The organism is Streptomyces sp. NPDC052012, assembly GCF_040689265.1.
Classification (GTDB): domain Bacteria; phylum Actinomycetota; class Actinomycetes; order Streptomycetales; family Streptomycetaceae; genus Streptomyces.
The window spans coordinates 57672-115342 of record NZ_JBFAXA010000003.1; the positions used below are offsets into that span (position 1 = coordinate 57672).

The 57671-nt window shown below is 72.6% G+C and carries 46 protein-coding genes and 1 pseudogene (2 of these 47 cut by a window edge); 14 read left to right on the top strand and 33 right to left on the bottom strand.

Translation table 11 applies throughout. The annotated features are described in order from the left end of the window. A protein-coding gene (locus tag AB0412_RS07465) for a DUF2254 domain-containing protein (RefSeq protein ID WP_366401553.1) crosses the window boundary here: on the top strand, positions 1-659 show its 3' portion. The gene continues 673 nt to the left of window position 1, outside the view; only the last 659 of its 1332 coding nucleotides appear in the window; its start codon lies off the left edge, out of view; it ends in the stop codon at positions 657-659. 91 nt (positions 660-750) lie between these two features. Here the strand turns inward: AB0412_RS07465 and AB0412_RS07470 are convergent, their stop codons facing one another. From AB0412_RS07470 to AB0412_RS07540, 15 genes are all read right to left on the bottom strand, one after another. After that, positions 751-1863 (bottom strand): sugar phosphate isomerase/epimerase family protein, encoded by a 1113-nt coding sequence (locus tag AB0412_RS07470; protein ID WP_366401954.1) that lies wholly within the window; start codon positions 1861-1863, stop codon positions 751-753. Between the two features lie 207 nt (positions 1864-2070). After that, entirely contained in the window at positions 2071-3489 is a 1419-nt protein-coding gene (locus AB0412_RS07475; protein ID WP_366401554.1) for a nucleotide pyrophosphatase/phosphodiesterase family protein, read from the bottom strand. Beyond that, positions 3486-4655 carry a metabolite traffic protein EboE gene (gene eboE, locus AB0412_RS07480; protein ID WP_366401555.1) on the bottom strand — a complete coding sequence of 390 codons (1170 nt, stop codon included), beginning with the start codon at positions 4653-4655 and terminating at the stop codon, positions 3486-3488. The genes AB0412_RS07475 and eboE overlap by 4 nt, the downstream gene beginning before the upstream one ends. A 3-nt stretch (positions 4656-4658) precedes the next feature. Continuing rightward, positions 4659-5507, bottom strand: a complete 849-nt coding sequence (locus tag AB0412_RS07485) for a TatD family hydrolase (RefSeq protein WP_366401556.1) — start codon at positions 5505-5507, stop codon at positions 4659-4661. Next, positions 5507-6301, bottom strand: a complete 795-nt coding sequence (locus tag AB0412_RS07490; protein ID WP_366401557.1) for an EboA domain-containing protein — start codon at positions 6299-6301, stop codon at positions 5507-5509. Before AB0412_RS07490 ends, AB0412_RS07485 begins: the two co-directional genes overlap by 1 nt. Further along, positions 6298-7233 (bottom strand): sugar phosphate isomerase/epimerase family protein, encoded by a 936-nt coding sequence (locus AB0412_RS07495; protein ID WP_366401558.1) that lies wholly within the window; start codon positions 7231-7233, stop codon positions 6298-6300. Before AB0412_RS07495 ends, AB0412_RS07490 begins: the two co-directional genes overlap by 4 nt. Then, entirely contained in the window at positions 7230-8579 is a 1350-nt protein-coding gene (locus AB0412_RS07500) for a UbiA family prenyltransferase (protein ID WP_366401559.1), read from the bottom strand. The genes AB0412_RS07495 and AB0412_RS07500 overlap by 4 nt, the downstream gene beginning before the upstream one ends. Next, positions 8576-9712 (bottom strand): inositol-3-phosphate synthase, encoded by a 1137-nt coding sequence (locus AB0412_RS07505; RefSeq protein ID WP_366401560.1) that lies wholly within the window; start codon positions 9710-9712, stop codon positions 8576-8578. The genes AB0412_RS07500 and AB0412_RS07505 overlap by 4 nt, the downstream gene beginning before the upstream one ends. A gap of 149 nt (positions 9713-9861) precedes the next feature. Continuing rightward, positions 9862-13578: a ThuA domain-containing protein gene (locus AB0412_RS07510; protein WP_366401561.1), complete on the bottom strand. Its 3717-nt coding sequence runs from the start codon at positions 13576-13578 to the stop codon at positions 9862-9864. Positions 13579-13836: 258 nt separating this feature from the next. Further along, positions 13837-14835 (bottom strand): sugar phosphate isomerase/epimerase family protein, encoded by a 999-nt coding sequence (locus AB0412_RS07515; RefSeq protein WP_366401562.1) that lies wholly within the window; start codon positions 14833-14835, stop codon positions 13837-13839. Positions 14836-14852: 17 nt separating this feature from the next. Beyond that, positions 14853-16061 (bottom strand): Gfo/Idh/MocA family oxidoreductase, encoded by a 1209-nt coding sequence (locus tag AB0412_RS07520; protein WP_366401563.1) that lies wholly within the window; start codon positions 16059-16061, stop codon positions 14853-14855. Positions 16062-16186: 125 nt separating this feature from the next. After that, positions 16187-17239 (bottom strand): substrate-binding domain-containing protein, encoded by a 1053-nt coding sequence (locus tag AB0412_RS07525; RefSeq protein WP_366401564.1) that lies wholly within the window; start codon positions 17237-17239, stop codon positions 16187-16189. 17 nt (positions 17240-17256) lie between these two features. Further along, the gene (locus AB0412_RS07530) at positions 17257-18276 is read right to left on the bottom strand and encodes an ABC transporter permease (protein WP_366401565.1); all 1020 of its coding nucleotides are present in this window, start codon (positions 18274-18276) and stop codon (positions 17257-17259) included. Further along, positions 18273-19790: a sugar ABC transporter ATP-binding protein gene (locus AB0412_RS07535; protein WP_366401566.1), complete on the bottom strand. Its 1518-nt coding sequence runs from the start codon at positions 19788-19790 to the stop codon at positions 18273-18275. The genes AB0412_RS07530 and AB0412_RS07535 overlap by 4 nt, the downstream gene beginning before the upstream one ends. A 144-nt stretch (positions 19791-19934) precedes the next feature. Further along, positions 19935-21116, bottom strand: a complete 1182-nt coding sequence (locus tag AB0412_RS07540) for an ROK family protein (RefSeq protein ID WP_366401567.1) — start codon at positions 21114-21116, stop codon at positions 19935-19937. Positions 21117-21407: 291 nt separating this feature from the next. Between AB0412_RS07540 and AB0412_RS07545 the strand changes: the two genes are divergently transcribed. Then, entirely contained in the window at positions 21408-23120 is a 1713-nt protein-coding gene (locus AB0412_RS07545; protein ID WP_366401568.1) for a serine/threonine-protein kinase, read from the top strand. After that, a complete protein-coding gene (locus tag AB0412_RS07550) occupies positions 23117-23806 on the top strand; it encodes a hypothetical protein (protein WP_366401569.1) in 690 nt (229 codons plus the stop codon). Before AB0412_RS07545 ends, AB0412_RS07550 begins: the two co-directional genes overlap by 4 nt. Positions 23807-23827: 21 nt before the next feature. On the opposite strand, the gene AB0412_RS07555 is transcribed toward AB0412_RS07550, so the two are convergent. After that, positions 23828-24766, bottom strand: coding sequence for a beta-ketoacyl-ACP synthase III (locus tag AB0412_RS07555; RefSeq protein ID WP_366401570.1), 939 nt, complete (start codon positions 24764-24766; stop codon positions 23828-23830). A 138-nt stretch (positions 24767-24904) separates the two neighbouring features. Here AB0412_RS07555 and fdhD point away from each other — a divergent pair, with 138 nt between their 5' ends. Together fdhD and AB0412_RS07565 are read left to right on the top strand one after the other, a co-directional pair. Continuing rightward, positions 24905-25756 (top strand): formate dehydrogenase accessory sulfurtransferase FdhD, encoded by an 852-nt coding sequence (fdhD, locus tag AB0412_RS07560; protein ID WP_366401571.1) that lies wholly within the window; start codon positions 24905-24907, stop codon positions 25754-25756. A 99-nt stretch (positions 25757-25855) separates the two neighbouring features. Next, complete coding sequence (locus AB0412_RS07565; RefSeq protein WP_366401572.1) at positions 25856-27091, top strand: DUF4185 domain-containing protein; 1236 nt, start codon at positions 25856-25858, stop codon at positions 27089-27091. Here the strand turns inward: AB0412_RS07565 and AB0412_RS07570 are convergent. Continuing rightward, positions 27027-28100 carry a bile acid:sodium symporter family protein gene (locus AB0412_RS07570; RefSeq protein ID WP_366401573.1) on the bottom strand — a complete coding sequence of 358 codons (1074 nt, stop codon included), beginning with the start codon at positions 28098-28100 and terminating at the stop codon, positions 27027-27029. The genes AB0412_RS07565 and AB0412_RS07570 overlap by 65 nt on opposite strands. Positions 28101-28226: 126 nt before the next feature. Between AB0412_RS07570 and AB0412_RS07575 the strand changes: the two genes are divergently transcribed. The 3 genes from AB0412_RS07575 (at position 28227) to AB0412_RS07585 (ending at position 32127) form a co-directional block, all read left to right on the top strand. Further along, positions 28227-29096: a LysR substrate-binding domain-containing protein gene (locus AB0412_RS07575; protein ID WP_366401574.1), complete on the top strand. Its 870-nt coding sequence runs from the start codon at positions 28227-28229 to the stop codon at positions 29094-29096. Between the two features lie 268 nt (positions 29097-29364). Next, positions 29365-31191 (top strand): AMP-dependent synthetase/ligase, encoded by a 1827-nt coding sequence (locus tag AB0412_RS07580; RefSeq protein WP_366401575.1) that lies wholly within the window; start codon positions 29365-29367, stop codon positions 31189-31191. Positions 31192-31233: 42 nt separating this feature from the next. Beyond that, on the top strand, positions 31234-32127 hold the full coding sequence (locus AB0412_RS07585; RefSeq protein ID WP_366401576.1) for an aldo/keto reductase: 894 nt from the start codon (positions 31234-31236) through the stop codon (positions 32125-32127). A gap of 127 nt (positions 32128-32254) precedes the next feature. On the opposite strand, the gene AB0412_RS07590 is transcribed toward AB0412_RS07585, so the two are convergent. The 4 genes from AB0412_RS07590 to AB0412_RS07605 all read right to left on the bottom strand — a co-directional run bounded on the left by AB0412_RS07590 (position 32255) and on the right by AB0412_RS07605 (position 36500). Continuing rightward, positions 32255-32824: a GNAT family N-acetyltransferase gene (locus AB0412_RS07590; protein WP_366401577.1), complete on the bottom strand. Its 570-nt coding sequence runs from the start codon at positions 32822-32824 to the stop codon at positions 32255-32257. A gap of 169 nt (positions 32825-32993) precedes the next feature. Next, positions 32994-33695 (bottom strand): SDR family oxidoreductase, encoded by a 702-nt coding sequence (locus AB0412_RS07595; protein ID WP_366401578.1) that lies wholly within the window; start codon positions 33693-33695, stop codon positions 32994-32996. Positions 33696-33770: 75 nt separating this feature from the next. Then, the gene (locus tag AB0412_RS07600; protein WP_366401579.1) at positions 33771-34655 is read right to left on the bottom strand and encodes a class I SAM-dependent methyltransferase; all 885 of its coding nucleotides are present in this window, start codon (positions 34653-34655) and stop codon (positions 33771-33773) included. A gap of 123 nt (positions 34656-34778) precedes the next feature. Further along, complete coding sequence (locus tag AB0412_RS07605; protein ID WP_366401580.1) at positions 34779-36500, bottom strand: glycoside hydrolase family 6 protein; 1722 nt, start codon at positions 36498-36500, stop codon at positions 34779-34781. Positions 36501-36940: 440 nt separating this feature from the next. On the opposite strand from AB0412_RS07605, the gene AB0412_RS07610 reads away from it, so the two are divergent. After that, positions 36941-39856 (top strand): glycoside hydrolase family 48 protein, encoded by a 2916-nt coding sequence (locus AB0412_RS07610; RefSeq protein WP_366401581.1) that lies wholly within the window; start codon positions 36941-36943, stop codon positions 39854-39856. A gap of 125 nt (positions 39857-39981) precedes the next feature. On the opposite strand, the gene AB0412_RS07615 is transcribed toward AB0412_RS07610, so the two are convergent. Then, positions 39982-40725: a class I SAM-dependent methyltransferase gene (locus AB0412_RS07615; protein WP_366401582.1), complete on the bottom strand. Its 744-nt coding sequence runs from the start codon at positions 40723-40725 to the stop codon at positions 39982-39984. Between the two features lie 5 nt (positions 40726-40730). After that, positions 40731-41036: a 4a-hydroxytetrahydrobiopterin dehydratase gene (locus AB0412_RS07620; RefSeq protein ID WP_366401583.1), complete on the bottom strand. Its 306-nt coding sequence runs from the start codon at positions 41034-41036 to the stop codon at positions 40731-40733. A 135-nt stretch (positions 41037-41171) separates the two neighbouring features. On the opposite strand from AB0412_RS07620, the gene AB0412_RS07625 reads away from it, so the two are divergent. Further along, positions 41172-41993, top strand: coding sequence for a helix-turn-helix transcriptional regulator (locus AB0412_RS07625; protein ID WP_366401584.1), 822 nt, complete (start codon positions 41172-41174; stop codon positions 41991-41993). On the opposite strand, the gene AB0412_RS07630 is transcribed toward AB0412_RS07625, so the two are convergent. Then, positions 41975-42400 carry a hypothetical protein gene (locus AB0412_RS07630; protein ID WP_366401585.1) on the bottom strand — a complete coding sequence of 142 codons (426 nt, stop codon included), beginning with the start codon at positions 42398-42400 and terminating at the stop codon, positions 41975-41977. The genes AB0412_RS07625 and AB0412_RS07630 overlap by 19 nt on opposite strands. A gap of 264 nt (positions 42401-42664) precedes the next feature. Between AB0412_RS07630 and AB0412_RS07635 the strand changes: the two genes are divergently transcribed. Both AB0412_RS07635 and AB0412_RS07640 read left to right on the top strand, forming a co-directional pair. After that, positions 42665-43528 (top strand): helix-turn-helix transcriptional regulator, encoded by an 864-nt coding sequence (locus AB0412_RS07635; protein ID WP_366401586.1) that lies wholly within the window; start codon positions 42665-42667, stop codon positions 43526-43528. 58 nt (positions 43529-43586) lie between these two features. Then, positions 43587-44402 carry an SAM-dependent methyltransferase gene (locus AB0412_RS07640; RefSeq protein ID WP_366401587.1) on the top strand — a complete coding sequence of 272 codons (816 nt, stop codon included), beginning with the start codon at positions 43587-43589 and terminating at the stop codon, positions 44400-44402. 22 nt (positions 44403-44424) lie between these two features. On the opposite strand, the gene dnaK is transcribed toward AB0412_RS07640, so the two are convergent. The 7 genes from dnaK to AB0412_RS07675 all read right to left on the bottom strand — a co-directional run bounded on the left by dnaK (position 44425) and on the right by AB0412_RS07675 (position 53390). Continuing rightward, positions 44425-46326 (bottom strand): molecular chaperone DnaK, encoded by a 1902-nt coding sequence (gene dnaK, locus AB0412_RS07645; RefSeq protein WP_366401588.1) that lies wholly within the window; start codon positions 46324-46326, stop codon positions 44425-44427. Between the two features lie 94 nt (positions 46327-46420). Next, positions 46421-47179, bottom strand: a complete 759-nt coding sequence (locus AB0412_RS07650; RefSeq protein ID WP_366401589.1) for a glycerophosphodiester phosphodiesterase family protein — start codon at positions 47177-47179, stop codon at positions 46421-46423. Between the two features lie 71 nt (positions 47180-47250). Further along, on the bottom strand, positions 47251-47679 hold the full coding sequence (locus AB0412_RS07655) for an OsmC family peroxiredoxin (protein ID WP_366401590.1): 429 nt from the start codon (positions 47677-47679) through the stop codon (positions 47251-47253). A gap of 100 nt (positions 47680-47779) precedes the next feature. Continuing rightward, positions 47780-49582: a hypothetical protein gene (locus AB0412_RS07660; RefSeq protein ID WP_366401591.1), complete on the bottom strand. Its 1803-nt coding sequence runs from the start codon at positions 49580-49582 to the stop codon at positions 47780-47782. Beyond that, positions 49579-50640 (bottom strand): MoxR family ATPase, encoded by a 1062-nt coding sequence (locus tag AB0412_RS07665; protein ID WP_366401592.1) that lies wholly within the window; start codon positions 50638-50640, stop codon positions 49579-49581. Before AB0412_RS07665 ends, AB0412_RS07660 begins: the two co-directional genes overlap by 4 nt. 133 nt (positions 50641-50773) lie before the next feature. Next, the gene (locus AB0412_RS07670; RefSeq protein ID WP_366401593.1) at positions 50774-52822 is read right to left on the bottom strand and encodes a phage holin family protein; all 2049 of its coding nucleotides are present in this window, start codon (positions 52820-52822) and stop codon (positions 50774-50776) included. Positions 52823-52988: 166 nt separating this feature from the next. Further along, positions 52989-53390, bottom strand: a complete 402-nt coding sequence (locus AB0412_RS07675; protein ID WP_366401594.1) for a hypothetical protein — start codon at positions 53388-53390, stop codon at positions 52989-52991. 82 nt (positions 53391-53472) lie between these two features. On the opposite strand from AB0412_RS07675, the gene AB0412_RS07680 reads away from it, so the two are divergent. Beyond that, positions 53473-54246 (top strand): MBL fold metallo-hydrolase, encoded by a 774-nt coding sequence (locus AB0412_RS07680; RefSeq protein ID WP_366401595.1) that lies wholly within the window; start codon positions 53473-53475, stop codon positions 54244-54246. A gap of 47 nt (positions 54247-54293) precedes the next feature. Beyond that, complete coding sequence (locus tag AB0412_RS07685; RefSeq protein ID WP_366401955.1) at positions 54294-54911, top strand: VTT domain-containing protein; 618 nt, start codon at positions 54294-54296, stop codon at positions 54909-54911. A gap of 439 nt (positions 54912-55350) precedes the next feature. On the opposite strand, the gene AB0412_RS07690 is transcribed toward AB0412_RS07685, so the two are convergent. Further along, positions 55351-56439, bottom strand: a complete 1089-nt coding sequence (locus tag AB0412_RS07690) for an MBL fold metallo-hydrolase (protein ID WP_366401596.1) — start codon at positions 56437-56439, stop codon at positions 55351-55353. Further along, positions 56436-57671 (bottom strand): annotated as a pseudogene (locus AB0412_RS07695) (aminotransferase class I/II-fold pyridoxal phosphate-dependent enzyme) (it continues 10 nt past the right edge of the window). The gene AB0412_RS07690 and the pseudogene AB0412_RS07695 overlap by 4 nt, the downstream one beginning before the upstream one ends.

Here is a 57671-nt window from a genome sequence, read left to right on the forward strand (position 1 = left end):
CGTGGGTGGCGCACGAGGGGCGCCCGGGTGTGCTGCGGGACGTGCACATCGCCCGGTTGGTGCGGGTGGCGCGGGCGCACGGCGTGGTGCTGCGGCTGATCCCGCGCATCGGGGACTTCGTGGTGCCGGGCATGCCCCTGCTGGCGGTGCACGGCGGGCAGGCGCCGCCACGCCGGGCGCTGCGCCGCACCGTGGCGGTGGGGGTGGAACGCACCTTCCACCAGGATCTGGCGTTCGGGCTGCGGCAGTTGTCGGACATCGCGCTGCGGGCCCTGTCCTCCGCGATCAACGATCCGACGACGGCGGTGCAGGCCCTGGACCGGATCGTGCAACTGCTGGCCGCGCTGTCCCGGCGGCCACTGGACACGGCCGTGCACCGCGATCGCGGCGGCGCGGTGCGGCTGGTGCAGCCGGTGCCCGGCTGGAACGAGCTGGTGGATCTGGGCTTCGCGGAGGTACGGATGTGCGGGGCGGGTGCGCCACAGGTCACCCGGCGGCTGATGGCCGGCCTCGACGACCTGCTGCTCCTCGCCCCGCCGGATCGGCAGGAGCCGCTGCTGCGCCACCGTGAGCTGCTCCAGCAGGCGGTGGAGCGTGTCGCCCCGACGGGGGCCGACCGCGACTTCGCGCTCCGGCCGGACCGGCAGGGGATCGGGTGAGCGGCTTCCCGGCCGACCGTCTGACCAGCTGCGCAGGCGGAGGCGGAGGCGGTCCCCTCTGTCGGAGAGGGGACCGCCTGCTTCGCTCCGGTCAGCGGCGCCGCTTGCGCAGCGCCGCCATGTTGTCGTAGCCGGTCTTCGCGAAGCGCAGCGACTGGCCCGCGTCGGTGGAGCTGGGTGCGTTGTCCTGCTCCACCATCGGGTTGTGGTACGTGCGGTGCCCGACGCGGGTGAAGAAGGTGCGGTAGTCGATGTCGCCGGTGCCGAACGGGACCATGTCGTAGCCCATGCCGTTGGAGGTGTTGACGGTGCCGTCCTTGGCGTGGAACAGCGGGTAGCGCTTGTTGTGGCGGGCGACGAGGGCGGCCGGGTCGAAGACGTTCTCCCGCTGGGTGCCGTCGTGGGCGGTGTAGGTGTGGAACTTGTACTGGGCCACGTGCGCCCAGAAGATGTCCATCTCCAGCCACACGGCCTTCGGGTCGGTGACCTTCAGGAAGTACTCCAGCTTGCGGATGCCGGAGCTGCGGGTGGGCCGGCCCTGCTCGTCCAGCGGGCCCCCGTCCAGCAGGAAGCCGTAGGCCGCGTCGTGGTTGTGGGTGTACAGCTTGATGCCCTCGCGGCGGGCGATCTCGCCGAGGGTGTTCCACTTGTCGGCGGCGACGTCCCAGTCGGCCCGGTAGGAGCTGCCGGTGGGGTCGCCGCCGGTGCCCATGTGGGCCATGCCGAGGATGTTGGCGATCTCCAGGTGCTTCTTGAAGGTGTCCAGGTCCGCCGTGGTCAGCGGCCAGGACGGCGGGATGAAACCGTGGTTGCCCTGAGCCCGCAGGCCGTAGTCCTCCAGCCAGCAGCGCAGCTGCCGGGCACCCTGCACCGACTCCAGGTCGGCCCCGCCGGGCGCGTTGGCGTGCTGGCGGTAGCCGGCGAACTCGACCTGCCGGTACCCGTACCGGGACAGTTCCTTGAAGACCTCGCGGAAGCCGGAGGGCAGGTCGCTCGCGAGCGGATCACGGCCGGTGGCGTCGCGGACGGTGTACAGGATGATGCCGCGCCGGTTCGCCGGGACGAGGACGTCGCCGCCGTGGTCGTGGCCCCGGCTGTCGTTCTGGGCCGGGGCCGCGAGCGCCGGTGGGGCGCCCACGACGGGGGCGGCGATCGCCGCGGTCGCGGCGGCGGTGCAGGTGGACAGGAAGCGGCGGCGGCCGATGCCGAGCCGGCGTCTGAGGGCCTCGTCGGGGCCCGCCGTGGTGACGTCGGATGCGGGGGCGTCGCCCTGCGAGGAGTGGGAGAACTGGGTCACGGGTGCCTGCCTTCTTCGTCGTGGCCGCCGCCGGTGGCATCGGAGGGGCATCGGAGGGGCCGTTGTCAGTGCCGTGTGTTTCACTCTCGGTAGTCGGAATGCGCGGGCGGTGCGTCAGGCGAGTCCGGCCAGCCGGAGCAGCAGTGACTTCACATCGGTGGCCGCTACGCGGTCTCCGACAGCGCGGGGGGTGGAGCAGATGAGGAGCGGACCGTCGTCGTCGCTCGCGGGGAGGCGGCCGTGGCTGCCGCGAATAGGTGAGGGGTCGAGAGGCACGACCGCCATGCGGTAGCGCAGGCCGAGTTTCTTGCGCGCCAGTGCGGTGGCCGCCTTGACCTTGACGTAGGGGTCGAGGGGATCCATGAACAGTTCGACCGGGTCGTAGCCGGGTTTGCGGTGGATCTCGACGAGCTGCGCGAAGTCGGGCGCGCGGGCGTCGTCGAGCCAGTAGTAGTACGTGAACCAGGCGTCGGGTTCGGCGACGGCGACGAGTTCGCCGGCGCGCGGGTGGTCGAGGTGGTGGGTCTTCTTGCCCTCGTCGTCGAGGAGTTGCTCGATGCCGGGCAGGTCCTCCAGCGCGGCGCGGGTGGCGTCGAGGTCCTCGGGGCGGCGCACGTAGACGTGGGCGATCTGGTGGTCGGCGACCGCGAAGGCGCGGGAGGCCATCGGGTCGAGGTACTCCATGCCGTCCTGGGTGTGCACTTCCAGCAGGCCGGCGCGGCGCAGGGCGCGGTTGATGTCCACGGGCCGGTTCACGCGGGTGATGCCGTACTCGGACAGCGCGACGACGGTACGTCCCTCGGCACGGGCGTCGTCGAGGAGCGGGGCGAGGGCGGAGTCGAGGTCGGTGGCCGCCTGCAGGGAGCGCGGGTCGTCGGGGCCGTAGCGCTGCAGGTCGTAGTCGAGGTGAGGGAGGTAGCAGAGCGTCAGGTCGGGGGTGCGGGTGCGGTTGATGTGCCGGGTGGCGTCGATGATCCACTGGCTGGAGACCAGGTCGGCGCCGGGTCCCCAGAAGTGGAACAGGGGGAAGGTGCCGAATTTCTCGGTGAGTTCGTCGTGCAGCGCGGGCGGGCGGGTGTAGCAGTCGGGTTCCTTGCGGCCGTCGGCGTAGTAGACGGGGCGGGGGGTGACGGTGATGTCGGTGTCGGCGCCCATGGCGTACCACCAGCAGATGTTGGCGACGGTGTAGCCGGGGTGGGCGCGGCGGGCGGCGTCCCACAGTTTGTCGCCGGCGACGAGACCGTTGTGCTGCCGCCACAGCAGTACGTCACCGAGCTCGCGGAAGTACCAGCCGTTGCCGACGATGCCGTGCTCGGAGGGCATCGTGCCGGTGAGGAAGGTGGACTGGGCGGCGCAGGTGACGGCGGGCAGGACGGTGCCGAGCGGGGCGCGGGAGCCGGACCGGCCGAGCGCCTTGAGGTGGGGCATGTGGTCGAGGAGACGGGGGGTGAGGCCGACGACGTCGAGGACGAGAAGGGGGGTGGGGCCGTTGGTGCCGTCGGGGGCGCTGGTGGCGTTCGCTCGGGTGGTCATGGCAGTTCCTTCAGGCCGAGGTCGGTCAGCAGGTCGCGGGCGAGGGTGAGCTCGGCGGCGATGCCGTCGGTGAGCTGGGCGCGGGCGCGGGGCCGCAGCTCGGGCGGGAGGGCCTGCCAGGTGTAGGTCTCGACCTCCAGGTGGCGGGTGAGCGGGTGCGGGCCGCCGACGAGCCGGGTGAGCGCGTCCTTCAGGACGGGGAGCGTGGAGGTGAGGGGCGCGGCCGGGGCCGCGTGCAGCGGGACGTGGAAGTGGGCGCGCCAGGGTGCCGTGTCGGGCAGCGCCTCGCCGGCGAGGGCCTCGTCGAGGTCGTCGGTGCCGCGCAGTCCGGCGGCGGTGAGCGTGCGCGTCTGGTGCAGGAAGCGGGGCTCGGCGAAGGCGGCGAGCGAGTCGCGGACGTCGGGCAGACGGGGGTGTTCGGCGTGCAGGGCGGCGGAGAGCTGGGATTTGACGACGGGGACGCGGGCCTCGGTGAGGGCGTCCAGGGCGGTGTGCGGGTCTTCGAAGGAGGTGGCGAGGTGACAGGTGTCGACGCAGATGCCGACACGGTCGTGGCCGATGGCGGTCAGCGGGCCGATGGCGTCACGGATCGTCTCGATGACACAGCCCGGTTCGGGTTCGAGGGCGACGCGGATGGAGCGGCCGGTGAGTTCCTCGAGTGCGTCGAGGCGTTCGGCGAGGGTGAGCAGGGCGGTGCGGGCCTTGTCGGCGCGGGCGTCGTCGTAGGCGGTGCGCCAGGCCAGGGGCAGGGTGGAGATGCTGCCGTCGGTGACGTCGTCGGGCAGCAGCCCGGCGAGGACGCGGGCGAGGGCGGTGGTGTGTTCCAGGCGCTCGGGGTCGGCCCAGTCCGGCCGGTAGACGCGGTACTTGACCTCCTCGGCGCCGAAGCCCTCGTAGGGGAAGCCGTTGAGGGTGACGACCTCGAGGCCGCGCCGGTCGAGTTCGGTGCGCAGGCCGCGCAGCGCCGCGGGGTCGGTGACCAGGGCGTGGGCGGCGTCGCGGGCGAGCCACAGACCGATGCCGAGCCGGTCCCGGCCGAGGCGGCGGCGGACGGGCTCGCAGTGGTCGCGGAGCTGGGCGAGGACGCCGTCGAGGGTCTCGGCGGGGTGGACGTTGGTGCAGTAGGCGAGGTGGACGGTGGAGCCGTCGGGGTGCCGGAAGCGCATGGCTCACTCCCCGCCGCGCAGGATGGAGTTGCCCTCGTGGGTGGCCTCGGTGCCGGTGACGTCGAGGTTCAGCCGGCCGCTGAGCCCGTAGAAGGCGACCGGGTTGCGCCACAGCACCTGGTCCACGTCGTCCTCGGTGAAGCCCTCGGCGAGCATGAGGTCGGCGACCTTGCGGGTCTTGAGGGGGTCGCTCTTCCCCCAGTCGGCGGCGGAGTTCACCAGGACCTGTTCGGGACCGTAGGCGCGCAGGATGGCGACCATCCGCTGCTCGTCCATCTTCGTGTCCGGATAGACGGAGAAGCCGAGCCAGCAGCCGCTGTCCTTGGCCTCCTTGACGGTGGTCTCGTTGAGGTGGTCGACCAGCACCCGGTCCAGGGGCAGGGCGGACTCGCGTACGACGTCGAGGGTGCGGCGCAGGCCGGCGAGCTTGTCGCGGTGCGGGGTGTGCACGAGTGCGGGCAGGCCGTGGTCGGCGGCGAGCTGGAGCTGGGCGGCGAGGGCGGTGTCCTCGGCGGGCGTCATGGAGTCGTAGCCGATCTCGCCGACGGCGACGACGTTGTCCTTGACGAGATACCGGGGCAGGTGGTCGAGGACGGGTGTGCAGCGGGGGTCGTTGGCCTCCTTGGGGTTGAGGGCGAGGGTGCAGTGGTGGGAGATGCCGTACTGGGCGGCGCGGAAGGGTTCCCAGCCGAGGAGGGAGTCGAAGTAGTCGAGGAAGGAGGCCGGGGAGGTGCGGGGCTGGCCGAGCCAGAAGGAGGGTTCGACGACGGCGCGGACGCCTGCGGCGTACATGGCCTGGTAGTCGTCGGTGGTGCGCGACGTCATGTGGATGTGGGGGTCGAAGATGCGCATCAGGACTCCTTGCCGTGGGGGGTGTCCGTCTCCTGGGCGGCCGGGGCGGGGGCGGACTCGGTCAGGGCCAGCACACGGTGCAGGTCCTCCGGGACGGGACGGCCGGCCGCGGTGCGCTCGTCGGCGTAGTCGCCGAGCATGCGGGCGAGTTCGGCGTCGCCGCGGGCGCGCCGGGCCAGGTCCGCCACCTGGTCCACGGGCACTCCGGTGAACAGGCACTTCAGGACCGCGTGCCGCCAGGTGTGGGTGTCGAGGTGCCGGGCGGCGTAGGGGCCGAGGGCTGCGGCGACGAGGCGGGTGTCGTTGGTGCGCAGGGCGTCCTCGACGAGCGGGAGGGCGTCGGGGCCGGGCACGAGGTGGGGCAGGGCGTGCAGGACCGCGCGGCGTTCGTCGGCGGTGCCCTGGAAGTAGACCCGGGTCAGCGCGTCGGTGTCGGGGCGGGCCGCGTGCAGGATGAGGACGCGTGCGGCGTCGGCGTGTGCGGAACCGCAGCGGCGGCCGGCCTCCGCGAGACGCAGTTCCCACACCGAGATGGGGCCGTGGCTGCCGGGGTGGGCGGCGGCCTCGTCGAGCGCCTGGTCGAGCCAGGCACGGGCGGCTCCGCCGAGCTGGGAGGCGAGGTGATCGCGCAGTCGGGCGGGCGGGGTGTGGGCGGGGGCGGTGTCGGCGCCGGGAGGTGTGGCCTGCCCCGAGGGTGCGGTGCCGGCCGTGGGGTTGCCCGGCGGGTGAGGGGCCGGTCCGTGGCCGGTGGTGTGCGTGTCCGGGGTGGCCGGGGTGCCGTGAGGGCGGTTCATGGGGTGGTGCTCCCTTCGGGGGTGGCGGAGGGATCGCCGTGGGACGGGGCGAAGGGGGTGGAGGCCGCGGCGTGGGCGGCGGCGCGCTGGAGGAACGGGAGGGAGTGAGCGGCGAAGTGGGGGCCCGCGTGGGAGTGGCGGGGCAGTTCGACGACCGTCAGGCCCTGGTAGCCGCTGGCGGAGAGGGCGGCGAGGACGGGCGGGAAGTCGATCTCGCCGTCGCCGAAGGGGAGGTGTTCGTGGACACCGCGGCGCATGTCCTCGATCTGCACGTGCCGCAGCCAGGGCGCGGCCTCGCGGACGCAGTCCGCGGGAGGGAGGGGCTCGAGGCACTGGCAGTGGCCGATGTCCAGGGTCAGGCCCAGGGGCTCGGGGTCACCGAGCGTGCGGCGCAGGTGGTGGAAGTCGGCGAGGGTGGCGAGGAGATGACCGGGTTCGGGTTCGACGGCGAGGGGCACACCGGCGGTGGCGGCAGCGTCCAGGACCGGGGTGAGGGTGTCGGCGAGGCGTTTCCAGGCGGTGTCCGCGTCGGTGTCCGCGGGGACGACTCCGCTGAAGCAGTGCACGGCGTGCGCGCCGAGGTCGGCGGCGACGCGGACGGCCCTGAGCAGGAGGTCGACGCGGCGGGCCCGGTCGTCGGGGTCCGGGTCGAGGAGCGACGGGCCGTGTTTGCGACGCGGGTCGAGCACATAGCGGGCCCCGGTCTCGACGGTGACGCTCAGACCGAGCGCGTCGAGGCGGTGCGCGAGGCGCCGGGTGCGGGCCGCGAGGTCCGGGGCCAGCGGGTCGAGGTGCATGTGGTCGAGGGTGAGGCCCACGCCGTCGTAGCCGAGGTCGGCGAGGAGGGCGAGGGCGTCGTCGAGACGGAGGTCGGCGAGGCCGTTGGTGCCGTAGCCCCAGCGCAGCGGGGGGTGGTCCGGGTGGGGGCTCATGTCACGCTCACCTTCCGGGAGAAGCGACGCGCGAGAGGCACCAGGGCGGCGGTGACCAGGGCGGTGCCGGGTGCGCCGGCGCGTGCGGCGAGGGCGGCCTGGAGCGGGATCATGGCGCGGATCCCGGCACCGACGGCCCGCTGCGTCAGGGGCGGCGACGGGTTGAGCGCGGCGTGGAACAGGGGGCGGGCCGCGGTCACCGCGTACGCGAGGGGACCCGGCAGGCCGAGGGGGGCTGCTCCGCCTCGGCCCGCCGGGAGCTGGAGGAGGTGGGTCGTCAAAGCGGCGGTCGCCCCGAGCGCCGCGACGGGCGCGAGCGGCACGCCACCGGTCGTCTCGTTGCGCGAGACGGTGGTGACGGCGGTGGTGTGGACGGCCATGGCCGCGGCGGCGGCGAGGGCCGAGCGGAGGGACGTCCGCGCGTACCGAGCCTCCGCGTCCCCACGCGGACCCGCCACCGCAGAGGCGCCCGACGTCAGCGCCGCACGGAGCGACATCGGCCGCACGGGCCGCACGTCCCCGTCCCCGCGCGGACCCGCCACCGCAGAGGCGCCCGACGTCAGCGCCGCACGGAGCAGCGTCGGCCGCACGGGCCGCACGTCCCCGTCGCCGCGCAGACCTTCCACCGCAGAGGTGCCCGACGTCAGCGCCGCGCGGAGCAGCGTCGGCCGCACGGGCCGCACGTCCTCGTCCCCGCGCAGACCCGCCGCCGCAGGGGCGGCCCTGGTCAGCGCCGCACGGAGCGACATCGGCCGCACGGGCCGCACGTCCCCGTCCCCGCGCAGACCTTCCACCGCAGAGGCGCCCGACGTCAGCGCCGCGCGCAGGGTGTGTCGTTGCTCGCGCCCAGCGATGACGTCCGCGCGTGCGGCTCCTCCTCCGCCTGCGGACGCCGTGGCCCCCAGCAGCACGTCCAGGCCTCGTGCCGCCCCCATCGCCAGCGGGCCGGCCGGGGTGCGTTTCAGGCCCAGGTCGTATGCCCACACCGTCGCGGCCAGGGCTCCCGCCAGCGTCCCCGGGGTGCGGCCGGCGCGGGAGGCGAGGCCGACTCCGGCCGCCGTCAGGGCCGTTGCCGCCGTCAGTGCCGCCGCGGGGTGGATGCGGCCGGACGGGATGGGGCGGTGCGGGCGGTCCACGGCGTCCTCGGTGCGGTCCGCCCAGTCGTTGAGGGCCATGCCGGCCTCGTACAGGCACAGGGAGGAGCCGATGGCGAGGAGGGTGCCGCGGCCGGGGCGGGTGCCGAGCGCGGCGGCGCCCGCGAGGGCGTCGCCGGGGACGGTGAACAGGGCGGGAAGGCGGAGCAGTTCGGCCCAGGCGCGGAGCGGGGAGGTGTTGTGGCCGCTCATGCGCCGTCCCGCAGCCGTGCCGCGAAGTCCATCAGCGCGGCGTACTGCTCGCCGAGCGCCGAGGAGGCGTCGCCGTCCGGGTCCTTGAAGTAGAAGCCCAGCTCCGGGCGGGGGCCGGTCAGTCCGACGGCTCGGGCGCGCAGCAGCAGGCGGGCCAGGTCCAGTACGAGGGGCGCGGCGAGCGCCGAGTCGCAGCCCTGCCAGGTGGTCTGCAGCACCATGCGGGCGCCGAGGAAGCCGTCGAAGGCGATGTGGTCCCAGGCGGTCTTCCAGTCGCCGAGGGCGGGCACGTCGTCGATGTGGACCTCGCCCTGCGGTGCGGCGCCGAGGGTGTCGGCGAGGACGCGTTCCTTGCCGGCGTTCTTCGCCGCCGCGGCGGCCGGGTCGGCGAGGGCGGCGCCGTCTCCGCCGCCGAGCAGGTTCGTGCCGGACCAGGCGCGTACGGTGAGCGCCCGCTGGGCGAACATCGGGCCGAGGACGGAGCGCAGCAGGGTCTGGCCGGTCTTGCCGTCGCGGCCCGCGTACGGCAGGCCGGACGACTCGGCGAGCGGGGCCAGCGCCGGGTGGTGCAGGCCCGTGGAGGGGGTGAAGTTGACGTATGGGCAGCCGGCGCGCAGGGCCGCCGCCGCGTAGAGGGAGCTGGGCGGCAGGATGCCGTCGGTGGGGGCGGGCTCGGTGGAGGCGACGTTCACGACGACGGCTCCCGCGAGGTCCTGGCGGTGCACGAAGTCGCGGATGTCGGCGGCGAACGTCTCGATCCACTCCTCGGCGGACCGGGTCGTGTCCCCGTGCAGCGGGCCGCCCGGCCGGATCTCCCGGTCGGCGGCGGCGAGTTCGGCGTGCACGGCGGACGGCAGGCCGTGCGGAAGGACTCCCCCGGCGGCGAGGTGTTCGGCGCGTTTGGGCAGCGGGCAGTCGAGGGTGTCGTGGCCGCCGAAGACGAGGGAGGACAACGACGGCAGTCCGGACGAGGTGAAGGGAGGCGCCTCGGTGACCATGCCGGTCGGCGGTTGGAGCCCGGCGGCGACGGCGGCGCAGCCGGCGATCGCGGTCGTGGCGACGGATCCTCGGGCTCCGACGAGCCAGACGCCGAAGCGAGCGGGAACGGTGGCGGGAGACGGTTCGGTGGACATGGGCAGCCTCCTTGTCGTACGCGAACCAGGTGCGGGGGCCGGAAGGCGGCGAGCGGGGTGCCGGGCGGAGGGCCCCGGTTGCGATGACCGGTGTCCTCCGCCCGGCGGGACGGCGGGCGGAGGTCCGGCGTCCTCCGTCCGCCGCCGTTCTAGTCGCCCGTGGCGGGCAGTTCCTTGAGCTGGATGTTGCGGAAGGAGACCTGGTCCTCGGCGCCGTGGTTCTGCAGGCCGATGTGGCCGTCCTTCAGGCTCCGCTCGGGGTCCTTGTTGGTGAAGTCGTTGATCTTGACTCCGTTGAGGAACACCTGGAGGCGTTCGCCCTGGACCTTGATCTCGTAGGAGTTCCACTGGCCGGGCGGGCGCAGCACCTGGTCACGGGCCTTGATGTTCGCCGACTTGAAGGAGTAGATCGCGCCCGTCGTCCGGTCGGGTGCGTCCGTCGCGTCGATCTGGATCTCGTAGCCCTTGTTCACCGCGGACCAGGGGTCGTCGGAGGCGGGGAAGCCCACGAAGATCCCGGAGTTGTCGTCGCCGGCCATCTTCCAGTCGAGCTTGAGGGAGTACGACCCCAGCTCCTTGGCCTGGTACCAGAGCAGGCCCATGCCGCCCTCGGACTCCATCACGCCGCCGTCCTTGACGACGAACCTCCCGGGCCCGGCCTGCTTCCAGCCGTCCAGGGTCTGGCCGTTGAAGATCCTCCGGTAGTCCTTGCCCGGCTTGCAGTCGGCCTTGACCTGGCCGGTGGCGTACTGCATCCCGCCGAGCAGATGGGCGCGGAAGGCCTCCTCGGCGTAGGACTCCTTGGTGTGGCCGCCGCCGGTGTAGAAGGACCGGCCGCCGCCGTAGCTCTGGCACCAGGCGATCGGGTGGTCGCCCTTCATGGTGCCGCCCTGGTAGGTGGTCTCGTCGAGGGTGGCGAGGACCTTGGCCTGCTCTCGCGGGTTGGTGCGGTAGTTGTACCACTCGTCGGTGCGCTCCCAGGTGTCGCCGAGGTGCGCGGTGGCCGGGTGGTCGTGGTCGTGGACGCGCACGGTGGCCTTCTGGATGGCCGGGTGCGAGTCGAAGTAGGCGCCGACGAGGCCGCCGTAGAACTCCCAGTCGTACTCGGTGTCGGCGGCGGCGTGGATGCCCATGTAGCCGCCGCCGTTCTTGACGTAGTTCTCGAACGCCTGCTGCTGCTCGGCGTTCAGGACGTCGCCGGTGGTGGACAGGAAGGCGACCGCGTCGTACTTGGCGAGGTTGGCCGTGGTGAACTGCCCGGCCTCCTCGGTCGCGGTGACGGTGATGCCGGCCGGGCCGCCCAGTTCCTTCAGCGCGGCGATGCCCTCCGGGATGGAGTCGTGGCGGAAGCCGGCGGTCTTGGAGAAGACCAGGACCTTCTTGCCGCCCTTGAACGGCTCGGTGGAGAACTCGAAGTCGTCCACGTCGTACAGCGCGCCCGCGCCGCCCTTGAAGACCAGGTAGATCTCCGTGGTCTTCTTGGGCAGGCCCCGCAGCGGCACGTCGATGTCCTGGAAGGTCTCCCAGCCGCCGGTGGGCGGAATGGCGGCGGAGCCGTGCAGCGGTCCGTCGGGCGAGCCCGTGCGCAGTTCGATGAAGCCGCCCGCGCCGCCGGAGGAGGCCCGTACGGTCATCTTCTTCTGCCCGTCGAAGCGGTAGGGGCTGAAGGAGATCCAGTCGCCGTCGTGGATGTCGCCGACGGTCCTGCCGCCGTGCGCGCCGGTCTTGTCGATGACCGAGACGCCCTGCTGCTCGCCGAAGTGCTCGCCCTGGCGGTGCGGCGGCTGGAGCACGGCGCGGGCGGTGCCGGTCAGGGCCTCCTGGCCGCCTCCGCCGCCGTCGGTGTAACTGGCGCCGACGACACCGTAGATGTTGGCGTTGGGGTCGTGACCGCCGTCCCCGGGCGGCGGCTCGAGGGCGCCCTCGCAACCCGTCTCGCTGGTCAGCTCGTGGGCGTGGGAGTCGTGGCCGAGGCTGTAGGTGACCTTGACCTTGGAGCAGTCGACGGTCTCCTCGGGGTCGGTGACGGTCACCTTGAACGGGACGGGCTCGCCAAAGGCGGCCAGGCTGCCGTTGCCCGGCACCTCGATCTTCACCTTGGGCTCGGTGTTGCCGACGACGATGCGCACGCTGGCGTTGCCGGTGTTGCCCTCGGGGTCCTTCGCGGTGAAGGTCGCGGTGTAGGTGCCGGCCTTCTTGTACCGGTGGGTGGGGTTGAGGCCCTCGCCCTTGGTGCCGTCGCCGAAGTCCCAGCTGTAGGTCAGGTCCGGGGAGTCGGCGTCCTTGGCGGTGGCGGTGAAGGCGACCTTCAGGCCGACGGCGCCGGACGTCTTGTCGGCGCTCACCTCGGCGATCGGGGAGAAGCCGTCCTCGGCGTTCTCGATCCGGTACAGCGCGGAGTGCTCGTCGCCCTGGAACCAGGAGACGCCGTAGTCGAGGACGTAGAGGGCGCCGTCAGGGCCGAACTCCATGTCCATGATCTGGGTGCCGGTCCACGGCAGGTTCTTGATCTCCTTGACCGAGCCGTCCTCGTTCTGCGAGATCGGCTTGATCCAGCGGCGTCCGAACTCGCCCGCGAAGAAGTCGCCGTCGTACGACTCGGGGAACTTCACCTTGGAGTCGAGGTCCGGGTCGTAGCGGTAGACCGGGCCGGCCATCGGGGACTCCGAGCCGGTGCCGAACTCGGGCACGCTGCCGCCGTCGTACGGGATCCAGGCGGGCTGGGCGGGCGGCAGGTCGACCAGGCCGGTGTTGTGCGGTGAGGTGTTCTTCGGCGCGTCGCAGTCGAACTTCTCGCCCGGCTCCTTGGTGGCGAAGTCGTAGTCGAGGTAGGCGTCGTTGTCGCCGGTGCAGAACGGCCAGCCGAAGTTGCCGGGCTTGGTGACCTTGGCGAACTCGACCTGTCCCGCCGGGCCGCGCGTCGCCGAGGCGGCACCCGCGTCGGGCCCGTAGTCACCCACGTACACGGTGCCGGTCTTGTCGTCGACGCTCATCCGGAACGGGTTGCGGAAGCCCATCGCGTAGATCTCGGGGCGGGTCTTCTCGGTGCCCGGCGGGAAGAGGTTGCCGTCGGGGACGGTGTACGAGCCGTCCTCGGCGACCTTGATGCGCAGGATCTTGCCGCGCAGGTCGTTGGTGTTGCCGGAGCTGCGGCGGGCGTCGAAGGCGGGGTTGCGGCCCTCGCGGTCGTCGATCGGCGTGTAGCCGTCGGAGGCGAAGGGGTTGGTGTCGTCGCCGGTGGACAGGTAGAGGTTGCCCTCGGCGTCGAAGTCGATGTCGCCGCCGACGTGGCAGCAGATGCCTCGGGAGGCCGGGACGTCCAGGACCTTCTTCTCGCTGGCGAGGTCCAGCGTGCCGTTGGTCCTGAGGACGAAGCGGGAGAGGCGGTTGACGCCGTCGAACTTCTTGAGGTCCTCGGCGGAGCCGGTCTCCGGGGCGTCGCCCGCGGGGGTGTCGAGCGGCGGGGCGTAGTAGAGGTAGATCGCCCGGTTGTTCGCGAAGTCCGGGTCGACGCCGACGCCCTGGAGGCCTTCCTCGTCGTGGCTGTAGACGTCGAGCTTGCCGGCGACCTTGGTGACACCGCCCTGGTCGGTGAGGCGCAGGGTGCCGTCGCGCGAGGTGTGCAGGACGCTGCGGTCCGGGAGCACGGCGAGCGACATCGGCTCGCCCGTCTCGGGCTCGCCCTTGGCGAGCGGCACCTGCTGGAACTGCCCTTCGGCGGCGGCCGGTCCGTCCGCCGCCGGCTGGGCTCCGGCGACGGTCGCCGGGGTGCCCACGGCCAGCAGGAGACCGGTGAACAGGGCGAGGTGGGTGCGGAGCCTGGGGCGTCTCGCGGTGGTGGTGCCTTTGAGTCTGCTTCTGTGCACGAAGTCCCTCCGGGAACGGGATGGGCCGTACGGGATGGGTGCTGAGACGTGCGGTGCGATGCGGGCGCCGGGGTGCGCCGTCACCCCGGAGGCAGGAGTGTCCTGGACACCTCAAGGACGGTAGCCGCGTTCTTTCGGGACCAACACCCCATACACCAGAATCAGTTGAACTTTTTCCCATCACAGGACAAAGGGGGTGTCCGGGCAGGCCGGACCGGGGACCGGCACACGCCCCGGTCCCCGTACCCGGCCTGCCGCTCAGCTGTTGAACGCGGCGTCGAAGGACGCGCTCGGCGGCTCGAAGTCGTACGCCTTCAGGCGGCGCAGCGCCTCGGGGGCGCCCTGGAGCCGGTCCATGCCGGCGTCCTCCCACTCCACGGAGATCGGCCCCTGGTAGCCGATGGAGCGCAGCATGCGGAAGACGTCCTCCCAGGGGACGTCGCCGTGCCCGGCGGAGACGAAGTCCCAGCCGCGCCGCGGGTCGCCCCACGGCAGGTGGGAGCCGAGCCGGCCGTTGCGGCCGTCGAGGCGCTTGCGGGCCTCCTTGCAGTCGACGTGGTAGATCCGGTCACGGAAGTCCCACAGGAAACCGACCGGGTCCAGGTCCTGCCACACGAAGTGCGAGGGGTCGAAGTTCAGCCCGAAGGCGGGACGGTGGTCCACGGCCTCCAGGGCCCGCCGGGTGGTCCAGTAGTCGTAGGCGATCTCACTGGGGTGCACCTCGTGCGCGAACCGCACGCCCTCGGCGTCGAACACGTCCAGGATCGGGTTCCAGCGGGTCGCGAAGTCCTCGTAGCCGCGCTCGATCATCGACTCGGGAGCGGGCGGGAACATGGCGACCAGGTGCCAGATCGCCGAGCCGGTGAAGCCGATGACGGTGTCGACGCCGAAGCGGGCGGCTGCGCGCGCGGTGTCCTTCATCCGGGCCGCCGCCCGCTGCCGCACCCCCTCCGGGTCGCCGTCGCCCCACACGTCGGCGGGCAGGATGGCCTGGTGGCGTTCGTCGATGATGGCGTCGCACACCGCCTGGCCGACCAGGTGGTTGGAGACGGCCCAGCATTTCAGCCCGTACTTGTCGAGGAGCTGGTGGCGGGAGTCGACGTAGCCGGGGTCGGTCAGGGCCTTGTCGACCTCGAAGTGGTCGCCCCAGCAGGCGAGTTCGAGACCGTCGTAGCCGAAGTCGCGGGCGAGGCGGCAGACCTCCTCCAGGGGCAGGTCCGCCCACTGGCCGGTGAACAGCGTGAAGTTGCGCGGCATCTCGGGTTCCGTCCTCCTCAGGCGGCGATCGGTGTGTAGACGGAGTTCTTCTCGGCGCTCTCCTCCACCGCCGCCAGCACGCGCTGCACCTGCAGCCCGTCGGCGAAGGAGGGTTCGGGCGCGCGGCCCTCGGCCACCGCGTGGACGAGATCGCGGGCCTGGTGCACGAAGGTGTGCTCGTAGCCGAGGCCGTGGCCCGGCGGCCACCACGCCTCCAGATAGGGGTGATCGGGCTCGGTGACCAGGATGCGGCGGAAGCCGGCGTGCGTGCCCGGTTCCGTACCGTCGTGGTACGACAGCTCGTTGAGCCGCTCCAGGTCGAAGGCGAGCGAGCCGCGCTCGCCGTTGAGCTCCAGGCGCAGGGCGTTCTTGCGTCCGGTGGCGTACCGGGTGGCCTCGAAGGAGGCGAGGGCGCCGGAGGTGAAGCGGGCGGTGAACACGGCGGCGTCGTCGACGGTGACCGGCCCGGTGCCGGCGGCGGAGACGGCGGCGAGACCGCTGCTGGGCGCGGTCGGCAGCGGGCGCTCCTTGACGAACGTCTCGGTGAGCGCGGAGACGCCGGCGATGTGCTCGCCCGCCACGTACTGCGCCAGGTCGATGATGTGCGCGCCGAGGTCGCCGAGCGAACCGGAGCCGGCCTGCTCGCGGCGCAGCCGCCAGGTGAGCGGGAACTGCGGGTCGACCAGCCAGTCCTGCAGATACGTGACCCGCACGTGCCGCAGGGTGCCGATGCGGCCCTCGGCCACCATCCGCCGGGCCAGCGCGGTCGCGGGGACCCGGCGGTAGTTGAAGCCGACCATCGCGAGCCGTCCCCGCGCCGCCGCCTCCTCGGCGGCGCGGGCCATCGCCTCCGCCTCCGCGACGGTGTTGGCGAGGGGCTTCTCGCACAGCACGTGCTTGCCGGCCGCGAGGGCGGCCAGTGCGATCTCGGCGTGGCTGTCGCCCGGGGTGCAGATGTCGACGAGGTCGACGTCGTCCCGTTCGACCAGGGCACGCCAGTCGGTCTCGGTCGCCGCCCAGCCGTGCCGGTCGGCCGCCGCGTGCACGGCGTCGGCGTTCCGGCCGCAGATCACGGCCAGTTCGGGGCTCAGCGGCAGGTCGAAGACACGGCCCGCGGTGCGCCACCCCTGGGAGTGGGCGGCGCCCATGAACGCGTAGCCGACCATGCCGACGCGCAGCGGTGGCTTCCCCGTGTCCGCCCCTTCTGACGCTTGCGGCTGTGGCATGCGGATGTCCTCCTCGTCGTCGTGTCGGGCGGGGTGTGAGCCCCGCCCCCTCGGTGAGCCCCGCCCCTGTGGGCCGGGCCCCGCCCGATGGACTGGTCAGGCCCGTGGGCCGGGGCCGGGGCTCCCTACTTGAAGCCGGTGGACATGTACTGGTCCACGTTCTCCTTGTCGACGACGGCCGAGTACAGGGTGATCGAGGCGGGGATCTCGTACTCGGCGAGACCGCTGACGCCCTTGCTCTGGCCGAGGGCGCGGGCCAGGTCGATCGCGGAGGCGGCCATCGTCGGCGGGTACAGGACGGTGGCCTTCAGTACGCCGCTGTCGGCCTTGATGGCCTGGAAGGCGGAGAGCGCGCCCGCGCCGCCGACCATCAGGAAGTCGTCCCGGCCGGCCTGCTCGATGGCGCGCAGCGCGCCCACGCCCTGGTCGTCGTCGTGGTTCCACAGCGCGTCGAACTTCGGCTGGGCCTGGAGGAGCTGGGCCATCTTGGCCTGACCGGACTCGACCGTGAACTCCGCGGCCTGGCGAGCCACCTTCTTGATGTTGGGGTAGTTCTTCAGCGCGTCGTCGAAGCCCTGGGTGCGCTGCTTGGTCAGCTCCAGATTGTCCAGCCCCGCGAGTTCGATCACACGGGCGTCGGACTTCCCCTTGAGCTTCTCGCCGATGTAGTGGCCGGCGTTCAGGCCCATGCCGTAGTTGTCGCCGCCGATCCAGCAGCGGTACGCCTGCGGGGTGTTGAAGATCCGGTCGAGGTTGACCACGGGGATGCCGGCCCGCATCGCCTTCAGACCGACCTGGGTGAGCGCCTTGCCGTCGGCCGGCAGGATCACCAGCACGTCGACCTTCTTGTTGATCAGGGTCTCGATCTGGCCGATCTGCTGGGCGGTGTCGTTGGAGCCCTCGGTGATCTCCAGGGTGACGTCGGAGTACTTCTCGGCGCGCTTCTTGGCGTTGTCGTTGATGGCGTTGAGCCAGCCGTGGTCGGCCTGCGGTCCGGCGAAGCCGATGGTGACCTGCTTGCCGGGCTTGTCGTCGGCGGCGGGCTGGTCGCCCGCGGCCGGCTCGTCGCTGTCGCTGGGCTCGTTGCTCGTGCACCCGGTGAGGAAGGCACCGGCGGACACGGCGGCGGCTCCGAAGAGGAGCCCTCTGCGGCTCGCGAAAGGCATGTGCTCTGGCATGGCGGTGAACCCTTTCCTCAGGTCGTGCTCGCGGTACGGCGCTGGACCAGCACGGCGGCGACGATGATCGCGCCCTTGGCGATCTGCTGGACGTCGCTCTGCAGGTTGTTCAGGGCGAAGATGTTGGTGATGGTGGTGAAGATCAGGACGCCGAGGACCGAGCCGACGATGGTGCCGCGGCCCCCGGTGAGCAGGGTGCCGCCGATGATCGCGGCGGCGATGGCGTCGAGTTCGTAGAGGTTGCCGTTGGTGTTCTGGCCGGAGCCGGACAGCACGATCAGCAGGAAGGCCGCGATGCCGCAGCACAGCCCGGACAGCAGGTAGAGGTACAGGCGCTGGCGCCGTACGTCGATGCCGGCCAGCCGGGCGGCCTCCGCGTTGCCGCCGACGGCGACGGTGCGGCGGCCGAAGGTGGTGCGGTTGAGCAGCAGCCAGCCGATCACGGTGACCGCGGCGAACACCAGCACCAGCGGAGGGATGCCCAGCACGTAGGCGTCGCGCTCACCGAGGTCGAGGACGCTGGGGACGGTGACGATCTGGGTGCGTCCGTCGGTGATCTGCAGGGCGAGACCGCGGGCCGAGGCGAGCATGGCGAGGGTGGCGATGAACGGGACCATCCCGCCGTACGCGATGAGCACCCCGTTGACCAGACCGCAGCCGACGCCGACCAGGACGGCCGTGAACAGGATGCCGCCGAAACCGTACTCCTGAGTGGCGACGGTGGTCGCCCACACCGAGGCGAGGGCGACGATCGCGCCGACCGACAGGTCGATGCCGCCGGAGGTGATGACGAAGGTCATCCCGACGGTGACGACACCGATGACGGAGGCCTGGGTGAGGACGAGTTGCAGGTTGCGGGTGTCGAGGAACTCGTCCGGCTTGGTGATGCCGCCGATCAGGACGAGCGCGGCGAGCACGCCGAGGAGCGACAGGGTGCGGACGTCGGCGCGGAACAACACGGCGCGCCAGGCGGGCGTTTCGCCGGCCGGCGGCACCTTGCCGGTGCTGTCCCGCGGCGGGGAGACGGGCTGCGTCATGACGCCGGGCTTCCTTCCATGACCAGGTCGAGTACACGGTGTTCGTCGAGCTCGCGGGCGGGGGCGGTGTGGACGACCCGGCCCTCGCGCAGCACCAGGACGCGGTCGGCGAGGCCGAGGACCTCGGGGACCTCGCTGGAGACCAGCAGCACGGCGAGGCCCTCGTCGGCCAGCCGGCGGACCACCGCGTACAGTTCGGCGCGGGCGCCGACGTCGACGCCGCGGGTGGGTTCGTCGAGCAGCAGCACCTTGCAGCCGCGCAGCAGCCAGCGGGCGAGCACGGCCTTCTGCTGGTTGCCGCCGGACAGGGTGCGCACGGGCACGTTCGGGTTGTCGGGGCGCAGGGACAGCTCGCGCACCGCCGCTCGGGCCGCCCCGAACTCGGCGCCGCGGTCGATCCAGCCGGCGCGCGAGAAGCGGGACATGGAGGAGACCGACACGTTGCCGGTGACGGACTCCAGCATCAGCAGCGCCTGTGCCTTGCGTTCCTCGGGGGCGAGCCCCACGCCGGCGCGGACGGCGGCGCGGACGCTGCCGGGCCTGAGCGGCTGCCCGTCGACGAGGACGCGGCCGGTGTCGGGACGCCGGGCACCGTAGATCGTCTCGAGGACCTCGGAGCGCCCGGAGCCGACCAGCCCGGCGAGCCCGACGATCTCGCCGGGCCGCACCTGGAGGTCCAGCGGCTCGAACTCGCCCTTGCGAGAGAGTTGTTCGACCGTGAGCACCGGTGCGGCCTCCGGGACGGAGGCGGGCCGCTCGGGGAAGACGTACTCCACGTTGCGGCCGGTCATGAGGGCGACGACCTCGCGTGTCGGGGTCGACTTGGCGGGCAGCCCGACGGCGACCGCCCGGCCGTCCTTCAGCACCGTCACCCGGTCGCCGATGCGCCGGATCTCCTCCAGGCGGTGCGAGATGTAGACGACGGCGACCCCGTCGGCGGTGAGATCGCCGACGATGCGGAAGAGGTTGTCGACCTCGTCCGGGTCGAGGGCGGCGGACGGCTCGTCCATCACGATCAGCCGCACGTCGTGGGACAGCGCCCGGGCCATCGACACGATCTGCTGCTGTGCCGCCGACAACTCCCCCACCAGCCGGGCCGGATCGATCTCCGGATGGCCGAGCCGCTGGAGCAGCCGCGCGGTCGACTCCCTGGCGGTCCTGCCGCGGACGACGAAGCCGGCGCTGGTGGGTTCGTGGCCGAGGTGCACGTTCTCGGCGACCGACATGTGCTCCACCAGGTCGAGTTCCTGGTAGATGGTGGCGATGCCGAGGCGCATGGCGGCGATCGGTGAGCGCAGCGTCACCTCGTCGCCGCGCCAGCGGATGGTGCCCGTGTCGGGCTGGTGGGCGCCGGCCAGCACCTTGATCAGGGTGGACTTCCCGGCGCCGTTCTGGCCGAGCAGGCAGTGCACCTCGCCGGCCTGGACGTCGAGGTCGACGCCGTCCAGGGCCCGGACTCCGGGGAACGACTTGGTGATGCCGGACATGCTGAGCAGCGGTGGTTCGGGTGCCATGCGGACTTCCCCTCGGCGGACGTGCGGGCCGGTGTCAGGGCGTGCTCGGGTGGAGCGGCTGAACGGTGTCAGGGCAGGGCGGAGCGGCGTGGGGGGATGTGCGGTGGTGCGTGAGACGCGGTAGTGGCGGTGCTGCGGGCCCGCTTACGCGGGTGAGAACAGGTGGTCGCTGATGAGCCGGGCCGCACCGATGACTCCGGCGGTGGGGCCCAACTCGCCGAGGACGATGGGCAGGTTGCCGGTCGCCAGGGGCAGCGACTGGCGGTAGACCTGGGTGCGGATCGCGGCGAGCAGGGTGTGGCCGAGACCGGTCACTCCGCCGCCGATCACCACGAGACCGGGGTTGAAGAAGCTGACCAGGCCGGCGATGACCTGACCGGTGCGGTTTCCGCCCACACGGATCAGGTCGAGGGCGGTGGCGTCCCCCGCTGCGGCCGCGGCGGCGACGTCGACGGCGCTGAGGCCTCCGGCCGCCTCCAGCCGTGCGGCGAGTTCCGCCGAGAGGCCCTGCTGGGCGGCCTCCGTCGCGTCGCGGGCGAGGGCCGATCCGGAGAAGTGGGCCTCCAGGCAGCCCCGGTTGCCGCAGGCGCAGGGTCGGCCGTCGGGCACGGCCTGGATGTGCCCGATGTCGCCCGCGCTTCCCGTGGTCCCGCGGTAGACCTCACCGCCGACGACGATGCCGCAGCCGATGCCGGTGCCGATCTTGACGCAGAGGAAGTCGGCGACGGTGCGGGCGACGCCCGCGTGCTGCTCGCCCATCGCCATCAGGTTCACGTCGTTGTCGACCATGACCGGGCAGCCGAGGTCCTGGCTGAGTGCCTCCCGCACCGGGAAGCCGTCCCAGCCGGGCATGATCGGCGGGGCCACCGGGATGCCCTCGGGGAAGCGGACCGGGCCGGGGACGCCGATGCCGGCGCCGTCGAACCCCTCCGCGAGCCCCGAGGCCTTGAGCTTGGCGGCCATGGACAGCACCTGCTCGAAGACCGCGACCGGCCCCTCGCGTACGTCCATGGGCTGGTTGATGTGGCCGAGGATCTCCAGTTCGGCGTTGGTGACGGCGACGTCGATCGAGGTCGCGCCGATGTCGACGCCGAGGAACCGCAAGTGCGGGTTGAGCCGGATGTTGTGGGACCGCCGGCCGCCGCGCGAGGCGGCGAGTCCGTCGGCCACGACCAGCTCCGTCTCCAGCAGCCGGTCCACCTCCACGGCCAGCTTCGAGCGGGAGAGGTCGACCTGGTCGCCCAGCTGGGCCCGGGAGTTGGGGCCGCCGTCGCGCAGCAGCTTCAGCAGCCGGGCCTGATGGGCGTTCGCGGGTCGCGCCGTCATACGTCTCACGAGCCCCTCCCCGCCTCGATCGGCTTGTGTACGCCGGATTCCGGCCACGTGCGTGGCGCTTGCTTTCGGAGGGAACGTAGCAGCGGCTGCCGCAGGTGGGAAGAAGTCGCGCAGGAATTGCCCACGACTTTTTCCACTCACAGGACAAAGATGGGGCCGCCGCCCGTGCTTCGGGCGCGTCCGCAACCGCGCCGACCGGAAATGTGTCTGTGGTCGCGAGGGCCCAGCGCCGCGGAGTGCCGTGATACTCCCGGGCGACGGAGGGCCCCGGGGGGGAAGCCGATGAGCACATGGACGGTGCCCGGATACACCGAGTCGCTGGAACTCGGGTCCGGGGCGAGCGGGCGGGTCGTTCTCGCCCTCCACGAGGGGACCGGGGTCCCCGTCGCGGTGAAGTACCTCAGCGAGTCCCTGCACACCCGTCCGGGCTTCGTGCGGGACTTCCGCGCGGAGGCGCGGCTGCTCGGCGGGCTGGACAGCCCGTACGTCGCCGGCCTGTACGAGTACGTGGAGAGCCCGGACGGCGCGGCGATCGTGATGGAGCTGGTGGACGGCGTCTCGCTCCGGACGCTGCTGGCCCGGCGGGGCCCGCTGGACGCCGAGGCCGCGCTGGTGATCCTCAAGGGGTCGCTGCTCGGTCTCGCCGACGCGCACCGGGTGGGCGTGGTGCACCGCGACTACAAGCCGGAGAACGTCCTGGTGACGTCGGACGGCGCCTCGAAGCTGGTCGACTTCGGCATCGCGGTGGACTCGGGGGCGCGCGCCGGTGTGGCCGGCACGCCCTCCTACATGGCGCCCGAGCAGTGGCGGGGCGACCCCGCCTCCCCCGCCACCGACGTGTACGCGGCCACGGCCACGTTCTTCGAGTGCCTGACCGGCCGCAAGCCCTACCCGGGCGACAACATCGCCGAACTCGCGCTGCGGCACGTCGACGCGCCCGTGCCCGACGAGGACGTGCCGGAGCCGGTACGGCCGCTGGTGCGCCGCGGACTGGCGAAGGACCCGGCGCAGCGGCCGGGCGACGCGCGGGCGTTCGTCGCCGAACTGGAGGCGGCGGCCGGTGCCGCGTACGGGCCCGGCTGGGAGGAGCGGGGCCGGGGCAGGCTGGCCGCGCTGGTGGCACTGCTCGCGCTGCTGCTCCCCTCGGCCCGCACGGAGCCGCGCTCGGCGACCGACACCGCGCACACGGTGCTGCGCTCCGGGCCGGGCCCGGCCTGGGCGCGGGGGTGGAAGCCCACCCGGCCGGGCGCGATCGTGGCCGCCGCCGCCGCGATCCTGGCGATCGTGCTGGCGTACACCGCGCCCCCGGCCTCCGACCCCGACGCGGCCCAGGCGGCCGAGGCCTTCGCCACCACCAGCGCCCGTCCCGGCGTCACCGAGGGCCCCACCGCACCGCCCACGCCGGGCTCCGCGTCCTCTGCCGCGCCGCCCGCGGATTCCGCCGCGCCGTCCACCAGCCCCGGCGGTCCCTCGGACACGGGCACGACACCGGGGGCGGACACGGACGCCGGCGGGGCCACGGACCCGGACACCGGGACTGACACCGGTACAGACACAGACACGGACCCGGGCAGCGACACGGCACCGGAGCCGCCCACCGACCCCACCACCGACACGACCCAGCCGACGGACCCGGACGAGCCCCCGTCGGACACGACGCCGGACGCCCCCGCCGTCAAGGACGTCACCGTGACGGAGTTCCGGCAGACGGGGCCCACCACCGCGACGACCACCGTCACCGTCCAGACGGACGGGCCCAGACCGGTCTCGGTCAGCCTCGCCTGGTTCGCGGGTGATTCAGCCGGGAAGCCCGGCACCGCGGACGGTCCCGCGGAGGTCTTCCTACGCAGCGGCGCCACCCAGTACACGATCACCGCCGAGCACGCCTTCCAGACCCTCGGCTGCTACTGGACGGTGCAGGCCTCGACCACACCCGCGTCGGCCGACGGGGGCGCCTCGCAGCAGCTCCTCACCAGGCGGTGCGATCTGCGATGACCGAGCCGAAGGACCCCGCCCTCCCGACCGGCACGCCCGCGCGTGCCGACGGCGACGGCGACTACAGCGCCACCGTGCTGGCCTCGCACTGGGTGCAGCGTCCCGAACCGGACACGGCCCCGGCCACGGTGCGGTCCACGCTCCGCGACGACGCCGCTGCGGGTGCCGCCGACCTGCGCCCCGACCGTGTCGAGGGCGCCGTGCTGCGCTTCGGCCCCGGCGTGCAGGGCGCTCTCGCCCACCGGTCGCACGCGACCCTGACCGCCGCCGCGGAGCCCGCGCGGCCCGCCCGCCGCCGCGGTCCGCGCCGCCACGCGCTCCCGGCCCTGGTCCTGATCACCGTCCTGGCGTTCCTCGCCTGGCAGCGCCTCGGCCCAGGACCGACGGTCCGTGAGGTCACGGTCACCGCCGACCCCGCCACGGTCACCTGCGACGGCACCGCCGACCTCGTCGCCACGGTCACGACCGACGGCCGCCCCGGCACCCTCTCCTACCGGTGGATCCGCAGCGACGGCACGTCCTCCGGCGTCCTGCGCGAGGACCTCGCGCGCGGCCAGACCCGGGCACGGCTGCACCTGCTGTGGACGTTCGAGGGCAAGGGCCGCTACCAGGCCCACGCCCGGTTCCGCCTCGTCTCCCCCGCCGGCCCGGCGGCCGGGACGGACCTCACCTACGACTGCCCCTGACGAGAGCGTCGGACCAGGGCGTCAGGGGCAGCGGACGACCTGCCCCGCGTACGACAGGTTGCCGCCGAAGCCGAACAGCAGCACCGGGTCGCCGGCCGACACCGCGCCCCGCTCGACCAGCTTGGAGAAGGCGAGCGGGATGGATGCGGCCGAGGTGTTGCCGGAGTCGGTGACGTCGCGGGCGACGACGGCGTTGACCGCACCGAGCTTGACCGCGAGGGGTTCGATGATCCGCAGGTTCGCCTGGTGCAGCACGACCCCGGCGAGATCCTCCGGCGCCAGGCCCGCCTTCTCGCAGGCCTGGCGCGCTATCGACGGCAGCTTGGTGGTCGCCCAGCGGTAGACGCTCTGCCCCTCCTGGGCGAACCGCGGCGGCGTGCCCTCGATGCGCACCGCGTGCCCCATCTCGGGCACCGACCCCCACAGCACCGGCCCGATCCCCGTCTCCTCGGCGGCCTCCACGACGGCGGCCCCCGCTCCGTCGCCGACCAGCACACACGTGGAGCGGTCGGTCCAGTCCGTCACGTCGGACATCTTGTCGGCGCCGACCACCAGCGCGCGGTGGGCCGCACCGGCCCGTACGGCGTGGTCCGCGGTCGCCAGTGCGTGGGTGAACCCCGCGCACACCACGTTCACGTCCATCGCTGCGGGGCCGGGGATGCCGAGCCGGGCCGCGACCCGGGCGGCCATGTTGGGCGAGCGGTCGATCGCCGTGGAGGTGGCGACCACGACCAGGTCGATGTCGGCGGGCGTGCGGCCGGCCGCCGCCAGCGCCTTGGCGGATGCGTGCGCGGCCAGTTCGTCGACCGGCTCGTCGGGGCCGGCGATGTGGCGGGTGCGGATGCCGACCCGGCTCGTGATCCACGCGTCGCTGGTGTCGACCATGCCCGCGAGTTCCTCGTTGGTGAGCACCCGGGCGGGCTGGTAGTGGCCGACGGCGGCGATGCGCGAGCCGATCATGAGTGGTCCCCCTCGTGGGTCGGTAGCGGGATGCACCAGTCTGATCAGTGACTGACGGGTACGAGGGCAGGTGAAGCGACAGGAAACGGGTGCCGTGCTTGTCGGCTTCCCTGAGGTCCGCTCAGGGACAATGAGCCCATGGGACGAGTGACGGAACGACGCAAGGTGATCCGGATCCGGGACGGGGTGGTCTCCCGCCGCCCGGACACGCTCGTCGCCGAGGAGCCCCTGGAGATCCGGCTGAACGGCAGGCCGCTGGCGATCACGATGCGCACGCCGGGCGACGACTTCGCGCTGGCCGCCGGTTTCCTGGTGAGCGAGGGGGTGCTGGGCACCGCGTCCGAGCTGCGGAACATCGTGTACTGCGCGGGCGCGACCGCCGACGGCGCGAACACCTACAACGTGGTCGACGTGCAGACCGCCCCGGGCGTGGCGATCCCGGACATCACCCTGGAACGCAACGTCTACACCACCTCCTCCTGCGGCCTGTGCGGCAAGGCGAGCCTGGACGCGGTCCGCACGACGGCCCGCTGGCCCGTCGCCGACACGCCCCCGCTGCGCCTGACCCCTCAGCTGCTGGCGAGCCTGCCCGACCGGCTGCGCGCGGCCCAGCGGGTGTTCGACCGGACCGGTGGACTGCATGCCGCGGCCCTGTTCGGCGAGGACGGTGAACTGCTGGACGTCCGGGAGGACGTGGGCCGGCACAACGCGGTCGACAAGCTGATCGGCCGCGCGCTGCAAGCGGGGGACCTGCCGCTGTCGCGCACGGTTGTGATGGTGTCCGGGCGGGCGTCGTTCGAGCTGGCGCAGAAGGCGGTGATGGCGGGCATCCCGGTGCTGGCGGCCGTCTCGGCCCCGTCGTCCCTGGCCGTCGACCTGGCCGCGGAGACGGGCCTGACCCTGGTGGGCTTCCTCCGGGGCACCTCCATGAACATCTACGCGGGCGAGCACCGCGTGGCGCTGCAGGCGGCGGCAACCGCCCAGGGGTGACGCCCTGCGGGCGGGCACCGGTGCCTGACCCCGTGCGGGCAGGCCCCGGCGCCGACGCCCCATGGACCACGGCGGTACCGGGCACTAACGTCGCGGAGCGTGCCCGACGACATGGCCCGAGTGCGACGGCGGACGGGGACCGGGATCGGCCTGGCGCTGGCCCTGGTCCTCGGCGCCGTGCTGGTCGGCGGGCTGCCGGAGGACGACGACCGGCGGCGGGACGCCGGCGGCTGCGCACCGCGCACCGTCGCCTCCTGGGCCGCCGACGACACCCTCACCGGCGAGTTCGCCCGCTACGGCGACGACGCCGGCCGCTCCGACGACTGGACCGGCGGTGACGGCACCCACTCCGTGCGGCTGCCCGACGGCCGGCTGCTGTGGCTGTTCTCGGACACCTACCTGGGCCGGGTGCACCGCCCGCCCAACCCGGTCGGCGAGGCGTACGCGTGGCGGGACACCACCGCCCCGCTCGTGCGCAACTCGGCCGTGCTGATGCGCGACGGGCGGCTCGAAGGCACCCTGCCCGCCCCGCTCTTCCCCGACCCGGCGCCGAACCAGTGGCGCTGGCCGGTCGCCGCCCGGGTCGAGCCCCGCTCCCCCGGCTCCGCCGAGCAGGTCGTCCGGGTCCTGCTGTGGGTGCGTACGGCCGGGCAGGCTCCGTGGGTCTACGGCGTACCCACGGCCACCGAGGTCGCCACGCTCTCCCTGCCGGACCTGCGCGTGGAGTCGATCGTGAAGGTGCTCGGCCAGGAGCAGGTGACCGACCTCTCCCGGCGCGTGCTGTTCGGCACCACCCTCGTCGAGGAGGACGGCTGGACGTACGTCTTCGGCGGCGACGACGGCAGGCCCGCGGCACGGCCGGCCTCGCACGCGTACGTGGCCCGGGTCCCGGAGGGCGGGCTGGCCGATCCGGCGGCCTGGGAGTACTGGAACGGCTCGGCCTGGCAGACCCGCGCCCGGCCGCGCCCGGTGCTCGGCGACGGCCGGCGCACCGGTGTGGGCAGCGCCTTCTCGGTGGCCCGCCAGGACGGCACGTACGTGCTGTTCACCATGGCGGCGGGCGCGAAGGGGCTCACCACGGTGGCGTCGTACTGGGCCTGCTCGCCGACCGGGCCGTGGCACGGGCCGACCACGGAGTTCACCCCCGCGCTGCCGCAGGGCGGGACCGCCGCCTACAACCCGCAGACGCACCCGGAGCTCAGCGACGACGGGCGCCTGGTCCTCAGCTACGACGTGAACTGGCTGGAGTCGGCCGGCGCGGCGGTGATGCTCAGCCGGAACGTGTCGCTGTACCGGCCTCGCTTCGTGACGATCCGCCTCGGCCCGGGTCGCTGACCGGCCCGGCGTGGACGGCGGCCGCGTCGTGCGCGCGGCGCTTGGCGATCACCGCGCACACCATCAGCTGCATCTGGTGGAAGAGCATCAGCGGCAGCACGGCCATCGAGGCGTGCGCCCCGAACAGCACGCTCGCCATGGGCAGCCCGGCGGCCAGGGACTTCTTCGAGCCCGCGAACTGGATGGCGATGCGGTCCTCGCGGCCGAACCCGAGCGCCCTGGCGCCGTACCAGGTCAGCAGCAGCATCACCGCGAGCAGCACCGCCTCGACGGCGAGCAGGGCGCCGAGCCGCGCCGCGCTCACCCGGTGCCAGATGCCCTGGACCATGCCCGCGCTGAACGCGGTGTAGACGACCAGCAGGATCGAGCCCCGGTCGACCAGTCCCAGCACCTTGCGGTGCCGGGCGACGAAGGAGCCGATCCAGCGGCGCAGCACCTGCCCGGCGAGGAACGGCACCAGCAGCTGCGCCACGATCTTCCCCACCGAGTCGGCCGAGAACCCGCCCCCGCTGCCGCCGAGCAGCGCCGCCGCGAGCAGCGGGGTGAGGACGATGCCCGCGAGCGAGGAGAAGGAGCCCGCGCAGATCGCGGCGGGCACGTTGCCGCGGGCGATCGAGGTGAAGGCGATCGACGACTGGATGGTGGACGGCACCAGGGTGAGGAACAGCAGGCCCTGATGGAGGGGGTCGGTCAGCAGGACCGGGACGAGGCCGCGGGCGGCCAGGCCCAGCAGCGGGAAGACGACGAAGGTGCAGGCGAGCACGGTGACGTGGAGCCGCCAGTGCTTCAGTCCGTCGAGTGCCTCGCGGGTGGAGAGCCGGGCGCCGTAGAGGAAGAACAGCAGGGCCACGGCGGCCGTGGAGGCTCCGGAGGCGACGTCCGCGCCGGTGCCGCGGGCCGGGAGCAGCGCGGCGAGACCGACCGTGGCGAGCAGGAGCAGGACGTACGGGTCGAGCGGTGTCCGGCTCGGCAGTGTCCGTATCCGGCTCGGCAGGCTCAGGCGTTCCACGGTGCTCCACTTGCTCGGGTCGTACGCGTGCAGGCTCCATGGTGATCGCCGGGCGGGCGATCGGGAATCCCGTACACCGCTCTCACTGTCATCACGATCCGCGATGACCGGGGTACCGTGTCACCCGTGTACGACCCCACCCACCTGCGCACCTTCCTCTCCGTGGCGCAGACGCTGAGCTTCACCCAGGCCGCCCGGCGGCTCGGGCTGCGCCAGTCGACGGTGAGCCAGCACGTGCGGCGGCTGGAGGACGCGACGGGGCGGCAGCTGTTCACCCGGGACACGCACTCGGTGGAGCTGACCGAGGACGGCGAGGCGATGCTCGGGTTCGCGCGCCGCATCCTGGAGGTGCACGAGCAGGCGGCGCAGTTCTTCGGCGGCACCCGGCTGCGGGGCCGGTTGCGCTTCGGCGCCTCGGAGGACTTCGTGCTGACCCGGCTGCCGGAGATCCTGCAGCGGTTCCGACACGAGCACCCGGAGGTGGATCTGGAGCTGACGGTCGAGCTGTCGGGCATCCTGCACGAGCAGCTGGCCGCGGGCCGGCTCGATCTGGTGCTGGCCAAGCGGCGGCCGGAGGATCCGCACGGGGAGCTGGTGTGGCACGACGAGCTGGTGTGGATCGGCGCGCCGGGGCTGCGGCTGGATCCGGGCCGTCCGGTGCCGCTGATCGTCTATCCGCCGCCGGGCATCACCCGCGAGCTCGCGCTGCGGGCGCTGGAGCGGCAGGGCCGGCCGTGGCGCATCGTCTGCACCAGCGGCAGCCTGAACGGTCTGCTCGCGGCGGCTCGCGCGGGGCTCGGGGTCATGGTGCACGCGCGTGGCCTGGTGCCGCCCGGTCTGGTGCGGATGCCGGAGCGGGCGGGGCTGCCCGAGCCGGGACAGGTGGACTTCGTGGTGGTGCACGGCCGGGGCCGCCCCTCGGCGCGGGAGGCGGCCCGCGCGCTGGCGGAGGCGATCCTGGCGGGCGGTGACCGGCTGCACCGAGGCGGGCGGTGACCGACCGCAGCGAGGCGGGTGCCGGGAGTCATGGCGCACGGCCCCGACGGCTCGTACAGATTCCGTGGAGATTACGGCACCGAAACTTACTCAACCGTCAGGAATCTGTCCGACCCTTCCCCATGTGAGCGCATTTTCCGGTGCTGACCAGCGAGGACAAGAGCCGTACTCAGTTTTCGGCCCCCTCCCGCCCCCCAGCCGCGTGGGGTAGCTTTCACCGCCTGCGGGGGGCGTAGACAGGGAAGCGCCGAGGAGCGGGGAGCGGGGATTGCGCGAGTTCACGAACCCTCCGCCTGCGTCCGCGCCCTTGGTGGGCGGACTTGCCGACATGGTCTTCCGCCATGCCGAGGAGGACCCGCTGCACATCGCGCTCGGCCGCAAGGACGACTCCGGCCGGTGGCGGGACGTGACCAGCGCCGAGTTCCGTGACGAGGTGCTCGCCCTCGCCAAGGGCCTGCTCGCCCGCGGGATCCGCTTCGGCGACCGCGTCGCGATCATGTCCCGTACGCGCTACGAGTGGACGCTGTTCGACTTCGCGCTGTGGACGATCGGCGCGCAGGTCGTGCCCGTGTATCCCACGTCGTCGGCCGAGCAGTGCTTCTGGATGCTGTACGACGCGGAGGTGACCGCCGCGGTCGTGGAGCACGAGGACCACGCCATGACGATCGCCACCGTCATCGACCGGCTGCCGCAGATGCGTCAGCTGTGGCAGCTCGACGCGGGCGCCGTGCAGGAGCTGTACGACGCGGGCGCGCACCTCGACGACGACGTCGTGCACCGGCACCGCAGAGCCGTCACGCCCGACTCGGTCGCGACGATCATCTACACCTCCGGCACCACCGGCCGGCCGAAGGGCTGTGTGCTGTCCCACGGCAACTTCATGTACGAGGCGGACACCGTGATCGGGGGCTGGGAGCCGGTCTTCCACTCCAAGAAGGGCGACGAGGCGTCGACGCTGCTGTTCCTGCCGCTCGCGCATGTCTTCGGGCGGATGGTGGAGGTCGCGGCGATCCGCGGCCGGGTCAAGTTCGGCCACCAGCCGCAGCTGAACGCCGCCGCCCTGCTGCCGGACCTCGCGGCGTTCCGGCCGACGTTCATCCTCGCGGTGCCGTACATCTTCGAGAAGGTGTTCAACGCCGCCCGCCGCAAGGCCGAGAAGGAGGGCAGGTCGGGGCCGTTCGAGAAGGCCGTCGAGGTGGCGGTGAAGTACGCGGACGCCGTGGAGGCGAAGGCGTGGGGCATCGGCCCGGGACCGTCGGCGGGGCTGCGGATGCAGCACCAGCTGTTCGACAAGCTCGTGTACGCCAAGGTGCGGGCGGCGATGGGCGGGCGGATCCGCAACGCCATGTCGGGCGGCTCGGCGATGGACCGGCGGCTCGGCCTGTTCTTCGCCGGGGCGGGCGTGCAGATCTACGAGGGCTACGGCCTGACCGAGTCCACGGCCGCCGCCACCGCCAACCCGCCCGAGCGCACCCGGTACGGCACGGTCGGCCGGCCCGTCCCCGGCGTCACCGTGCACATCGCGGACGACGGTGAGATCTGGCTGCACGGTGACAACGTCTTCCAGGGCTATCTGAACAACCCCAAGGCCACCGACGAGACCCTGCACGACGGCTGGCTGGCCACCGGTGACCTCGGCTCCCTCGACGAGGACGGGTATCTCACCATCACCGGCCGCAAGAAGGAGATCCTGGTCACCTCGGGCGGCAAGAGCGTCTCGCCGGGGCTGCTGGAGGAGCGGGTACGGGACCACCCGCTGGTCAACCAGTGCATCGTGGTGGGCAACGACCGCCCGTACATCGCCGCCCTGGTCACCCTGGACCCGGAGGCCGTGGAGCACTGGCTGGCGATGCGCGGCAAGCCGCGGATGCCGGAGGCCGAACTGGTGCACGACCCGGACCTGGAGACCGAGGTGCGGCGCGCGGTGGTCGCGGCCAACACGCTGGTGTCGCAGGCCGAGTCGATCCGTACGTTCCGGATCCTGGCGCAGCCGTTCACCGAGGAGCACGGGCTGCTCACGCCGTCGCTGAAGCTGAAGCGGAAGGCGATCGAGAAGGCGTACGCGGACGAGGTCGAGGCCCTTTACCGGGCGTGAGTCGTGCGATCAGGAATGCATCACGCGCCGTGATCGTTGACGATGGGGTACCAGCAGTACCAGCAGGACACTCCTGACGACGACACGAAGGATCGTAAGCTCGTGAGCAAGGTCCCCCCGATCACCCTGAACAACGGCGTCGAGATGCCCCAGCTCGGTTTCGGTGTCTGGCAGGTGCCGGACGACGAGGCGGAGACGGCCGTCACGCAGGCGCTTCAGGCCGGCTACCGCAGCATCGACACGGCCGCGGCGTACGGCAACGAGGAGGGCACCGGCAGGGCCATCGCGAAGTCGGGCATCCCCCGCGAGGACCTCTTCGTCACCACCAAGCTCTGGAACAGCGACCAGGGGTACGACGCGACGCTGCGCGCCTTCGACACGTCCCTGTCGAAGCTCGGCCTCGACTACCTGGACCTGTACCTCATCCACTGGCCGCTGCCGGCGCGGGACACCTATGTCGACACGTACAGGGCGTTCGAGAAGCTGCACGCCGACGGCCGGATCCGCGCCATCGGCGTGTCCAACTTCCTGCCCGAGCACCTGGAGCGGCTGATCTCCGAGACCTCGGTGATCCCCGCGGTCAACCAGATCGAGCTGCACCCGCATCTGCAGCAGCACGCCGCGCGTGAGTACCACGCGGAGCAGGGCATCGCCACCGAGGCCTGGTCGCCGCTCGGCCAGGGCAAGGGGCTGCTGGAGGTCCCGGCGATCGTGGCGATCGCGCAGAAGCACCACCGCACCCCGGCCCAGGTCGTCCTGCGCTGGCACATCCAGCTCGGCAACGTCGTCATCCCGAAGTCGGTGACGCCGTCCCGCATCCAGGAGAACATCGCGGTGTTCGACTTCAGCCTGGACGCCGAGGACCTGGCGGCGATCAGCGCCCTGAACGAGGACCGCCGCCTGGGCCCGGACCCGGCGACGTTCGACATGGCCTGACGGCCGGACGCAGCGCGACGGCCTCACGGAAGCCGTCGCGTCTCCCCATGAAGGGTCGGTGCCGTGTTCTTCCTTGCGGTCGGCCGCGGTTCCTCGCGGTCGGCCGCGGCCGGGAGGTTCGCCGGGCTCAACTGCCCGCTCGACCGCCGATGTCCGCGGCCAGCGCCGCGTAGATGTACTCGCTGCCCCAGCGATCCCCGTCGAGGTCGTTCTCGACCAGGTGCGCCTCCCGGCGCATCCCGAGGCGCTCACAGACCCGCACAGACCCGGTGTTCTCCACATCCAGCCGTGCGTAGAGCCGGTGCACCCGCAGTCTGTCGAAGGCGAACCCGGCCAGCGCCTTGGCCGCCTCCGTCGCATAGCCGTGCCCCTGGTGACGTGGGTCGAGAGTCCAGCCGATCTCGGCCTGGGCGGCGCGGGCACTGGCCAGGGTGAGCGTCACCTCGCCGAGGAGGCCGGGCTCATCGCGTCGGCACACGGCAAGCGCCAGCTTGTCCCCGTCGGCGCACCAGACCGAGTGCGCCGCGCGCTCGGCCGCAACCTGCTCACTGCGCTCCCGCGTGTGCGCCGGCCGGTACAGGTAGCGCGCCACGCTCGGCAGGCTCTGGTAGGCGTACAGGTCGTCGGCGTCGCCGGGAGTGAACAGACGCAGCGACAACCGGGGCGTGGTCAACGGCAGCAGCGAGGTGACGTCCACACGGGCCTCCGGGATGCGGATGTGGATGTGGATGTGGATCAGGGTGCGGAACTGATCGTCGCATCACGGCCGACGGGCAGCCACGCCTTTTCGACGGCAGCGCCCGACAGCCCCGCTCCACCACGAGGCGCGGCATTCCAGGAGGTGTTCCCCGACCCACGCTCCTGGGTCAGTTGGGCTGCCCAAGTGGCCGCACGACGACGGTGTTGACGTCGACGCCTTCAGGCTGCCGGACGGCCCACACGACGGAGTCGGCGATCTGGTCGGCGGTGAGCAGCTGCCCCGGCGGAAGACTCCCGTACGAATCCCAGAACGGGGTCTCCACCCTCCCGGGCGCGATCAGCGTGACGCCGACCCCCCACTCGGTCACCTGCCGCCGCGTGTTCTCGGCGAGCCCGGTCACCGCCCACTTGGTCGCCCCGTAGATGTTCCCCGGCGTGGGCACGAACCCGGCGACGCTCCCGACGAGCACGATCCGCCCGCGGCTCTCCTTCAGGGCGTCGATCGACGCCCTGATGAGCAGCGCGGGCCCCAGCACATTGGTCAGCACCATCTCGGTCCACCCGGCGGGATCGCCCTCGGCGACCGAGTCATGGGTGGCGAAACCGGCATTGGCGATCACGGTGTCCAGCCGCCCGAACTCCGCCAGCACGTCCTCGACGGCCGCCCGCACGTCCTCGTACACGGCCGCGTTCCCGGGGATGACCAAGAGCCCCTCGGGCTCCCCGAGTTCCTTGGCGAACTCCCGCAGCCGCTCCTCCCCCCGCCCGGTGACGGCCACCCTCTCCCCCGCATCCAGCAACCGCCGAGCGACAGCGGCCCCGATGCCGCTGCCGCCGCCGGTGATGAGCGTGACCGGTGAGTCAGTCATGAGAACTCCCCCTGCTGTGTCGGTGAATGCCGGGGAGTCCATCACTTGGAGAGCTCTCGAAGTCAAGTCATGCCGCTACACCGGCCGTACCGCCGTGTGGACCGTGTGGGCCGCCAGGAGGAAGACGTCGGGGCGGTGGTGGAGGCCGGTCTTGTCGTTCGGGTCCAGGAGGCGGTCCAGGGTGGCGCGGTCGTCGGGGTCGAGGTGGTCGGCGAAGGTCTCCCGCATGCGGGTGAGGGTGGCGATCGCGTAGGCGCGGGCGCGGTCGGTGGCCGGGGCCGGGAGGTCGAGGAGGAAGGTGCGGGTGCGGGTGTGGTGCAGGCCGGCCGCGGTGAGCAGGGCCGGCCAGTGCTCGGTGGTGGCGACCGAGCCGGGCAGGTCGGCGCGCATGCGGCTGAACCATTCCTCCTCCAGCGCGTCGAGCCGGGCCTGCAGGCCGGGGCGGCCGAAGCCGAGGTCGCGGGGCAGGAAGCGGGCGGGCAGGCCGCCCTCCATCACGGCCAGCGTGCCGCCGGGGGCGAGGCGGGCCGCCAGGGCGGTGAGCGCGGCCTGCTGGTCGCCGAGGTGGTGCACGCTGCGGCTCGCCCACAGCAGGTCCGCGGGGTAGTCCAAGTCGTCGAGGACTCCGGGGAGTTCGCCGGCGAGGGTGGAGAAGCGGTCGGCCACGCCCCGGTGTGCGGCGCGGGCGCTGGCGCGTTCCAGCAGCGGCTCCGAGCCGTCGACGGCCACGATCCGCGCGCCCGGGAAGGTCTCCGCGAACAGGCAGGCGATGACACCGGGGCCGCTGCCCGCGTCCACGACGAGTCCGGGTTCGGTCACCTCCTTCGCCAGCCAGCCGAGGGCCCGCTCGTACAGCGGGGTGAAGAGTTCCGCCTGGGATTCGAGGTGGTCGGCCATCTCGGCCCAGTCGATGTCCGTGTGGTCGTGCGAGTGGTTGTGCGTGTGGTTCTGGTGCGCCATGGTCGTCAGCCTCTCCGCTCGGGTGCGGACAGAGTGCGCCGACGCACCGGAGAGGAGCAAATGAAGTTGCCGCTCCCGCAAGAAACCGGGGCCGGGCCTGCGGGAGCGGCGGTCAGGCGGTCGTCACGACAGCGGCGGGTACGCGTTCCGCATCAGCTGCTGGAACTGGGCCGAGAACCAGTGGCCCGACAGCGGGGCGTCCGGGAGGGCGCCCGACATGTTGTTGTTGTTCCGCGGGTTGCCGGTGTACGTCGGGTCGCACATCCGGTCGAAGCCCTTGCCCTCGTCGTTGTCGATGGGCTTGCTCGAGCCGTCGGACTCGCCCGGGGGCTTCATCCACACGTAGGCGTCGATGCCGGGCTCCGGTGCCGCCTGCGGCCGTTCGCCGAGGCCGGCGCCCGACTGGTTGCACCAGTTGCCGAGGTGGATCCGGCGGTCGTAGCGGCCGCCGTCGACGTAGGTGTCGACGCTGGTCGTGGCGCCGGGACCGGTGGGCCGGGCGGTGCCGCCCCAGCCGTTGCGGGAGGTGTCGATCAGCATGCCGATTCCGGAGTCGAAGCCGATCCTCACCAGCTCCGCGCGCAGCGCCTGGGCGTAGGACAGCTCGTCGACGTAGCGGTTCCAGTCGACCCACTTCGACTCGCGCACCGACTTGCCGGCCACGGTGTCCGTGATCTTGAAGTGGTCCTCCTTCAGGGCGCTGTAGTTGGCGGTGTTGGCGATGAAGCCGTGCACGTCGTTCACGGTCGCGCCCTCGGCGGTCGCGGCCTGCTTGAACATCTGGGCGCTGGCCCCGAAGTTGTCGTCCCAGCCCAGCCACCCGTGGTGGCCGGCGTCGACGTAGTTGTAGACGTTGGGCACGTCGCCGAGCTTGTTCAGGGCGTAGCCGACACCCTTCACATAGTTGCCGTTGGCCTTCATCGTGTCGCAGTTCGGCGTCGCGGTGGGCCGGGGCGTGACGTTGGTGACGAGGTTGGGCAGGGAGTCGATCTCGACGGTCGTGACGATCCGCAGGCCGGCGTACTTGGGGTCGGCGAGGATCGCGGCGATGGGGTCGATGTACTCGGTCTTGTAGCGGTCGATCTCCGTCGGGCCCAGTTCGCCGTTGGAGGCGAGGGCGGCGCAGTCGCGGCCGGGCAGGTTGTAGATGACCAGCTGGACGACCAGTTCGCCGCTGCCCTTCTGCTCGAGGGCGGCGTCGAGGTGGTCGCGCAGGCCCATGCCGCCGTTGACGCCGTTGATGGCGGCGATGCGGTCCAGCCAGACACCGGTGGGCTGGTCGGCGATGCGGTCGCCGCCCGGCTCGGCGGCGGCCTTCGCGGACCACTCGGGGTTCACGTACACCTTGGCGCCGCTGTAGGGGTTGTCGACCCGGTCACCGGGGCCGGGCGGGTCGGTCGGGTCCGGCGGGTCGGTGGGGCCGCCGGAGTCGACGTTGCAGGTCACGCCGTCGAGCGTGAAGGTGGCGGGGATCGCGTTGGTGCCGCTGTAGCTGCCCTGGAAGCCGAAGCTGACCGAACCGCCGGTGGCCAGGGCGCCGTTGTAGGACTCGTTGGCGGCCGTGACGTCGGCCCCGGACTGGGTGACCTTGGCGTTCCAGCCGCTGGTGATGCGCTGGTTGCCGGCGTAGGACCACTTCAGCGCCCAGGACGACTTGGCGGCACTGTGGTTGGTGATGGTCACGGAGGCGGTGAAGCCGGTGTTCCACTGGTTCTGCACCTGGTAGTCGACGGTGCAGGGGACGGCGGCCGCGCCGACGCCACCGGGGTCGACGGCGAACGCCGTCCCGGTGGCTCCGGCGACCAGCGCCGTCGCGGCGAGCAGCGCGGTTCTGGTGCGAGTCATGAGTGCGGGTTTCCTCTCCGACAGGAGGCCGCCCCGGTGCCGTACGGCAGCACGAGCGTGCCGGACGGCAGCGAGGACGGCGCGGACAGCACGGACGACGAGAGGTCCCACTCAGTGCCCGGGCCCGCGTCAGGTGCTGCTCCGTGCGCGGGGACGGCTAAAAGAACTGAAGGCGAGGGGTGGCGCATCGAGCGACTCCTTGCAGCTCTCGCGCGCCGTGACAGGCGCGCCGACTGGTGGAACCGCTCCCACTGGTGCTCCTGAAGCTAGCGCCAAGTGACGGAGAGGAACAGAGGAGTTACCGACTTTCCCGCAACTCGGCGCATCGAATCTTTTCGACTCTTCACCAACCTTGACCGCTCCAGACCCCGTCCTCACTATGGGAGCGCTCCCACTGGTTCAAGCCTTGACCCCTTCGAGTCGCAGGAGGAACCAGCACCATGCATCCCCCACCCAGGAGACGCCCCGGCGTACGGCGGTTATGGACCGCGGCCGTGGCGGCTCTCGCGCTCCCGCTCACCCTGCTCTCCTCAGGTTCGACCCCCGCTCAGGCGGCGGCGCTCCGGTGCAGCGTCGACTACAGGACCAACGACTGGGGTTCCGGCTTCACGGCCGATCTCACACTCACCAACCGCGGCACCGAGGCCATCGACGCCTGGACCCTGACGTACGACTACGCGGGCAATCAGAAGCTCATGAACGGCTGGAACGGCAGCTGGTCGCAGTCCGGGAAGACCGTGACCGTGAAGAACGCCGGGCACAACGCCCGCATCGCCGCCGGCGGCGCCGTCACGACCGGCGCGCAGTTCTCCTACAGCGGCAGCAACGCCGCGCCCACGTCCTTCTCGATCAACGGCACCGCCTGCACCGGCGCCCATCAGCCGCCGATCACCGTGCTGACCAGCCCCGAGGCCGGCGCGGTCTACACGCAGGGCGAGACCGTGCCGCTCGCGGCGACCGCGGCGGCGGCCGACGACGCCACGATCAGCAAGGTCGAGTTCTACGACGACACCGAGCTGCTGGGTACGGACACCAGCGCGCCCTTCACCCTCGACGTGGCCGGCTTGACCGTGGGCAGTCATTCCCTGGTGGCGAAGGCGTACGACAGCACGGGCGCCTCCGCGAGCTCGACCCCGGTCGGCATCACGGTCGCCGCGGGCCCCGTCGTGGTCGCCACACCGTCCCAACTGGGCGTGCGGCAGGGCGAGTCGGGCACGTACGAGGTGAAGCTGTCCAAGCAGCCGGCCGCGAACGTGACCGTCACGACCGCTCGCGCGAGCGGCAACTCCGGACTGTCGGTGACGGCGGGCGCCTCGCTGACCTTCACCCCGGCGAACTGGGACACCGCGCAGAAGGTGACCATCGGCGCGGACGCCTCCGGCACCGGCTCGGCCGTGTTCGAGTCGACCGCGCCCGGGCACGGCAAGGCCACCGTCACGGTGACCCAGCTGGGCGCGACGAAGGCGTACGACGAGCGCTTCCTGGAGCTGTACGGGAAGATCACCGACCCGGCGAACGGATATTTCTCACCCGAGGGCATCCCGTACCACTCGGTGGAGACGCTCATCGTGGAGGCGCCGGACCACGGCCATGAGACCACCTCGGAGGCGTACAGCTATCTGCTGTGGCTGCAGGCGATGTACGGCAAGGTCACCGGCGACTGGTCGAAGTTCAACGGGGCCTGGGAGATCATGGAGAAGTACATGATCCCGACCCACGCGGACCAGCCGACCAACTCCTTCTACAACGCCTCGAAGCCGGCGACGTACGCGCCCGAGTACGACACCCCCGACGAGTACCCGTCCGCGCTCGACCCGGGTGTCCCGGTCGGCCCCGATCCGATCGCGAGCGAGCTGAAGTCCGCCTACGGCACGGACGACGTCTACGGCATGCACTGGATCCAGGACGTGGACAACGTGTACGGCTACGGCAACTCGCCCGGCAAGTGCGAGGCGGGTCCGTCGGACACCGGACCGTCGTACATCAACACCTTCCAGCGCGGCCCGCAGGAGTCGGTGTGGGAGACCGTCCCGCAGCCCACCTGCGACGCCTTCAGGTACGGCGGCAGGAACGGCTACCTGGACCTGTTCACCAAGGACGCCTCGTACGCCAAGCAGTGGAAGTTCACCAACGCGCCGGACGCCGACGCGCGTGCCGTGCAGGCCGCGTACTGGGCAGACCTGTGGGCGAAGGACCAGGGCAAGGGATCCCAGGTCTCCACGACCGTCGCCAAGGCCGCGAAGATGGGTGACTACCTGCGCTACGCCATGTTCGACAAGTACTTCAAGAAGATCGGCAACTGCACCAGCCCGTCCTGCCCGGCCGGCACCGGCAAGGACGCCTCGCACTACCTGCTCTCCTGGTACTACGCCTGGGGCGGTGCCACCGACACCTCCGCCGGCTGGGCCTGGCGCATCGGTTCCAGCCACGCGCACGGCGGCTACCAGAACCCCCTCGCCGCCTACGCGCTCAGCTCCTACGCCCCGCTGAGGCCCAAGTCCGCGACGGGTGCCGCGGACTGGGCCAAGTCCCTGGACCGGCAGCTGGAGTTCTACCGCTGGCTGCAGTCCGACGAGGGCGCCATCGCGGGCGGCGCGACCAACAGCTGGGCGGGCCGGTACGCGACACCGCCGGCCGGTACGCCGACGTTCTACGGCATGTACTACGACGAGAAGCCGGTGTACCACGACCCGCCGTCCAACCAGTGGTTCGGCTTCCAGGCGTGGTCCATGGAGCGGGTCGCCGAGTACTACCAGCGCACCGGTGACGCGGACGCCAAGGTGGTGCTCGACAAGTGGGTCGACTGGGCGCTGTCCGAGACCACGGTCAACCCGGACGGCACCTTCCGCATCCCGTCCACGCTCCGGTGGTCCGGCAAGCCGGACACCTGGAACCCGTCGTCGCCGGGCGCCAACAGCGGCCTGCACGTCACCGTCGCCGACTACACCAACGACGTCGGGGTGGCCGCGGCGTACGCCAAGACGCTGACGTACTACGCGGACCGCTCCGGTGACACGGAGGCGGCGAGCACCGCGAAGGCCCTGCTGGACGGCATGTGGGAGAACCACCAGGACGCGCTCGGCATCGCCGTGCCGGAGACCCGGGCCGACTACAACCGGTTCGACGACCCGGTGTACGTCCCGAGCGGCTGGACCGGCACGATGCCGAACGGCGACCCGATCGACTCCTCGTCGACGTTCGACTCGATCCGTTCCTTCTACGAGGACGACCCGGCGTGGTCGCGGATCGAGTCGTACCTGGCCGGAGGCGCGGCGCCGACGTTCACGTACCACCGGTTCTGGGCGCAGGCGGACATCGCCTTGGCCATGGGCTCGTACGCGGAGCTGCTCGAGTAGCTCCGCGGTACGGGTGGTTGCCGCGGAGCTCCTTGAAAGGTCCGCATACGTGGTCTCGCCACCTGACGGCGGGGCCGACCGGCCGGGCGGCCTCCTCAGCGCATGGGGGGGCCGCCCGGTTTCCGCTATGCCGGCTTTCTGAAGGCCCTCAGCGTGAACACCGGGTCAGGCCGGGGCCGGTCCTGGTCGGGGAGTTCGGCCAGGCGCGCCGCGATGTGCTCGGCGAGCGGGTCGCCCGGGGGCACGGTAACGAACCAGCCGCGGCGCAGGTCCATGAGGGCGCGGCGCGGGCTGCGGCCCTGGCCGTGTCCCCGGAAGCGGGCGTGCCCGGCCGGGACCAGACCGTGCCGGGCGGCGCAAGCTGCCACGTCGGCGGCGGCGTCGTGCACGGGGCTGCGCGGGCGGGCGGCGAGCACGGCGTCGATGTCGCTGCCGACGTTGTGCGCGGCGCCCTTGTCGACGGTCGTGACGTAGACACCGCCGGGGCGCAGGACGCGGGCGCACTCGGCGATGACGGCACCGACCTCCTGGGGTCCGGACAGCAGGTGCAGCAGCCACACGCTGACGACGGCGTCGAAGCGCGCGCCGGCGAACGGCAGCCGGCGGCTGTCGGCGCGCACCACGCGGCCGGGCAGCCGGGACGCGGCCATCCGGGTCATCGCGGCGGCGAGGTCGACGCCGGTCACGCGCAGGCCGGGCCGGTCGGCGGCGAACCGGCGGGTGACCAGCCCGGTGCCGCAGGCGATGTCGCAGAGTTCACGGGCCTGGTCGGGTATCAGCCCGAGCACGGCCTCGGCGGCTGCCGCCGCCCGGGGTTCGCCGCCGCGCAGGGCGTCGTAGCGCTGGGCTTCCTCGTCGTAGTCGAGCACGCGCCTCAGTGTGCCCCGTGGCCGGGGGCCAGGTCCTCCACCTTGCGGGCGAGCTCGAAGTCCTTCTCGGTGACGGCGCCGCCCACACTGTGGGTGTTCACGGACAGGGCCACGGTGTTGTAGCCGAGGGTCAGGTCGGAGTGGTGGTCGAGCTCCTCCTGGACCTGGGCGATGTGGACGACCATCGCGGTGGCCGCGAAGTGCGAGCCGAGACGGTAGGAGCGGGTGAGCCGGTCCCCGTCGAGCGACCAGCCGGGCAGCTCGGCCAGCCGGTCCTCGATCTCCTTCTGCGACAGCGGTTCGACGGGCATGGACTGCGCTCCTTCGCCGGTGGGGGAACTTCGAGAGGGGCTCGTCTCTCAGCGTGCCACAGCATGCGGTCCGGGGCCCCTGGTCAGCGGGGTGCGGCTCCCCTGTCCGGCCGGTTCTCGGCTACGGTCGGCGGCATGAGCACAGCGACGTCGGAAGCCGGGTACGCGGACGGGAGTGTGGGCCCGCTGCTGCGCGCCTGGCGGGAGCAGCGGCGGGTGAGCCAGCTGGAGCTGGCGCTGCGGGCCGGGTCCTCCGCCCGGCACATCAGTTTCATCGAGACGGGGCGCTCCCGGCCCAGTGAGGAGATGGTGCTGCGGCTGGCCGAGCATCTGGACGTGCCCGTCAGGGAGCGCAACGCGCTGCTGGTGGCGGCCGGTTACGCGCCCCGGTTCCCGCACACCCCGCTCGACGATCCGGCCCTGAACGCGCTGCGTGCGGGCATCGAGCAGCTCATCGGGGGCTACGAGCCGTATCCGGCGCTGGTGGTGGACGCCATGTACGACGTGGTCTCGGCCAACCGCGGGGTCATGACGCTGTTCGACGGGGTTCCGGAGTCACTGCTGGTGCCGCCGCTGAACGCGGTGCGGCTGACGCTGCATCCGCAGGGGCTCGCGCCGCGCATCCGGAATCTGCGGCAGTGGCGCGGGCATCTGCTGGAGCGCATGGAGCAGCAGATCGCGCTGCGCCGTTCGGAGCCGCTGCGGGCGCTGTACGAGGAGGTGGCGGCGTATCCGGTGCCGGAGAACGGGGCGGGACTCCGGGAGGAGACGGAGGACGCGGCGGCGTACTTCGCGCTGCCGATGCTGATCGAGCACCAGGGGCGGACGTTGTCCTTCGTCTCCTCGATCTCCACGTTCAACACGCCGATGGACGTGACCGTCGCCGAGCTGGCCGTGGAGACGCTGCTCCCGGCGGACCCGGCGACGGCCAAGTACCTTCAGACCTGGTTGAGTTGACGCGCCCTGAGCGCCATGTGCTGGAGCAGGGCGAAGGCGGCGACGGTGAGGGCCTGGAGCACGGTCCACACCGCGCCCGCCGTGCTCGGGGTGAGCCACAGCGCGAGCGCGGCGAGACTCACCGCCGACCAGGCGAGGTTGGCCTCCACGACGGCCCGCACCCCGAGTGCCGGCGGGTGCCGGCGGGCGGCGAGCAGGCCGACGCCGGCCGCGTACACGGCGAGGAAGGCGCCGAGGCCGAGCAGCAGGGCGGCGTCCACGCCGAGAAAGCGTCCGAGCGGGCCGGACAGTGCCAGATAGGCCAGCGCGTTGGCACCGGTGACGGCGGCGTCGAGGGCGAGGAAGCGGCGCAGCACGGCCTGCGGGTCGGAGGTCCGGGCGAGCGTGGCGAGCTGGGTCGCGGACATGTTGAATCACCCTCCGTCGGGATCGGTCGGTCGGTTGCGGCACGAGTGACGGGTCCCCGGACCGGAGTGCGCCGCCCCGGGAACCCGTCCGAGTCCACGATCCCGTCGGGCGGGGGCGCCGTCGATTACCCGTGGGGTAATGCCGTGATGGGGCCGGTGCCGGCGGGGGCTGCGGGGTCCGCGGTGAGTGCTGCGCGCACCGTGAGGGCGTGGGGTCCGGCGTGACAGACTGATCGCAGGGTCGGGCGCGTTGGGAGGCCGGGTGTGAGTGAGCGGCGGGCCGCACCCACCGTGGGGCAGGTGGTGCTCGGCAGACGGCTGCAGGAGCTGCGGGAGGCGGCGGGCCTCGGGCGTGACGAGGCCGCCCGGGTGCTGCGGGTGGCGCCCGCGACCGTACGGCGCATGGAGACCGCCGAGGTCGCGCTGAAGATCCCGTACGTGCAGATCCTGCTGTCCGCCTACGGGGTGCCGGAGCGGGAGGCGACCGCGTTCGTCGAGCTCGCGGAGGAGGCGAACCGGCCGGGCTGGTGGCAGCGGTTCCACGATGTGCTGCCCGAGTGGTTCAGCCTGTATGTGAGCCTGGAGGGCGCCGCCCGGATCATCCGTTCCTACGAGCCGCACTTCGTCCCGGGTCTGCTGCAGACCGAGGACTACGCGCGGGCGGTGCTGGAGGCGGGCACGATCGGGTCGGCGGGGCCCGAGGCGGTCGAGCGGCATGTGGCGCTGCGCATGGAACGCCGGCGGCTGCTGGAGCGCGCCGACCCGCCGCACCTGTGGGTGATCATGGACGAGACGGTGCTGCGGCGCCCGGTGAGCGTCGACGGCCGGGTCATGCGCGAGCAGCTGGACAGGCTCCTGCGGTTCTCCGAGCGGGACCGGATCACGCTGCAGCTCGCGGAGTTCGCCGGCGGCCCGCACCCGGGGACCTACGCGCCGTTCACGCTGTTCCGGTTCGCCGAACCGGAGTTGCCCGACATGGTGTTCACCGAGTATCTGACCGGCGCCCTGTATCTGGACTCCCGTACGGAGGTGTCGGCGCATCTGGAGGTCCTGGACCACATGACGGCGCGGGCGGCCTCCACGGAGCGCACCCGCGAGCTGCTGCGCGCCTGGCGGGACCGGTACTGAGCCCTTGGAGTTCGCCACCCCGAGGATTTCCCGAGGTTTCCCGAGGAGAGGACATCCTGTGACCGGATCCGACGCAGTGACCGCCCCCATCGACACCAGCCGCCCGCATCCGGCACGGGTCTACGACTGGTGGCTGGGCGGCAAGGACAACTACCCGGTGGACGAGGAACTCGCCCGCAGGATCCTCGCGGCGGACGGCACCGTGGTGCGCGGGGCGCGCGCCAACCGCCGTTTCATGCACCGGGCGACCAGGACGGTCGCCGAGGCGGGGATACGGCAGTTCCTGGACATCGGCACGGGCATACCCACCGAGCCCAATCTGCACCAGGTGGCGCAGCGCGTCGCACCCGAGGCGAGGGTGGTGTACGCGGACCACGACCCGATCGTGCTGCGGCACGCCCAGGCGCTGCTGCACGGCACGGCACAGGGCGCCACGGCGTATGTGCACGCCGACGTGCGGGACGTGGACACGCTGCTGACGAAGGCCGGTGAGTCGCTGGACCTCGACCGGCCGGTGGCGCTGTCGCTGGTCGCGCTGACCCACTACCTGGACGACGCGCCCGACGGCGACGACGTCTACGGCCTGCTGGAGCGCTATGTCGGCGCGCTCGCGCCCGGCAGCTACCTGATCCTGTCCCAGGTGACGGCCGACCTGAGTCCGGAGGCGGTCGGGCAGGCGGCGGAGCACTTCCGGCGCAGCGGCACGCCGTTCCATCCGCGCTCGCTCGCCGCGTTCTCGCGGTTCTTCGCCGGGCTGGAGCTGCTGGGGCCGGGGGTGATCCCGGTGCACGGCTGGCGCCCGGACGCGGAGGACGTGGCCGCGCAGGCGGAGGGCATCGTCCCGGTGTACGCGGGGGTCGCCCGCAAGCCGTGAACCAGGCGGCGGGCCGGGCGGCTCAGGCCGCCCCGCCCCTGCGGTCGGCGTTCCCGTCGGTGTTCTCGTCGTCGACGATCTCCGCGTCGACGACGCTCTCCTCGTCCTGCGAGGAAGCCCCGGACGAGCTCTGCGCCCCGGCGTGCCGACCCCCGTCCTCGGTGGGGGTCTGCTGGGTCTGGGCGTACATCGCCTGGCCCATCTTCTGGCTGACGGCGGCGAGTTTCTCGACGCCGGCGCGCAGGGCGGCGGTGTCCGCCTGCTGTTCGAGCTGCTGCTTGAGCTCGGAGACGGCGGCCTCGACCTCGGACCTGGTGTCGCCGGGCACCTTGTCGCTGTTCTCGCGCAGGAACTTCTCGGTCTGGTAGACGAGTTGTTCGGCCTGGTTGCGGGTCTCGGCGGCCTCGCGGCGCCTGCGGTCCTCCTCGGCGTACTGCTCGGCCTCCCGCATCATGCGGTCGATGTCCTCCTTGGGCAGCGCCGAGCCGCCGGTGACGGTCATCTTCTGTTCGCGGCCGGTGGCGAGGTCCTTGGCGGAGACGTGCATGATGCCGTTGGCGTCGATGTCGAAGGCCACCTCGATCTGCGGGACGCCGCGCGGGGCGGGCGGCAGGCCGGTGAGGTCGAAGACGCCGAGCTTCTTGTTGTAGGCGGCGATCTCGCGTTCGCCCTGGTAGACCTGGATGCCGACCGAGGGCTGGTTGTCGGTGGCGGTGGTGAAGATCTCCGAACGGCGGGTGGGGATCGTGGTGTTGCGCTCGATCAGCTTGGTCATGATGCCGCCCTTGGTCTCGATGCCGAGGGACAGCGGGGTGACGTCGAGCAGCAGCACGTCCTTGACGTCGCCGCGGATGACGCCCGCCTGGAGGGCCGCGCCGACGGCGACGACCTCGTCGGGGTTGACGCCCTTGTGCGGGTCCTTGCCGGTCAGCTCCCGCACCAGGTCGGTCACCGCGGGCATGCGCGTCGAGCCGCCGACGAGGATGACGTGGTCGATCGCGGAGAGTTTCACCCCGGCGTCCTTGACGGCCTGGTGGAAGGGCGTCTTGCAGCGCTCCAGCAGGTCCTCGGTGAGCTCCTGGAACTGGGCGCGGGTCAGTTTCTCGTCCAGGTGCAGCGGGCCTTCGGCGGAGGCGGTGATGTAGGGCAGGTTGATGGTGGTCTCGGAGGACGAGGACAGCTCGATCTTGGCCTTCTCGGCGGCCTCCCGGAGCCGCTGCACGGCCATCTTGTCCTGCGCGAGGTCGATGCCGTACTGGCCCTTGAAGCGCTTGGCGAGGTACTCGACGACCCGCTGGTCCCAGTCGTCGCCGCCGAGGTGGGTGTCGCCGTTGGTGGCCTTGACCTCGATGACGCCCTCACCGATGTCGAGCAGGGACACGTCGAAGGTGCCGCCGCCTAGGTCGAAGACGAGGACGGTCTGGTCGTTCTCCTTGTCCAGGCCGTACGCCAGGGCGGCGGCCGTGGGCTCGTTGATGATCCTGAGGACCTTCAGGCCGGCGATCTCCCCGGCCTCCTTGGTGGCCTGCCGCTGGGAGTCGTCGAAGTACGCGGGCACGGTGATCACGGCGTCGGTGACGTCCTCGCCGAGATAGGACTCGGCGTCCCGCTTGAGCTTCTGCAGGACGCGGGCGGACAGTTCCTGGGCGCGGTAGCGGGTGCCGTCCACGGAGCCCTGCTCGGGGAAGCGCCACTGGGCGTCGCCCATGTGCCGTTTGACGGAGCGGGCGGTGCGTTCGACGTTGGTGACGGCCTGCCGTTTGGCGACCTCGCCGACCAGCACCTCGCCGTTCTTGGCGAAGGCCACGACCGAGGGCGTGGTCCGCGCACCCTCCGCGTTGGCGATCACGGTGGGCTCACCGCCCTCGAGCACCGCGACCACCGAGTTGGTGGTTCCCAGGTCGATTCCGACCGCACGTCCCATCGCTGTCCCCTTCCGCCAGGGCACCTCTCCGGACTTCCAGCACAAAACTTGAGCGGCCGGTTGTCAATAGCTTGAGTGGGTGCTTGTCAACGGCTCAGCGGCGGGGGTCGGCGGCGGGCGCGGGTGTGTGCGGGCCGGCGCGGAGCTCCACCGCGCGCCGGGGGCGGTCGGTGATCAGGACGTCCACGCGCGGGTCGGTGAGGAAGTCACGCATGGGGGCGTCGGCGTTGACCGTCCACACCATGGTGAACAGTCCGTGCCGGGCGGCCTCGCGCAGCACGGTGGCCCGGGCGAGCCGCTGGTGCACGGCGACCCCGTGGGCGCCGCAGGCGCGCACCCGGCGCATGGGCAGCAGTTCGCTGAGCCGGGTCGACAGCAGCCGGCCGCGGGGGATCTCCTTGCCGTCCCGGCCGAGCGACAGGGCGGTGCGTACGCCGGGGAAGGCGGAGGTGACGGCGGCGACGGAGCGGTCCTCGAGGGTGGTGGCGACGCAGCCGTCCCGGCCGAGCAGGGCGACGGCCCGGTCCATCAGGTCCCGCTCGTGGCCGGTCTCCTTAAGGTCCAGATGGGCGACGAGCTTGCCGGCGATCAGCTCCAGCACGTCGTCCACGACCGGCACGGGCCGCTCGGCGCGGGCGCACAGTTCGGCGTGGGTGAGCGCGGACAGCGGGGGGCCGGTGCGGCCGACGCGGGGATCGTGGTGGACGACGAAGACCCCGTCGGCCGTACGGCGGACGTCCAGCTCGGCGTACTCGGCACCGGAGGCGACGGCGTCCTCGTACGCCTCCCAGGTCGCCGGGGCGGCGCGCTCGGAGCCGCCCTGATGGGCGGAGACGGCGGGGCGGGACGGCATGGGGGTCGGCTCCAGGGGGTGACGTGCCGCAGGCCGCCCGGTGAGGGGCGGCCTGCGTTGTCCTGCAAAGGTCAGGCGAGCTTCGCCGTCAGGGTGATCTTCGTGGCCTTCAGCGCCTGGCTCACCGGGCAGTTGACCTTGGCGTCCTCGGCGGCGGCGAGGAACGCGGCCTCGTCGATGCCGGGGACGGTGCCCTCGACGGTGAGGTGGATGCCGGTGATGCCCTCGCCCGGCACGAAGGTGACGTCGGCGGAGGTCACCAGGCGGGCGGGCGGGGTGCCTGCCTTGTCGAGGATGTTGGAGAAGGCCATGGAGAAGCAGCTGGAGTGCGCGGCGGCGATCAGCTCCTCGGGGCTGGTCTTCCCGTTCGCCTCCTCGGTCCGCGACGCCCAGGTCACCGGCTGCTCGCCGATGCTCCCGGAGGAGTCGAAGGTGACGACCCCGCTGCCCTTGAACAGGTTGCCTTCCCAAACGGTGTGTGCGGAGCGCGTGGCTGCCATGACGCTTCCTTTCGCAAGATGTCCGGCCGTGTGTCCGGCGGTGCCGGGTCCGGGAGTCCCGTCGCTGCGGGTTCCCGCACCCATCCGATCACACTACGGCTCAACTCACCCGGAAGACCGGGCCCCTCGCGGTGAACGGCAGCCGTCCGCCGCGGGGGATCAGATAGGCGTGCTCGCGTCGCACCCGCAGCACGTCGCACCAGCCGTCGGTGATGACCAGGACCGGCGCGGTGGGCGGGAAGTCGGCGGCGCGCTGCAGCAGGTCGATGCCGGGCTGCAGCACCGTGCCGCCCCGGCCGTGCACCCGCACCCGGCCGGCGATCTCGGTGACCGGCAGATAGCCGGCGTCGTGCGGGGCGGCGTCGCAGAACACCACGCGTGCGGCCGGCACGTCACGGGCCTCGGCGTAGGACGCGATGGCGCCGAGTGCCTTGCCGAGCAGGGTGCGGTTCATGGAGCCGGAGGTGTCCAGGACGACGCCGAAGGTGCAGCGGGGCACCTCCTCGGGCGGGAAGTACCGTCCGGCGCGCGGGATGTCCGGGGTGGACGCCTGGCGCCGGGAGGGGCGGGCGTACGAGCGCACCGGCTCGGGACGGGGCACGAACTCGTCGAACCAGCGGGCGAGCCGGGCGTCCCAGGGCAGCGGCGGATGGCTGAGCGCGCGGATCTCCTCGACGAGCCCACCGGGGAGGTAGCCGCGCTCCTGCCGCTGGTGCAGGTCCAGGCCCTGGGCGAGCCCGCGGCGGTAGAAGCCGTCGAGGTCGACGTGGTCGCGGGGCGGTCCGAGCGGGGCGCCGAGGATGTCGCCGAGGCCCTTGCCGCGCAGGGTGGCCAGGCGCCGCATGCGTCTGAGGTCGCCGGCGATGCGGTCGTAGACCTCCTCGGCGGACAGCCCGGCGAGCTCCGGGTCGTACAGCAGGCCCTCGGGCATGGTGCCGATCTGCATCTCCCGCAGCCACCCGTTGATCACGTAGTCGCAGGCGACGTTGAACAGATACGGGTCACGGCCGCCGCAGCGGTCGCCGTGGCGCAGGGCGGCGTGCAGCATCTCGTGCGCCAGGACGAACCGCCACTCCTCGTCGTCGAGGCGGCGCAGCGGGTTGACGTAGATCTCGCCGGCCTCCGCGTCGACCGCGGCGACGGAGATGCCGTGGGCGCGCGCCAGTTCGGCGTCGGCGACCAGCTTCATGCCGGCGGCGATCCCGCCGAGCAGCGGGTAGGAGGAGACGAACCAGCTCAGGGCCTCCTCCCAGGGGCGCCGGCGGCTCGGTTCGGCGTCGAGGGTGTCGCGGCGGCCGCCCGCCATGTCCATCGCGGCGGACACGGTGCGGGTCAGGGCGGTGGCGAAGGCGAGCGGCCAGTCGGGCAGTTGCCGGCCGAACCACCCCCACGGCACCAGCACCTGGTCGTGCTCGTGTCCCGCGGTGCCGCAGTGCTCGTAGGCGGCCGGGACGCCGGTGCGCCGCCAGGCGGCGGCGAGCTGCTCCTCGTCGCCGTCCGGGTAGGACAGCGGCAGGTCGTCGGGGGCGCGGCCCACCGGGAAGGTGAGCAGGAAGCGGTTGACGACGACGCAGCGCGCCGCCAGCTCGTGGCGTTCGGGCTGGGATCGCTCCTCCTTCGCGGCCGGGACGTGGCCGAAGCCCAGGTGGAGCGCGGCGTGCGCGAGGGACCAGGCCCACACGGCGGGGTCGGCGATGCGGGCCGGGTGGGCGTGCAGGGTGCCGTTGGAGTCGACGCGCAGCAGACCGTGGCGGGGGGCCATGGCGCAGTCCTCGCGGCGGCAGGTGTCGAAGTCGAGTGCGGCGAGCGCCGGGTTGGCGCGCAGCAGCCGCATGCCCTCCGCGAACGCCTCCCCCGCCAGGTCCCGCTTCTTCTTGTCCTTCTTCGCCGGGGAGCGGCTCACCGCCGTGCCTCCACCAGCCGGGGCATGTCGCGGGCCGCCTCCACCAGGAACCAGGAGGGCAGCAGCGGGTTGCCGTCGGTGTCGGAGGCGATGACGGTCTGGGCGACCTCGACGGAGATCTCGGCGAGCTGGACGAGCAGGGACTTCGCCCGGTAGGCGGTCTGCCGGCCGCTCGCCGACATGTGCTCCTTGCTGGCCGGCAGCTCCTTGATCAGCCGGCCGCGGAACGACTCGGCGAGGTAGTACAGCAGGTCGCGGTCCTCCGGGCGGTGCGGCCAGCGGGCGTCGCCGCGCAGGATCGCCTCGATGCCGAAGCGGCTGCGCACGATCTTGACGTAGCCGCAGAACGCGGTGGCGTGCGCGGGGGTGAGGGTGCCGTGCGCGAGCGCCCTCAGGGTGTCCTCGTCGAGGTCCCGGCCGAAGGAGTGCAGCGCGTCGGAGAGCATGTGCCAGGAGCGGGGCGTGGAGAACGGCTCCTCGGTCTTGGGCGGCTTGGACCACAGGTGGTCGGGCCGGTCGGTGAGGTGGTCCAGGATCCAGGGGTGGATGCCGTTGCCGGCGGCCCAGACCAGCCAGTCCTTCGGGGAGGCTTCCAGGTGGACGTGGGTGAGGCGGTTGACCAGCGCGGAGGCGAGGGGGCGGGCGAGCGCGTTGTCGGTGGAGCGGTTCCCGGCGCCGATGACGACGGAGCCCTTGGGCAGTTCGTAGGTGCCGATGCGGCGGTCCAGGATCAGCGAGTAGAACGCCTTCTGCACGTCCGGGGTGGCGGCGTTGAGCTCGTCCAGGAACAGGCAGTACGGCTCGTCGCGGGCGATGGCCTCGGGCGGGCAGAACACGGAGCGGCCGTCGCGGATCTGCGGGACGCCGATCAGGTCCTCGGGGGCGAGCTGGGTGCCCAGCAGGCTCACGCACTCCAGGCCAAGCGACTCGGCGAACTCCCTGACCAGGGAGGACTTTCCGATGCCGGGGGCGCCCCACAGGAACACCGGCCGCACGGTCGCGAGGCCGAGCAGCAGGTCGGGGACACGGGCGGGAGTGACGGTGACGGCAGCCTGCACGCACGGGCTCCTGGACGGGGGGAGGGTTCGGGAATCGGTCGCGCGGCGGTGCGGCGTCCGGTGCGACCAGTGTGCGTGGCGGCGATCTCGCACGCAGCCGAATTTCCGGGGGCGGGCGCGGTCGGCCGGGTGCTCAGGCTGCGCGTTCGCGGCGCGGCTCCTGCGGTCGGCGTGCGCCGTCCGACTCGTTCAGCCAGCGGCGCAGCACATGGTGGACCTGCTCGGCGCCGACCAGTTCGGTGCCGTCGGCGGCCGGCGCGGACAGGGCGAGCGGGGACAGCAGGAACGCGCGGGACTGGGCGCCGCCCAGGCCGCCGTGGGAGCCGATCTGCTCCTCGAAGGCGAGGACCTCCCCGTCGGCCGGGTCGTGGAAGGAGTTGACCATGATGTCGGCGGTGTGCGGGAAGGAGTGCGTGCGGCGGACGACGTCGGCGGCGCCGGGGCCGAACGCGGCGAGCGGTCCCGGGTTGTCGTCGAGTTCGTCGAGCGGGATCTCCGCGCCGTACGCGCCGAGGACGACCCCGCCGTGCCGTTCGCTGCGCACCAGCAGGAAGCCGATGCCGGGATGGTTGGCGAGGGTCGGCAGGAGGGCCGGGTGCCGGGCGTCGATCTCCTCCTTGGTCATCCGGTGCGGCACGTCCGGGAAGGAGACCAGGCCGAGGTTGCCGGAGGCCAGCACGATCGGCTCGGAGCCGCGGCCGGGCCGGTAGTGCTCGGCGCCCTCCTCGACCGGCCTGCGCAGTGCCGCGCGGACCGCCGCGCGGGCCTCGGCGCCGCTGTGGGTGCGGCCCGCGCGGCGCGGTACGGGCAGTCCGCAGCCCGCCCGCACCAGGTCGCCCAGGGTGAGGCCGTAGCGGGCGCGGAACGTCTCGCCGGGGCTCTGCCCGTGGTCGGACAGGACGACGATGCGGTACGGGCGCGGGGCGTGTTCGGCGACCTTCTCGATCAGGGCCAGGGCGCGGTCGAGGCGGTTCAGGACCTTCTCGGCGTCGCGGCTCGCCGGTCCCGAGTGGTGCGCCACCTCGTCGTAGGCGACCAGGTCGGCGTAGACGGCGGTGCGGCCGGCGAGCAGGTCGCCCATCACGGCCGCGACGACCACGTCCCGTTCGACGACGGTCGCGAAGGCACGCACGAACGGATACAGCCCGCCGCGGGACACGCGCGGGCGCTGCTTGCTGAGCCGGGCCCGGGTGGACTGGCCGATCTCGCGGCCGGCCTCGGCGATGAACGACAGGGCGGTGCGTACGGCGTTGGCGGGGTCGGAGAAGTAGGCGAAGTAGCCGGCGCGGGAGCGGTTGTGCGGGCCGCGGCGGCGGGTGGCGATGGACAGCACCAGGGCCTGTTCCTCGGCGCCGCCGCTGAAGAGGTTGCCGCGGCTGGCGCCGTCGCCGGCGAGCAGCCCGGCGTGTCCGGCGTACTCGATGGCGCGGGCCTGGAGTTCTGCGGCGCTGGTCGGGCGGTTGCAGACCATCACCTCCCGGCGGGCCTTCTCGTACCAGCGGAAGGCGGGCACGTCGAAGTTGCTGCCGTGCAGGATGCCGAGCTGGCTGGCGCCGGTCTGGCTGGACCAGTCGGTGCGCCAGCAGGTGAGCCGGTGGGTGGGCTGCCCGCCGGGGTCGGCGCCGGTGCCCGGGGCGGAGTCGGTGCCCGCGCCGAGCCAGCGGGCGACGGTGGGCATCAGGCCCTTGCCGACGGCGTCCAGCAGCACGTCGTGGCCCACGCCGTCGAGCTGCAGGAAGACGGTGCCGGGGGTGGCCGGGCAGGGCGGGGTGGAGCGGCGTCTGCGGTCGGCGAGCCGGTACAGCCGGCGCCGGTAGGCGTCGTCGTCACGGACGGCGAGGGCCGCGCCGGTGGCGGAGGCGACGGCGGACATCACGGCGGCCACCACGACGGCGGTCTCCGGTGCGGCGTCACCGCGCTCGACGGGGTTGACGCGCAGCGCCAGCCACAGCAGGGCGCCGTTGAGGAAGAACACCAGCAGTCCGAGGACCAGCGCCGGCACGAGCAGCAGCAGGCGCACCAGCAGCGGCCACACCAGCGCGGACAGCAGGCCGAAGGCGCCCGCGCCGAGGGCGGCGGTGACCGCGATGTCGGTGGCGCTGTCGCCGTCGGCGGAGCGCAGCCGGAAGTCCGGCAGGATCCCGGCGAGCAGCAGCATGGTGAGCGTGGAGACCGCCCACACCGCGACACTCCGCCCTGTCTGACTGGCGATCCGCCGCCACCGCCCGCCACCCACGCCCGCACACCTCACGTCCCGGCCCGTCGTTCCCGCGGGCCCCCACTCACCTTGTCACAACGGCCGGACGTGCCGGTTCGTCCCCGGCCGGTGCCGGGCGGGCGGCGCGGGGTCAGCAGCCGTCGTAGCCCGCCGTCGGCATGGACAGTCTGCGGTGGACGCGGGCCTTCATCGCGGCGTCGTAGGACGGTTCGGCACGGCCCACCGTATCCACGCGCACACCGCGTCGGGCGCACTCCGCGGTGAACTCCTCGACCGAGGACAGGGCGCTCTCCAGCACCCGGCGGCTCGGGGCGACGAACAGGTCGGTGCCGGGGCGCACGCCCTCCCACAGGACGCCGTGGTCGGGGCGCAGCCCGCGGACGAGGAGTTCCCGGGTCACCACGTAGCCGTGCTCGGCGGCCCAGCGGGCGCACATGGCGTGCTGACTGCGGGAGTCCACCAGGAAGGGATCGGCGTCCAGTTGCTCCAGCGGCGTCAGACTCGCGATCGCCGTCACCCGCACCGGCCCCATGGCGCCCCCTCACCTCCGGTTTTCGCCGCCGACCCTACTCCTGCCCGTACGCTTCGGGGAGTCGCGTGAAGGAGGCGAAGAGGTGCCGGTGGAGATCACCTGGTGGGGTCACGCCACGTGCACGGTCGAGGATTCGCACACGCGCGTGCTCACCGACCCCCTGTTCGCGCGCCGGCTGGCCCACCTGCGGCGCCGGCGCGGTGCGCTGCCGCCGCCGGACGCGCGCTACGCGGACGTGGCGCTGGTCTCCCATCTGCACGCCGACCATCTGCATCTGGCCTCGCTGGCCCGGCTCGCCCCGGGTACGCGCCTGCTCGTGCCCCGGGGCGCACCCCGTGCCGTGCCCGGGCTGCGCCGGCTGACGCATCTGCGGGTGAGCGAGGTGGCGCCGGGCGACGTGACGGAGGTCGGGCGCGTGGTGGTACGGGCGGTGCCCGCGCGGCACGACGGGCGGCGGCTGCCGCTCGGACCGCGCCGCTCCCCCGCGCTGGGCTACGTCGTCGAGGGCGAGGCACGCACGTACTTCGCGGGCGACACGGGCCTGTTCGACGCGATGGCCAAGGAGGTCGGGCCGGTCGACGTGGCGCTGCTGCCGGTGGGCGGCTGGGGGCCGTACCTCGGTGACGGGCACCTGGACGCGCGGCGTGCGGCCGAGGCGCTGGCGCGGCTGGGGGCGCCCAGCGCGGTGCCGGTGCACTACGGCACGTACTGGCCGATCGGGATGGACGCCGTGCGCCCGCACGAGTTCCACGCGCCGGGCGACGAGTTCGTGCGGCTGGCGGCCGAGCACGCGCCCGCCGCTTCGGTGCACCGGCTGCGGCACGGCGAGAGCGTGCGCCTGGAGGTCGCTCGGTGATCCTGCCCGCCGCCCTGACGCCGGCGGCCGGTGCGCCGTGGTCCGCCGTGGCCGCGCTGGCGGCCGCACCGGCGACCGTGGCACCGGAGTCCACCCAGCAGGCGATCGGATATCCCTCGCTGTTTCTGCTGGTGCTGATCGGGGCGCTGGTGCCCGTGGTACCGACGGGGGCGCTGGTGAGTTCGGCGGCCGTGGTCGCGGTCCATCGGGCGGCGCCGTTCTCGATGGCGCTGGTGTTCGTGACGGCGTCGCTGGCCGCCTTCCTCGGAGACGTGGCGCTGTACTGGCTGGGGCGGCGCGGAATGCGGTCGAAGAACGGCTCGCGCTGGCTGGAGGCGATCCGGGCGCGGGCGCCGGAGGACCGGCTGGCGCAGGCCCAGGAGAAGCTGGCGGATCACGGGGTGGCGGTGCTGGTCCTGTCCCGGCTGATGCCGGCGGGCCGCCTCCCCGTGATGCTGGCCTGCCTGCTGGCCAAGTGGCCGCTGCGCCGCTTCGTCCGCGGCAACCTCCCGGCCTGCCTCGCCTGGACGGCGACGTACCAGTTGATCGGAGTGCTCGGCGGCTCACTGTTCGCGGAACCGTGGGAGGGCGTCCTGGCAGCGGTGCTCCTGACCCTTCTGATCAGCGCGGCACCAAGCGCCTGGCGCCGCCTGAAACCCCGCTGACCAGATAGCACCCGAGGGTCGCGGGGCTGTACCCGACCTGCGCCTACCGCCGCGCGGACGCGCCCAGCCACGACGACGCGGCACACAACCGACTACGGCAGCCCCCCCAGGGACGCGGGGCTGTACCCGCCCCGCGCCGACCGCCGCGCCCAGCCACGACGACCCGGCACACAACCGACTACGGCAGCCCCTCAAGGGGCGCGGGGAACTGCGCGACCAGCCACAACGGCGCCGCACACGACCCACGACGGCAGCACCCCCAAAACGGCGGGCCTGTACCCGACCTGCGCCTACCGCCGCGCGGACGCGACCAGCCACGACGACGCGGCAGGCAACCGACTGCGGCAGCCCCCCAAGGGGCGCGGGGAACTGCGCGACCAGCCACGACGGCGCCGCACGCAAGCGACGACACAACGCGGCACTACGGCGGAGTGCCCCGTCACTCCAGGACGCGCGAAGCCCCCACCGCCAGATCCCACAGATGATCGCGAGGCAGCCCGGCGGACGCCCAGGCCGCGCGCACGCGGGTGAGAGGTTCCAGGACAGGTTCCGCCGAGAGGATGAAGGTGCCCCAGTGCATCGGCGCCATATGGCGGGCCCCGAGGTCCTGGACGGCGCGCACCGCCTCCTCGGGGTCGCAGTGGACATCGCTGAGCCACCAGCGCGGATCGTACGCACCGATGGGCATCAGGGTGAGGTCGATGCCGGGATAACGGCGGCCGATGCGCGAGAACCAGTGGCCGTACCCCGTGTCGCCGGCGAAGTGGACGCGCCGCCCGTCCGGCGCGGTGAGCACCCAGCCGCCCCACAGCGACCGGCAGGTGTCCGTGAGGGTGCGCTTGGACCAGTGGTGCGCCGGGACGAAGTCGAAGCGGACGCCGTTCAGTTCGGCCGCCTCCCACCAGTCCAGCTCGGTGACCCGGGTGAAGCGGCGGCGGTGGAACCAGCGGGCGAGTCCGGCCGGTACGAACACGGGCGTGTCGCGCGGGAGCCGGCGCAGCGTGGGGGCGTCCAGGTGGTCGTAGTGATTGTGGCTGATGACGACCGCGTCCACGCGGGGCAGCGCCTCCCAGGCGACGCCGACCGGGGTGACGCGGGCCGGGGTGCCGAGGATGCGGCGGGACCACACCGGGTCGGTGAGGACGGTGAGCCCGCCGATCCGCAGCACCCAGCTGGCGTGTCCGGCCCAGGTGACGGCGATGCTGCGGGCGTCGACGCGGGGCAGCGGGCCGGGTTCGTACGGCAGCCGGTGGATGTCCGCGAGGCCCTCCGGGCCCGGCCTCACGGCGCCCTCGCGGGCGAACCGGGCGAAGGCCTTCAGGCCGGGCAGCGGGGCGGTGAGCCGGTCGTGGAAGGTGCGCGGCCACACGCGCCGTTCGGCGAGCGGGCGGGGTTCGGCGAGCGGCGGGTAGGGGGGCGCGACGGGCGACGGTGACAGAGGGGAGGCCGGCAGAGGTGAGAGGGGGGCCGGGTCGTCGGCTTTCGGCGTGGTGGTGCTGGTGGAGGTCGACTCGGACTGCTGCGTCATCGAGGAGGCTCCCATCGCTGAGCGTCGTCACGAAAGTTCGTCGAAGACCGACTGCAGGTGATTCAACGCGCGTTGCACATGCGGCAGTTCCAACGGCGCCGGTGAGCGCAGGCATTCCTCGCGGCGCTCGGCGGTGTCGCCCAGCAGGGGGGCGGTGCACAGCCTGACGCGCGGGGCCTCGAGGTCGTCGCCGAAGCGGTGGCCGCCCGGCGCGGGCATGCCCAGCCGGGCGGTGAGGAAGTCCTCCAGTTCCTGGGCGTCGCCGACGCCGCGTGCGGTGAGCGCGGGGACCAGCGGGGTGAGGTCGACATACAGGTGCCGGCCGCACTGCGGGGGCCGGGCGAGGGCACCGGCGGCGACGATCGCGGCGTGTGCGGCGGCGGCCACGCGTGCGTGCAGGCGTACGGCGTCGGTGACGCGCCCGGTGACCGGCTCGGGCTCGGTCAGCGCGTACCCGGCCGCGGCGGCGACGGGGGCGGCGACGCGTGCGTCGAGCGCGGTGAGCACGTCGAGCACGCGCGCGTGCAGCGCGTCCGCGTCCTGGCCGGGCGGGAAGCGGGCGAGCGCGGCGGGCCAGCCGGGCGGGAGCAGGGCACCGGACAGATCGGTGACGACGGTGACCCGCTCGGGCAGCATCTCGGCGGGGCTGAGCAGCACCGTGTCGTGCGGGGCGTGCAGGGTGTCGCGCCAGGTCTCGTCACTGACCAGGTACAGCCCTTCGCCGACGGCGGCCTCGAGGGTCTCGTGGAGCAGTTCGGGCGCGGCGACGGTGGCGGTGGGGTCGTCGGCGACCGACAGCACCAGCAGACGCGGATCGCCGCCCTCGGCGCGGACCCGGCGCACGGTCTCCAGCAGCGCGTACGGGTCGGGTACGCCGCCGCTCTCGGCCGGGGTCGGCACGTGGAAGGCGGGTCTGCCGAGGAGGCGGGCGTAGGGCGCCCACCAGGCGGGGCAGGGTCTGGGCACGAGGACGTCGCCGCCGATGGCCGCGGTCAGGGCGACCAGCAGGGCGGGCGCGCCGGGGGCGGCGGCGATCCCGTCGGACGCGCCGGGCAGTCCGCGCCGCTCGCAGTAGCCGCGGGCGGCGTCCAGCAGGGCGGGGCCGCCGCCGACCGGTTCCGCGGCCGGGCGGGACGCGGCGGCGGCGAGGACGGCGGACAGCTCGGGCAGGACGGGCAGCCCGTCGTCGGGGACGGACGGCCCGAAGCGGACCGGTCCATGGCCTTCCGGGT

Coding starts and splice junctions, on each gene's coding strand:
- AB0412_RS07495 (WP_366401558.1), bottom strand. CDS start 7,233: ATGAGCCCCCACCCGGACCACCCCCCGCTGCGCTGGGGCTACGGCACC.
- AB0412_RS07485 (WP_366401556.1), bottom strand. CDS start 5,507: ATGCGCATCTTCGACCCCCACATCCACATGACGTCGCGCACCACCGAC.
- AB0412_RS07540 (WP_366401567.1), bottom strand. CDS start 21,116: ATGACGGCGCGACCCGCGAACGCCCATCAGGCCCGGCTGCTGAAGCTG.
- AB0412_RS07515 (WP_366401562.1), bottom strand. CDS start 14,835: ATGCCGCGCAACTTCACGCTGTTCACCGGCCAGTGGGCGGACCTGCCC.
- AB0412_RS07655 (WP_366401590.1), bottom strand. CDS start 47,679: ATGGCAGCCACGCGCTCCGCACACACCGTTTGGGAAGGCAACCTGTTC.
- AB0412_RS07530 (WP_366401565.1), bottom strand. CDS start 18,276: ATGACGCAGCCCGTCTCCCCGCCGCGGGACAGCACCGGCAAGGTGCCG.
- AB0412_RS07500 (WP_366401559.1), bottom strand. CDS start 8,579: ATGAGCGGCCACAACACCTCCCCGCTCCGCGCCTGGGCCGAACTGCTC.
- fdhD (WP_366401571.1), top strand. CDS start 24,905: ATGGGACGAGTGACGGAACGACGCAAGGTGATCCGGATCCGGGACGGG.
- AB0412_RS07585 (WP_366401576.1), top strand. CDS start 31,234: ATGGGGTACCAGCAGTACCAGCAGGACACTCCTGACGACGACACGAAG.
- eboE (WP_366401555.1), bottom strand. CDS start 4,655: ATGCGCTTCCGGCACCCCGACGGCTCCACCGTCCACCTCGCCTACTGC.
- AB0412_RS07620 (WP_366401583.1), bottom strand. CDS start 41,036: ATGCCCGTCGAACCGCTGTCGCAGAAGGAGATCGAGGACCGGCTGGCC.
- AB0412_RS07475 (WP_366401554.1), bottom strand. CDS start 3,489: ATGACCACCCGAGCGAACGCCACCAGCGCCCCCGACGGCACCAACGGC.
- AB0412_RS07550 (WP_366401569.1), top strand. CDS start 23,117: ATGACCGAGCCGAAGGACCCCGCCCTCCCGACCGGCACGCCCGCGCGT.
- AB0412_RS07610 (WP_366401581.1), top strand. CDS start 36,941: ATGCATCCCCCACCCAGGAGACGCCCCGGCGTACGGCGGTTATGGACC.
- AB0412_RS07630 (WP_366401585.1), bottom strand. CDS start 42,400: ATGTCCGCGACCCAGCTCGCCACGCTCGCCCGGACCTCCGACCCGCAG.
- AB0412_RS07505 (WP_366401560.1), bottom strand. CDS start 9,712: ATGTCCACCGAACCGTCTCCCGCCACCGTTCCCGCTCGCTTCGGCGTC.
- AB0412_RS07520 (WP_366401563.1), bottom strand. CDS start 16,061: ATGCCACAGCCGCAAGCGTCAGAAGGGGCGGACACGGGGAAGCCACCG.
- AB0412_RS07555 (WP_366401570.1), bottom strand. CDS start 24,766: ATGATCGGCTCGCGCATCGCCGCCGTCGGCCACTACCAGCCCGCCCGG.
- AB0412_RS07535 (WP_366401566.1), bottom strand. CDS start 19,790: ATGGCACCCGAACCACCGCTGCTCAGCATGTCCGGCATCACCAAGTCG.
- AB0412_RS07600 (WP_366401579.1), bottom strand. CDS start 34,655: ATGGCGCACCAGAACCACACGCACAACCACTCGCACGACCACACGGAC.
- AB0412_RS07690 (WP_366401596.1), bottom strand. CDS start 56,439: ATGACGCAGCAGTCCGAGTCGACCTCCACCAGCACCACCACGCCGAAA.
- AB0412_RS07525 (WP_366401564.1), bottom strand. CDS start 17,239: ATGCCAGAGCACATGCCTTTCGCGAGCCGCAGAGGGCTCCTCTTCGGA.
- AB0412_RS07545 (WP_366401568.1), top strand. CDS start 21,408: ATGAGCACATGGACGGTGCCCGGATACACCGAGTCGCTGGAACTCGGG.
- AB0412_RS07625 (WP_366401584.1), top strand. CDS start 41,172: ATGAGCACAGCGACGTCGGAAGCCGGGTACGCGGACGGGAGTGTGGGC.
- AB0412_RS07675 (WP_366401594.1), bottom strand. CDS start 53,390: ATGGGGCCGGTGCGGGTGACGGCGATCGCGAGTCTGACGCCGCTGGAG.
- AB0412_RS07490 (WP_366401557.1), bottom strand. CDS start 6,301: ATGAACCGCCCTCACGGCACCCCGGCCACCCCGGACACGCACACCACC.
- AB0412_RS07650 (WP_366401589.1), bottom strand. CDS start 47,179: ATGCCGTCCCGCCCCGCCGTCTCCGCCCATCAGGGCGGCTCCGAGCGC.
- dnaK (WP_366401588.1), bottom strand. CDS start 46,326: ATGGGACGTGCGGTCGGAATCGACCTGGGAACCACCAACTCGGTGGTC.
- AB0412_RS07605 (WP_366401580.1), bottom strand. CDS start 36,500: ATGACTCGCACCAGAACCGCGCTGCTCGCCGCGACGGCGCTGGTCGCC.
- AB0412_RS07595 (WP_366401578.1), bottom strand. CDS start 33,695: ATGACTGACTCACCGGTCACGCTCATCACCGGCGGCGGCAGCGGCATC.